The sequence below is a fragment of the Halomonas litopenaei genome (assembly GCF_017303055.1).
GTDB classification, from domain to species: Bacteria; Pseudomonadota; Gammaproteobacteria; order Pseudomonadales; family Halomonadaceae; genus Halomonas; species Halomonas litopenaei_A.
In genome coordinates, this window is the sequence record NZ_JAEKJT010000001.1 from 511,542 (window position 1) to 569,212 (window position 57,671).

Below are 57,671 nucleotides of genomic sequence, written 5' to 3' on the forward strand. Positions count from 1 at the left end.
GTCGGTGGCTTCCTTGCGCATCTTGAACTTCTGAATCTTGCCGGTGACGGTCATCGGGAACTCGTCGACGAACTTCACGTAGCGGGGCACCTTGTAGTGGGCAATCTTGCCTTTGCAGAATGCCTTGAGAGCGTCTTCATCGAGGTGCTCGCCCTCGCTCAGCTTGACCCAGGCCATGACCTCTTCACCGTACTTGCGATCCGGCACGCCGATCACCTGCACGTCCGAAATGGCGGGGTGGGTATATAGGAAGTCCTCGATTTCGCGCGGATAGATGTTCTCGCCGCCACGAATGATCATGTCCTTGATGCGTCCGACGATCGAGACATAGCCCTCGTCATCCATGGTCGCCAGGTCGCCGGTGTGCATCCAGCCTGCCGCATCGATGGCCGCAGCCGTTGCCTCATCATTGTTCCAGTAGCCGAGCATCACGCTGTAGCCGCGCGTACACAGTTCGCCAGGCTCCCCCCTGGGCACGACGGCCCCGCTGTCAGGATGCACCAGCTTGACTTCAAGATGAGGATGAATGGTGCCCACGGTGGTCACGCGCTTGTCCAGCGGGGCGTCAGTGGTGGTCTGCAGGCTGACGGGGCTGGTTTCGGTCATGCCATAGCAGATGGTGACGTCCTGCATGTTCATCTGGTCGATGACGCGGCGCATGACCTCGATGGGGCAGATGGAACCCGCCATGATGCCGGTACGCAGTGACGACAGGTCATAGCGCTTGAAGTCGGGATGCTCAAGCTCCGCAATGAACATGGTGGGCACGCCGTACAGTGTCGTCGCCTTCTCCTCGGACACCGCCGCCAGAGTGGTCTCCGGGTCAAAGCCGTCGGCGGGGTAGATCATGGTGGCACCATGTGTCACGCAGCCCAGGTTACCCATGACCATCCCGAAGCAGTGGTACAGCGGCACCGGGATGACCATCCGGTCCTGATCGGTGAGGTTCATGGCGCGTGCCACGAACATGCCGTTGTTCAGGATGTTGTGGTGGGAGAGGGTGGCGCCCTTGGGGGCCCCGGTGGTGCCGGAGGTGTACTGAATATTGATCGGTTCATCGAACTGCAGGCCCGCCTGGACCTCGGCAAGCTCCGCCGCGCTGACTTCTTCCGTGCGATCGAAGATGCGCGGCCATGCCAGCATGCCCGGGAGTGCCTTGTCGGCGTCGAGGCAGATGACGCGCTTCAGCTCTGGCAGGCCCTTGAGCGTCAATGGACCCGCCCCTGGGATATCGTGAAGCTCGGGCGCCAGTTCCGCCAGGGTGGCCACATAGTCCGATGTCTTGAAACTGCCCTGCAGGATCAGGGTCGAGGTGCCGGACTGCTTGAGCGCGTAATCGAGCTCATGGGTGCGGTAGCTTGGATTGATATTGACCAGGATGGCGCCGATCTTGGCCGTGGCGAACTGGGTGATCGTCCATTCGGCGCAGTTGGGCGACCAGATCCCGACCCTGTCGCCTTTCTTTACGCCCATCGCCAGCAGCGCTCTGGCAGCCTGGTCGGTCACTTCTCTGAGCTCTTGCCAGGTGTAGCGCAGTCCCTGATGTCGACTGATGAGGGCGTCCTGGTCAGGGAAGCGAGCGACCGTCTCGTCGAAGCAATCACCAATGGTCTGGCCCTTGAGAGGCTGGTCGCTGATCCCGCTCACATAGCTGGACGGGATCCTGGGGGCTGAATGGGCGGTCTGGCGTGTCATTGTGGGTCTCGTTATGTCGTCGGGTTGTTCTGGATGTTGTCGTTATTGATGGTCAGGTCGTCATTGGCCGACGGGGTGCTGAGGCCGGGGCGAGTCGGCTGAGGTTCGGGTTCAGCCTCTGAGTGAGCGCGTCACTCGTCCAGCTGATCGAGAGCCTCTCTGGCGCGCCGGTCGACGTCGTCCATCTCCAGGCGCATCAGGCGTATGTCCTCAAGCTGACGATCCAGTTCAGCGCGTTTTTCGGCGATGATTTCCAGAAGTCGCTTCAACTGGCGCGCATTTCCGTCGGGCATGGCGTCGTACATCATGACCACTTCGCGAATCTCGGCCAGAGAGAAACCCAGGCGCTTGCCTCTCAGGGTCAGCTTCAGCCGCACACGATCCTTCTCGCGATAGATGCGCTTCTGTCCTTCGCGTCGAGGCGCCAGCAGCCCTTCCTGTTCATAGAAACGAATGGTGCGGGGGGTGACTTCGAACATCTTGGCCAGTTCACCGATGGTGTAATGGCGAGACGTCACGGAGACCCCAGTAGAGCCCTTCGCTGTTTGCCCGGCGCTGGCAGCCCCTGGGCGAGTGGTAGAGGGGGCGCTGGCAGGTTTGCTCATGATGCGTTGTCCTGTTGAGGGACCCGATGTACTGGAGTCCTTGGAAGAGACACTAGTCAAAGTTGACGTTAACGTAAAGTGAATGTTGCTGGGTCGGTGACGACCCTCACCATGCAAGGCCAGGGTCCCGTACTCGCCAACCAGGCGCGGGCAGGGCTGGCGTTTGAGGCTATTGGCCGACACATGGCGTGAGCGATATCGACGGTGTGTACGACTATGGATTGATAGGTACACAACCAAGCAAGTGCTAGGTTGGGGCCGCATAAGGTGCCCGTAGCAGCGCCGTCATCGCGAACACCCCGACGAGCCTGTAGTCGCTGAGCCGCCTGTCGCGCAGTCCCCATGGCTCACGTTGCAGGGGCTTGGCGCAGGGCGTCGTCGGTAGGCTGACACGGGCCGATCCAACATGAATATCCAGGGATGAGGCGGCCACCGCCATCCTGGAGACGAGGAAGCTGTCATGGACTTTGCTCTCACCGATGACCAGAAGGCCTTGGTGGCCGCCGCAGCGGATTTTTCACGTGTCGAGCTGGCCGATCATGCGGCCGAATGGGACGCTCAATCACACTTTCCCGTGGATGTGATCCGGCGTGCTGGAGAGGCCGGTTTTCTTGGCATCTATACCCCTGAAGAACAGGGCGGGCTCGGGTTGTCGCGCCTGGACGCCTCACTGATCTTCGAGCAGCTGTCCCAAGGCTGCATCGCCACCACCGCGTATCTCACCATTCACAACATGGTGACCTGGATGATCGCCAATTGGGCGGTTGACGAGGTGCGCAGTCAGTATGTGGAGGCCATGGTCAGCGGTGAGCTGCTGGGATCCTACTGCCTCACCGAGCCAGGTGCCGGTTCTGACGCGGCCAACCTGCGAACCAAGGCGGTGCGTGACGGTGATCATTATGTCATTGATGGCGCGAAGATGTTTATCTCTGGTGCCGGTGCAACTCAGGTGCTGGTGGTCATGGCACGCACCGGGGCAGCGGACAGTGGTGCCCGTGGCGTATCGGCCTTCGTCGTGCCGGCCGACGCGCCGGGCATCAGCTACGGCAAGAACGAAGACAAGATGGGCTGGAAGAGCCAGCCGACGCGCTTGGTCAGCCTTGATGGCGTGCGCGTGCCGGCCAATCATCGCCTGGGCGAGGAAGGCGAAGGGTTTCGGTTTGCCATGAAGGGGCTGGACGGTGGCCGTCTCAATATCGCCAGCTGTTCACTGGGCGCTGCGCAGCACGCGCTGACGCTGGCGCGCAATTATCTGGGTGAGCGCAAGCAATTCGGGCGTGAGCTGGCCTCCTTCCAGGCGTTGCAGTTCAAGCTGGCAGACATGGCGACCGAGCTGATGGCCGCTCGCTTGATGGTGCGCCAGGCCGCCTGGCGATTGGATCAGGCCGACCCCGAGGCCACCGCGCATTGCGCCATGGCCAAACGCTTTGCCACCGACATCGGTTTCAAGGTCTGCAACGAGGCGCTGCAGCTGCATGGGGGCTACGGTTATATCAGGGAATACCCCTTGGAGCGCCTGGTTCGTGATACCCGTGTCCATCAGATCCTTGAGGGCACCAACGAGATCATGCGACTGATCGTCGGTCGTCGGCTGCTTGCGGATGGTGTGATCGAAGCGCTTCAGTAAGCGCCGCCGACACATCTAGCCCTGTGCGGTTGGCCATCCCCAACGTCACGGTATTTCACTACGGCAAGGCATTTCACTACGGCAAGGCATTTCATTACGGAGAGTATCTTGCATGCATCAGGATCTGGTCAGATTTCAGCGGCGACCTGCAGCGGGTGGCGGCTGTGTCGGTATCGCAACCCTTAACGCGCCCAAGGCACTCAATGCCCTGTCGCTGGAGATGATCGAGCAGCTGGATGAGCGTCTGGAAGAGTGGGCCCAGGATCCCGACGTGCACGCCGTCTGGCTGCAAGGGGAGGGTGACAAGGCATTCTGCGCCGGGGGCGACGTGGTCGCTTTGGTGCGCGAGTTGCAGCGAGAGAAAACGCAGCGGGTCCAGCCAGGTACCTACGCCACCCAGTATTTTGCCGCCGAGTACCGGCTTGACTACCGTCTGCACACCTACCCAAAACCGCTGCTGGTGTGGGCCGACGGTATCGTCATGGGGGGAGGCCTGGGGCTGACCGCCGGTGGCCGCCATCGTCTGGTCACCGAGACCACGCGCATCGCCATGCCCGAAGTGACCATCGGGCTGTACCCGGATATCGGGGCCAGCTGGTTCTTGAACAAGATGCCTCCCGGCGTAGGCCTGTACCTGGGCTTGACCGGTGCCAGTATCAACGCGCGTGACGCCCTGGACCTGGGCATGGCCGATCGATTCGTGCCCAGGGAGCGCGGTGACGAACTGTTGGACGCCTTGTGTGACTGCCACTTCGCCGCCGGTCACGTGGTCGATGCTGAGGCACTGGTATGCGAGGTGCTGGCCCGCTTTGAGTCACCCGAGCAGGCTCCCGCAGCGCAGGTCTGGCCGCATCTCGATCACCTGCGTTCGCTGGTGGGCAAGGGGCGGGTCGAGGATGCCGTCGCTGCCATCACCGCCGATCACAGTGACGACGCCTGGCTCGCCGCCAATCGCAAGCGACTCACCCAGGGATGCCCGCTGACCGCGCACCTGGCGTGGCACATGCTTAAGCGACATCGCCACTCGTCCCTTGCGGATACCTTTCGGGATGAACTGGTGGTGTCGGTGCAATGCAACGTGCTGGGAGACTTCGCCGAGGGTGTAAGGGCACTGCTGATCGACAAGGACAAGTCACCGCAATGGCGTCACCGGGACGTATCCAGCGTGCCTGCGGCTGATCTGGCGGCCATGTTCGGCGCGCCCTGGGGCAAGGCTCCCGGCCCGCTTGATGACCTGTAGCGGCCCCCAGCAGCGCGCGCCGGCCTTATAGACATATTCTGATGAAGGGGCGGTGGAAGGTTCTGGCGCTTGTTCAAGCAAGACCAGTCGGCGGATCACCCTATCGCCAGCAACAACGAAAACAATGCAAACCGTCCTGAGCACAGCCAGGACATGTGGAGACAGCCAATGCACATTGCCTTTATCGGGTTGGGTAACATGGGGGCCCCCATGGCGGCCAATCTGGTCAACGCGGGTCACCAGGTCTGCGTGTACGATCTCGTAGAAAGCGCCATGGCCGCGCTGGAGCAGAAGGGGGCACGGCGCGGGGTGTCGGCCATTGATGCGGCCACCGGGGCCGACGTCGTGGTATCGATGCTGCCGGCTGGCGCCCACGTCAAGGCGCTGTATCTGGGGCGTGACGGAGAAGCGGGCTTGCTGGATGCCCTGGAAGGCACCCCCCTGCTGCTGGATGCCTCCACCATTTCGCCGGATGACGCGCGGCTGGTGGCGGCGGAAGCGGCCAAACGTGGGTGTACCTATCTGGATGCGCCGGTGTCCGGGGGTATCGGTGGAGCCCAGGCCGGCACCCTGACCTTTATCGTGGGCGGTGACGCAGCAGGCTTCGAGCGCGCCAGGCCGGTGCTCGAGGTAATGGGCAAGAATCTGTTTCACGCTGGCGGCAGCGGTAGCGGCCAGGTGGCCAAGATCTGCAACAACATGCTGCTGGGTATCCTGATGAGTGGCACCGCCGAGGCGCTGGCGCTGGGGGTGAAGAATGGGCTCGACCCCGCGGTGCTGTCCGACATCATGAACCAGAGCAGCGGCGGCAACTGGGCGCTCAATGTGTATAACCCCTGGCCAGGTGTCATGGAGGGATCTGCGGCCTCGCGTGACTATCAGGGTGGCTTTCTGACGGATCTGATGGCCAAGGACCTGGGGCTTGCCTGGGAACTGGCGCTTGGCTCCCGCTCCAGCGTTCCCATGGGCTCGCAAGCGCGCAATCTCTTCGCGCTGCACAGTGCCCAGGGTAACGGGGGCCTGGATTTCTCGAGCATCCAATCCCTGTATCGCGCCGGAGAGCCAGGTCAGGACTGACGCTTTGGTGTGACGGCTGAGTGATCAAGCGGCACCGCCTGCCCAGGCGGTGCCGCTTTTGTTTGGGGCGCGTTGCGCCGCTCGCGGATGTCCTCAGCGCTTGCCTAGGTTTCAGCACATTGGGGCAGCATCACGTTGGGTTCGACCAAGGTGGTGGTTGGCATCATGGGGAATTAGGTCTACATTTATCCAAAATGTAGATATTTTGGAGTTTGGCTAATGAGCAGCATTACCCCCGTCACCTGGGACGACCCCTTCCGTCTGGTCGATCAGCTGAGCGAAGAAGAGCGAATGGTCCAGCAGACCGCTCACGACTATTGCCAGGAAAAGCTGTTGCCGCGGGTGCTCGAAGCCAACCGCCATGAGCATTTCGATCGCGAGATCATGAACGAGATGGGCGAACTTGGCCTGCTGGGCGCCACCATCGACGGCTGGGGCTGCGCTGGCATGAACTACGTCAGCTACGGCTTGATAGCGCGTGAAGTGGAGCGCGTGGATTCCGGCTATCGCAGCGCCATGAGCGTGCAGTCGAGCCTGGTGATGTACCCGATTCACGCCTTTGGCAGCGACGCCCAGCGGGATCGCTACCTGCCTAAGCTTGCCAGCGGTGAGTGGGTTGGCTGCTTCGGCCTGACTGAGCCAGACCATGGTTCTGATCCGGGCAGCATGTCGACGCGGGCCTATCGCACGCAGTCGGGCTGGAGGCTGAACGGTACCAAGACTTGGATCACCAATTCCCCGATCGCCGATGTCTTCGTGGTGTGGGCCCGTGACGAGGAAGGGGTGATTCGCGGCTTCGTGCTGGAGAAAGGCATGCCGGGGCTTAGCGCGCCCAAGATCGACGGCAAGTTCAGCCTGCGTGCATCGATTACCGGTCAGATTGCGATCCAGGACGTCGAGGTCTCGGATGAGCAGCGTCTGCCTGGCGTGCAGGGACTCAAGGGGCCATTTTCCTGTCTCAACCGTGCGCGCTATGGCATCAGCTGGGGCGCCATGGGGGCGGCCGAAGCCTGCTGGCACGCGGCCCGTGACTACACCCTCGAGCGCAAGCAGTTTGGTCGGCCGCTGGCGGCGAACCAGCTGATTCAAAAGAAGCTGGCGGATATGCAGACCGAGATTGCCCTGGGCCTGCAGGCCTCGCTGCGAGTGGGGCGGATGATCGACGAAGGCCAGCTGGTGCCGGAAGCGATCTCCCTGATCAAGCGTAACAATTGCGGCAAGGCGCTGGATATCGCTCGCCAGTCTCGCGATATGCACGGTGGCAACGGCATCAGCGACGAGTATCACGTGATCCGTCATGTGATGAACCTGGAAGCGGTCAACACCTACGAGGGCACCCACGACGTCCACGCCCTGATCCTCGGGCGCGCCCAGACCGGCCTCCAGGCCTTCAGCGGTTGAGCGAGAGGGTCACGATGAGCGAGATGTCGACTGCTCCAGCTGCCGGTCCCGGCCTGGGTGCGAATCAACCGCTGTCCGGTGTGACGGTGCTCGACATGTCACGGGTACTGGCGGGACCCTGGTGCGGTCAGCTGCTGGCTGACATGGGGGCCAGGGTGATCAAGATCGAGCATCCAGGCCGGGGTGATGACACGCGTGGCTGGGGTCCCCCCTGGCACCAGGGGGTGGCGCAGGCTGAGCAGGACGTCGAACGTCAGGCGGCGTACTACCTGTGTGCCAATCGGGCCAAGCAGTCGCTGGCGATCGATATTGCCAGCGGCGAGGGCCAGCGCCTGGTCAAGGCGTTGGCCCGCGGCGCGGACATCGTGCTCGAGAACTTCAAGGTCGGAGGGCTGGCGCGCTACGGCCTGGACGCTGCGTCGCTGCGGGCGCTGAATCCTGCTCTGGTGGTATGTTCCATCACCGGCTTCGGCCAGACTGGCCCCTATGCCCATCGGGCGGGTTACGACTTCATGATCCAGGCCATGGGCGGCTTGATGAGCCTGACCGGCGAAGCCGATGGCATGCCGATGAAGACAGGCGTGGCCATCACGGATGTGATGACGGGACTGTACGCTGCCGTTGGCGTTCTGGCGGCACTGAATCGCCGGCGTGACACCGGGGAGGGCAGCCATGTCGACCTGGCACTGCTGGATGTCCAGGTGGCGACCTTGGCCAATCAGGCGCTGAACACGCTGGTCAGCGGTCGTGCGCCAGAGCGCTATGGCAACGCCCACCCCAATATTGTTCCGTACCAGGCGTTTGCCTGTCGGGATGGGCACCTGGTACTGACAGTAGGCAATGATGGGCAGTTTGCACGCCTCGCTGAACTGCTCGGTCATCCCGAGTGGAGTCAGGGCGAGTACGCCACCAATGAAGGGCGTGTGGCCCATCGTGACGACCTGGTGGCCTTGATCCAGGGCATACTCAGCGGCGATGAACGGGATGTGTGGCTGGCGCGATTCGAAGCCTTGGGCATTCCCGCAGGGCCGATTCACACCCTGACGGAGGTGTTTGCCGATCCCCAGGTGCAGCACCGGGGGATGGCCCGTGAGATTGATGGGGTGCCCCAGGTCGCCAACCCGCTGCGCTTCGATGGCGAGAGTGCCACCGCCGATGTTCCACCCCCCAAGCTCGGCGAGCACAGCGAGCGTGTGCTGGCCGACATGGGGCTCAGTGCAGACGATATCGCACGACTCAGGCGCGAGGGCATCATTCGCTGAGGCGCCTGGTCCCTGGTGTTGCTTCTCAAGTAATACGTGGATGTTGCTGCTCAGGTCAGATGGTTGTCCCAGCGCAGCGGCAGCGAGGCGACCAGGCTATGGTGACCTGACGACGCAAGGTGGTGGACATCACCGCTGCCGGTGGTGATCAGATAGCCGCCGCTGCCGTCGCAGCGAAGCCCGGCAGCATCGTCGATCGGGAGGTCTGCCTGCAGCGCGCCACTGTTACGGTCGATCAGCAGCACGCGGTTTCCTCTGGGTGCAGATACCGCTGCAGTGGCGGCAACCTGGCTGACCGCAACACTTGCCGTGTATTGGGCAAGGCCCGCCTGGATCTGGTCGGGCAGGGTCCACTCCTCAAACCCACCATCTGCGGATCGCCTGGCGATCAGCGGGTGGTGGGTTTCCCATTCGGGGCCCTGGAATTGATAGCCGACGATGATGCTGCCATCGTCGGCAATATCCAGGTGGCGGCAGCTCAGCTGGTGGTGAGACGGGCGGTGGCGCTCCACAATGTCACCGCTCTGGCGATCGATCAGCAGCAGGGCCGGTGCCATCTCGGCCAGGTTGAGCTTGGCGCGGCCGCTTTCGGGACGGGTCAGGATGCCGCCCAGGGCGATCGCCAGGCTGGCACCGTCGGGCATCAGGCCGATCTCGTGGGGCCCGATACCGTCCAGCTCCCACTCGTTCACCAGGCGATAGTGATCCTCTGCATCCCGCACCTGCACCAGGCCCATGGCATCCTCGACGCGATTGGCGGTGAGGTAGAGCCAACGGCCGCTGGGGTCGAACACCCCATGTCCATAGAAGTGGCGCCCGTCACCCGCTTCAATGGTCATCAGCGTCGCTTGATGCGATGCGTCGATGACGTGGAAGCGGTAGCCGGGACGACGTGCAAACAGCACCGCCTGGTCGTGGCCTGGCCGCAGGCAGCCGCCGTGACAGCGCTCTGGCGCGGGCAGCAGAAAATGCTCGCTGCCGTCACGCCGAACACCCGCCAGGTGATGGCCGCCATGGGAGTCGTCCACCGCGCTGAAAAACCACTCACGCCGCTGCTGCTCGTCGCTGGCCCACAGCGATGTGGGCAGACCCGATAACGCCAGGCCGGTCAGGGCGAGTCCCGCACTGGAGCTGACCAGCAGCCGTCGGCGCAGGGGGTCCTGAACCGACGCTTGCCGAGACGTCGACGGCGGTCTGCGGCCGATGGCTAGCCTCGATGACATGGGATCAGTCTCCGTCGCTCGAGTTGAAACCGCGAACGATACCTAGCGCCGGGGCGATTTCATCGCCGAGTACCTGGCGTAGCTGGGCAACTTCCAGGTAGAGCGTGGCCAGCTGCTGGCGCGCCTGGTCGTCTTGCAGTCCGGCGGCAATGCCTGTGTCCAGTTGACGTGCCTGGTTGAGCGTATCCTTGAGCTGGTCGCTGAATGCCGCGGCAAGCTCGTCCTGGTGCTGCTGCGAGAGCCACCGCGCTAGCCCTGGGACGAAGTGAGCCTGCAGTCCCTCCAGGGTGGCCGTCGCCAGGGTGATCGAGGCATCACTGCGCCAGGCCTCTGCGCGGTAGCCATTGGCCGGTGCACCCATCATCCCCAGGGGCTCGCCCAGGCGCTTGTCCTCGAGGATCTCTAGGGACTGCAGCGCGGCGTGAACGGTGGCCTCGGAGTAGCTGTCGGTGGCCAGGTAGTGGGAGCGGAAGGCTTGCCAATCGCGGGTCAGCTCGCTGGCGACCTGAGCAAGGTGCTGACTGATGGCCTGGGCCAGCGCACAGGCATTCGGCTGCTGGAGCGAGTGCTGCGTCATGGCGTCGTCAAACAGCAGGTATTCCAAGGCAGGGAAGCCCTGCTCGGCGACGCCGGCGGCGGCGATGTCAGCGGGCGTGACCGCCGTCTCCTGACGCAGTCGGCTGGCGATGCGACTGCCGACCAGGTTCTTGTTGTCAGGCCAGAACTGCAGCTGCCAGGCGCGACTGTCGACCTCGATCGGGCCAAAGTCGACGAAGCGGACGGCCTGCCAGGCCTGGTAGGCGTCCAGCCAGTGCGCTGCCAGGGCGTCTTGATCGAGCGCATCGCAACCCGGCGTGAAGGCCTCCGCCAGGGACTCGGTGGTGCGGTTCAGCTGCTGGTAACCCTGCTGGATATCGTGATGCCACGTCTCACGGGGCGAAGTACCCGCCTGGTCAGCGAGGGCGGCGCTACTGTACATCGCGACGATCGACGCCAGCGTGGCGCCACCCAGTGAAAAGGCGCGAGAAAGTGACGTGAAGGGGGAACGTGAGCGGTACGTCATAGTGAATTCAGGAACTCCAGCAATTGTGCTCGCTCCTGCTGCGCAAGAGCGCGATAACGATCCCGGGCGGTGAGCGCTTCACCACCGTGCCACAGGATGGCCTCTTCAAGGGTGCGTGCCCGGCCATCGTGGAGGAAGCCTGCCTGGGGGTTGACCTGCTGGGCAAGACCGATGCCCCACAGCGGCGGGGTGCGCCATTCGTTGCCATCTGCCTGGTACTCGGGGCGGCCATCGGCAAGCTCAGGGCCCATGTCATGCAGCAGCATATCGGTATAGGCCCACAGGGTCTGGCCCGCCAGTTCTGGACGAGCCGTGTCCTCCGGGGTGGTCAGGCTGGGGCGGTGGCAGGCGGCGCAGCCGAGTTCGTTGAACTGGCGGGCGCCGGCCTGTACCGCAGGATCCTGCATGTTCCTTCGCTGCGGAACGGCCAGGCTCGAGGCATAGAAGGTGACAAAGTCGGCCACTTCGTCGCTGACCTCCGGGTCGCCGCCGTCGGGGAAGTCCTCGCAGCCCTGGCCTGGCATGCAGTCGGTAGCGGCGGCCAGACGTGAGGTCAGCCCCATGTCGCCGGCGAAGGCATGCAGGCTTTGCTGTTCCACACTGGGTTCGCCGGCCTTCCAGCCAAATCGTCCCAGCACCGTCTCCTGCTGGCGCACGTCCCAGACGCGATTGGCGCGCCCGGAGATACCGTCTGCGTCACTATCGTCGGGATCCGCCCACTGCAGCAGCTGGTCCTCGTCCACGACTTCGAGCAGGCCCAGTCCGATCATCGGTGGCGCCACCCGAGGCGAGGTCAGCAGCGTCTCGGGCAGGTCGCCGTAGGCGGGATCCTCGATGTGGTAGGTGGGCACCGCCAGCGTGACCTGGTGGCCATCATCGAAGGTGATCTCTCGGGGCGAGAGTGAGCGAACCATGTCGGCTTCAGGCGTTGCGCCCGGAATCGCCGCGGTTTGCAGCTGGCGGCCGTAGTGGGGCACCGGCACAGCGCCGGTTCGCCTGACCAGCTCGTGGTCGTCCGCGGTGGTGGCCGGTACGGATAGCCTCAGGAACAGGGACACCGGTGGTTCACCGTCTGCCGGCGGGTGACCGCGACCGTCCTTGATATGACAGCCCTGGCAGCTGTTGGTATTGATCAGTGGACCAAGGCCGTCACGGGCATCGGTGCTGGCGGGGGCCACGACCCAGGGATTGCGAAAGAAACTGTTGCCGACGCTGAAGTCGAGCCGCTTGGTCATGCTCATGTTGCCCAGGGGCAGCGAGTAGGCGTTGTGGTCGAACTGCTTGACCGAGCCTTCGCCGCCGGAGCGAGGATCGGTCTGGAGTGATGGCTCGCCGCTGGCAAGGACCTGCGTGCCAAGGGTGAGCCCAGCCAGCAAGACTGGCAAGGTACGGTTTAGTGTGGGCATGTGACGCATCTGGCGATTCCTTGACACAGTCAAGCCGCACGCCAAGGCGTGCGGCTTCTCGAGGCGAATGAATCGCATTTCATCATTTAGTTCCTGGCCTGGATGTGATCTACATCAACAAAGCTCCGGCCAGGAGTCGATCAGAAGTCGTGACCGGCATCATCCGGCTCGAGTGAGGTGACGCCAAGCTCGCCCGCAGCCTGCTCGATGGAGACAGTCTGGGTGACCAGGGCAAGAATGGCGTCGTTGACGATGGCCGCACCTTGCTCGTTGCCTGGAGCGATCATCATGTCGAAGGTCATGGGCGACTCGCTCTGCTCCGCCGTCTGCTTGAGGGTGCCCAGGGCTGCCATGGAGCTCTCAAGCTGCTGCTCGAGGGTCTGCGCCAGGTCGCTGTCGGTCTGCGCCAGCAGGGCCTCTACACTGGGGCCCTCGAGAACGCTGCCATCGATGCGCTGATATTGGCCGGTGTAGACGTTCTGAATGCCCTTGCCGTTGTAGTAGTGCGAGTTGTGGGTGTTGTCGCTGAAGCAGTCGTGCTCGTCTTCATAAGAATTGGCCTCCAGTGCGACCTTCATGCGCTCACCGGCCAGCTCGCCCAGTGACAGCGACCCCATGCCAAACAGAATACGGCGCAGGCCTTCTTCGCTCGGTACGCTGGTCAACTCACGGCGATAGTTGTCTTCGTCCACCGGTGCCCATTGGGCCACCATCCACTCCAGATCCTGGATCAGCAGCTGGCTGGCGGCTTTCAAGTAGGCGCGGCGGCGATCGCAGTTACCGTTGGTGCAGTCATTGCCAAGGGCGAAGTCGCTGGCCCCACGCTCGCCGGCACCCGGCTCGTAGCCATGCAGGTCCTGTCCCCACAGCAGAAACTCAATGGCGTGATAGCCGGTGGCGACATTGGCTTCGGAGCCGCCAATTTCATTAAGCTCTGCCAGCAGTTCCGGCGAAAGGGTGGAGACGTCGATCTCGTCGCCGCCGACGGTAATCGAGGAGGAGGCGATGATGTTGGCGGTGGCACCGGCGTTGCCGAGCTCATGCTGATAGCCGTCCTGGCTGACGTAATCGATCATGCCCTCGTCCAGCGGCCAGGCGTTGAGCTGGCCTTCCCAGTCATCGACCACCGCGTTGCCGAAGCGGAAGACCTCACTCTGCTGGTAAGGAATGCGTGCCTCGCGCCAGGCCTTCTTGGCGGCAGCCAAGGTTTCGGAGGTCGGGGCCGCCATCAGCTCATCGATGGCGACGTCCAGCGCCTTGGCGGTCTTCAGCGCATCGCTGTAGGTGGTGTGTGCCAGGTCAGCGTAGTGGCCGACGACGGCGTCGGCGGTGACATCCTCGGCGGAAGCATGGGAAGCCACGGCCAGAGCACCGGCCGCGATAGCAAGCGCCAGAGGGCGACGCACAAGACGAGAGATCATGGAATTGTCCTTTTCACGAAGGCAGGAAGGAGGCGCTGGAACGCGTCCTTGAAATAGTAACGAGATTGACTCTCATTGCAAGCTGGGCGGCCTGCTGTAGAAGAGGTAAAGGACGTGGGCGAAGCGATAGAGACAAGCACTTGCTGCAAAGATGACGAGTGGACGTCTGTCCGTGGGCCGACAGTCAACCGTGCCGACCGTGAGGCCCAGCGGACAGAGAGCAGAGGTAAGCGGGGACTCGGAGCACTTGCCCCGATGTCCTGAGCGCGATCAGCGAGGAGAAAAGCGGCGGTTGATGCCGGTTTCCGCGATCATGCGCGTCGAAATCTCTTCCACGGAAAAGCGCGTGGCGTCGATGAACGGAATATGCAGCTGTCGGAACATGGCCTCTGCCTGAGCGACCTCCTGCATGCACTGGTCCATGCTGCTGTAGCGGCTATTGGGCCTTCGCTCGTGGCGAATCGCTGCCAGTCGCCTGGGATCGATGGTCAGGCCAAACAGCTTGTGGCGTTGCTTGGCCAGCACGGCCGGCAGTTTCAGGGTGCCGCTGTCGTCCTGGTCGTCTTCGGTCAGCGGGTAGTTGGCGGCACGAACGCCGAACTGCAGTGCCAGGTAGAGCGACGTTGGGGTCTTGCCGCAGCGCGACACGCCGACGAGTATCACGTCCGCCTGGTCGTATTGATGGGTGCGCGCGCCATCGTCATTGTCCAGGGCGAAGTGCACCGAGTGAATGCGGTCCATGTAGACGTCATCGCTGGAAATGGCGTGAGTGCGCCCCACGCTGTAGGACGAATGAGTTTCCAGTTCCTTTTCCAGCGGCTCCAGAAAGGTCGAGAAGATATCGACCTTGAACCCCGGCGCCTGACGAATCACAGCGCGAATCTTTTCGTCGACGATAGTGTCGATGATGATCGGCTGCACGCCGTCCCTTACTGCGGTGGCTTCGATGATCCCGACCAGCGAGCGCGCCTTCTCGATAGTGTCGATATAAGGCTTGGTCAACTTGCGTATCTCGACGTTCTCGAACTGGGCCAGCAGGCTGCGTCCAAGACTTTCGGCGGTGATGCCGGTGCCGTCGGAAATGAAGAAAGCGGTACGGGTCATGGCGGATACCTTGTAAAGAGTGCTGGCATTGTCCGCTGCATGGCGGGGACAGACAAGTTGTGCGCGTTCGAAGTAAAATTAGCCAGGATTGGCCTCCCTGACTACAAGCAGATCAATCGGCTGTGCTGGCCTAATGATGGGCCGAGACCGTCGGCCCCCAGGCCAGGTGAGGGAAGGGCCGGGGGGATATCGGTCGGACGCCGCCATGACCCTGATGGAGGCGTTGCGTAGTGGCACGCCGATGCCCCTGAAGGTGTCCAGACTACAGAAAGCTGGCTTTTTCCCCCGGTGTTGTAAAAATCCTCCAGTGACTTCGCTCTTAGACCAATGGCGAATATGGTGGGGCGCTGATAGAGTCGCCAGCATCCAGTCATGACGGCGTGTCATGGACGAGTTCGTCGACATCCAAGGGGGTCACGTGGACAAGTACATTCTGTGGTTTGATCAGTTGGGCATGAACGACGTCGAGCGCGTTGGCGGCAAGAACGCTTCTCTCGGCGAGATGATTTCCAATCTGGCGGGGGCGGGGGTCACGGTGCCCGGCGGTTTCGCTACCACCGCTGATGCCTATCGCGAGTTTCTCTCCCACGAGGGGCTCAATGATCGAATCAATCAGGAACTTGCACGCCTGGACGTCGATGACGTCAATGCCCTGGCCGAGGCCGGCAGCAAGATTCGTCAGTGGGTGATCGATACGCCCCTGCCGCCCGCCTTCGAGGCGGCGCTGCGCGAGGCCTACGAGCAGATGCTGGGCAAGCATCCGAACCTGAAGGTGGCCGTGCGCAGCTCTGCAACGGCGGAAGACTTGCCTGACGCTTCCTTCGCTGGCCAGCAGGAAACCTTCCTCAACATTGAAGGCTACGACAATATCAAGCGTGCGGTGCACGAGGTGTTTGCGTCGCTGTTCAATGACCGCGCCATCTCCTACCGCGTGCATCGTGGCTATGCCCACGAGAACGTGGCGTTGTCCGCCGGGGTGCAGAAGATGGTGCGCTCTGAGACCGGCGCCAGTGGTGTCATGTTCACCCTGGACACAGAGTCCGGCTTCCGCGACGCGGTATTTGTCACCTCTTCCTGGGGCCTGGGGGAGACCGTGGTGCAAGGCGCGGTGAACCCCGATGAGTTCTACGTGCACAAGCACACCCTGGCGGCAGGGCGCCCTGCAGTGCTGCGCCGCAACCTGGGATCGAAGCTGATCAAGATGATCTACACCGGCGACGCCAGCGCGGGTAAGTCGGTCGAGACCGTGGACGTGCCCCTGTCCGACCGCGGTCGCTTCAGCATCAACGATGAACAGGTCATGGCACTGGCGCGCCAGGCGATGACCATCGAACAGCACTATGGCCGCCCGATGGATATCGAGTGGGCGCTGGATGGCGACGACAACCAGCTGTACATCGTGCAGGCGCGTCCTGAAACCGTGGTGTCTCAGCAGGAAGGCGGCTCGCTGGAGCGCTTCCAGCTGAAAGAGAAGGGGCGCACCCTGGTCACCGGCCGTGCCATTGGTCAGCGCATTGGCCGTGGTGCGGTCAAGGTGATCCTGAGCCCGGACGAGATGGATAAGGTCAACAGCGGCGACGTGCTGGTGACGGACATGACCGACCCGGACTGGGAGCCGATCATGAAGCGTGCCTCGGCCATCGTCACCAATCGCGGTGGACGTACCTGTCACGCGGCGATCATTGCCCGTGAGCTGGGCATCCCCGCGGTGGTTGGCTGTGGTGATGCCACTGAGGTACTGCGTGATGGTCGCGAAGTGACCGTATCCTGTGCCGAGGGTGATACCGGCCATGTCTACGACGGCCTGCTGGAATTCGATCGTAACGTGACCAGCGTCGACGCCATGCCCGACATTCCGTTCAAGATCATGATGAACGTGGGCAACCCGGATCGTGCCTTCAGCTTCTCTACGCTGCCCAACGCGGGCGTTGGCCTGGCGCGCCTGGAGTTCATCATCAATCGGATGATCGGTGTGCACCCCAAGGCCCTGCTGGAGTACGACACCCTGCCGGGTGAGCTGCAACAGACCATTGACCTGCGTATTGCCGGCTACGACGACCCCGTCAGCTTCTATGTCGACAAGCTGGTTGAGGGTATCTCGACCCTGGCCGCCGCTTTCTACCCCGAGCGTGTCATCGTGCGCATGTCGGACTTCAAGTCCAACGAGTACGAGAACCTGATCGGCGGCAAGCTGTACGAGCCAGGCGAAGAGAACCCGATGCTTGGCTTCCGCGGCGCGTCGCGCTATATCTCCGAGACCTTCCGGCCGTGCTTCGAGCTCGAGTGCCGTGCCATGAAGCGGGTTCGGGACGAGATGGGACTCGACAATGTCGAGCTGATGATTCCCTTCGTTCGCACCACCGAGGAAGCCAGCGAAGTGGTTGACCTGCTGGCGGCCAACGGCCTCAAGCGCGGCGACAACGGGCTCAAGGTCATCATGATGTGCGAGCTGCCTGCCAACGCCCTGCTGGCGGACGAGTTCCTCGAGTACTTTGATGGCTTCTCCATTGGCTCCAACGACCTGACCCAGCTGACGCTCGGTCTCGATCGCGACTCCGGCATTGTGGCGCACCTCTTCGATGAGCGTAATCCCGCCGTCAAGAAGCTGCTGGCCATGGCGATTCAGGCCTGCAAGGCCAAGGGCAAGTACGTGGGCATCTGCGGCCAGGGGCCGTCGGATCATCCGGAGCTGGCCAAGTGGCTGATGGAGCAGGGTATCGACTCCGTGTCCCTGAACCCGGACGCTGTACTGGAAACCTGGTTCATGCTGGCGGGCGAAACCATCGGCTAGGCTAGCAGCGCCCTCTGTCGAGGGCGTGTGACCAGAACGTCTGACGAGAGCGTTTGACCAGAGCTTCTGACGAGAACTTCCGACGAAAGCGTCTGTAAGCACCCTCCGTATTCACGCCGCGGCCATGGCCGCGGCGTGTTACGTTGGTTCGGGGTGCATGACATCGCCGTATCAGGTGTAGTGGCCGATGATGCCGCGACGAGCGGCGCGTGCCGAGCAGGCAGCAAAGTGGCCTCCAGGGCTCCCCAAGGGCCATGAGAATTGGCACCATACAGGCAGTTTGTTGATAGGACGTTGTAATGGCATATCTGTTGGTCATGGGGAGCGTGCTGCTGTCCATCGGGGTGTGCCTGGGATGGATGTGCTGGTCGCTTGGGCGCTGGCTGCTGGCGGGTATCCTGCCTGAGCGGACCCCGGCGGCGAAAAAACCGACACCCAAGGCGCGCAGCAAGCGGGCTCCGGCGAGTCGCGCCAAGAAGGCGGGCAGCGACAAGGCCGCTGCGGCCAAGGCGACCACCTCTGCACCAAAGACACCGCGACCCAAGCGCGAGCCCACCCCGCCCTGGTCATTGACCAAGGCGCTTGCGCGTGTGCGCTCGGCGCTGCCGTTGGGCCTGCTGATGGCGTTGGTGTTTGGGGTGGTGCGCCTGGCGGAAAAAGGCATGGCCGAGCGCGCCGAGGATGTACCGCAGGGGTACCATCAGTTGGTTTCCACCCTTGGCGGGTTGACGCTGGTGATGCTGGCCTTGGCGCTTATCTGCGCGTTTTGCCGGCTGCGCATCCGGCGCCACGAGAAGCGAGCATGAGCGTGCGGTATCGTAGGCTGCGATAAACTATGCTGAAGCAGCAACTATGCATCAGCACACCTATGCATAAACACACCTATGCATAAACACATAAGGCATCTTTGATTTCGTCACAAAAGGAGCGGTGATGAGAGCGACGTTCTTGCGTCGGCCTGACGGCCTGGCCACGGCAGTGGCCTGGGTAATGGCAAGCAGTCTCCTGGCATCGGCAGCGGAAGCCGCGCCAGCGTTTGACTACACCCGTCCTGCCATTTCCCCAGAGGAGGGCTCCGGTTACGAGGAAAAGCCGGGTTGGGCGACCGAGCAGTTCGCGGTGGCAGCGGCCAACCCGCTGGCGACGGATGCCGGCTATCAGGTATTGAAGGCAGGTGGCAACGCCATCGACGCGGCGGTCGCGGTACAGATGGTGCTGACGCTGGTCGAGCCTCAGTCCAGTGGGATTGGCGGCGGCGCCTTCCTGATGCTGTATGACGGCGAGAAGGTCCACGCCTTCGATGGCCGAGAGAAGGCTCCGATAGGGGCCGACGAGGCGCTGTTTCTGGACGCAGACGGCGAGCCGATCGAGTTCATGACCGCCGTGGAAAGTGGCCGCTCCGTCGGGGTGCCCGGCACCGTACGCATGCTCGAGCTGGCCCACGACGAACATGGCAAGCTGCCATGGGAGTCCCTGTTCGTGCCCGCCATCACCCTGGCAACCGAGGGCTTCGAGGTCAGTCCACGCCTCCACCAGAGTCTGGTCGCCACGCCATCGCTGGCGGAGGACGATGTCGCGGGTGCCTACTTCTTCGATGACGAAGGGCAGCCTGTGGCGGTCGGCACCCGGCTACGTAATCCGGCGCTGGCGGCAATTCTGACCAAGATCAGCGAGGAGGGGAGTACAGCCCTGCATACCGGTGAGATTGCCGAGGATCTGGTGTCCAGGGTACAGAATCATCCGGACATGCCGGGCACCCTGAGTCTCGAGGACATGGCCGGCTACGCGGCCGTGGAGCGGGACGCACTGTGTACCCCTTGGCGGCAGTGGGAGGTCTGCGGTTTTCCGCCTCCTTCCTCGGGGCATCTGACGATGATGCAGATCCTGGGCATCATGGAGGCCAGGCCCGAGATCGAGACCGCGCTGAATGAGGGGGTGCCCACCGTGGACTGGCTGCACCCGTTCCTTGAGGCGTCGCGTCTGGCCTTTGCCGATCGCGCCCGCTTCATCGGTGACAGCGACTTTGTCGAGGCCCCTGGCGGTACCTGGAGCTCGCTGGTAGCGCCGGAGTATCTGGCCAAGCGGGCTGAGCTGATCGAAGAGCAGAGCATGGGTAGCGGTGCGGCGCGGCCGGGCAACCCAGGGGCGATGAAGACAGCCTACGCGTCGCAGCCTCATCAGCCTGAGTATGGCACCAGTCACATCAGCATCATTGATGGTGACGGGCAGGCGGTCGCCATGACCGCGAGCATCGAGCAGGCGTTTGGCTCGCGCATCATGGCCAATGGAGGGTCGGACCTGGACGGCGGCTACCTGCTCAACAATGAGCTGACCGACTTTTCCTTTACGCCTACCGATGAGCAAGGCACGCCCATTGCCAACCGGGTCGAGGCGGGCAAGCGGCCCAGGTCCAGCATGAGTCCGACGCTGGTGTTCGAGCGTGAGAGCGGCGACCTGGTGGCCAGCCTCGGGTCGCCGGGGGGGGCGGCCATCATCCACTACACTGCCCAGACGCTGGACGCCATGCTGGTGCGTGGGCTCGATGCCCAGCAGGCGCTCAATCTGCCCCATGCCATCACGCTGGGCGACACTGTCTATCTGGAGGAAGGGCGTTTTCCCGAGGCCACCGTGCGTGATCTGCAAGGGATGGGACACGAGGTGGAGACCCGTGAGCTGACCAGCGGCTTGCAGGCACTGGAGGTCACCGAAGAGGGTCTGTTCGGTGGCGCCGACCCCCGTCGAGAAGGCGTCGTCATGGGCGACTGAGGTGATGACTGGCTGAGCCATGTCGCCGCCGGAGCTTAGCTCTCCAGCCAGTGGCGTAGCTTGGTCAGCATCAGTTCCGCGTCGCTCATGGCCTGGCGCTCGCGCAGCAGCGCCGTCAGCAGGTCGGGTCGGTCGGTAATGATGCCGTCGACCCCCAGGTCGATCAGGCGAGCCATGCGCGCTGGGTCATTGACGGTCCAGGCGTACAGCGGCTTGTCGCTCACGTGGGCCCGGCGCAGCTGGTCGTCGTCAATCTGCGTATGGCGCAGCCCGAGCCCATTGAAATGGCGATAGGGCAGGCTTCCGGGCAATGCCCACTCCGCCAGCAGCAGGCTGCGTGCGTCGGGCGCAAGCTGATTGATGCGTTGAACCTGGCGATAGGACAGCGATGCCAGCCAGCTGGTCTGCAGCAGCTGCGGGTCGCCGCAGACGAGCCGGTCGAGTTTGTCCGTGGCATCGTGACGACATGCCAGCCGCTGCTGCCGCTCGTTCTGCAGGTCGCCTAGCACAGCCTCGATCAGCGCTTCTTCCTGGCCCCGCTCAGGCTTGAGCTCTATCAACAGCCTAGCGCGTCCACGCACCTCCTCAAGGACTCGATCGAGCCTGGCCAGGGGCTCTCCGGCAAAGGCATGCGCGAAGCTTGCGCCGATGTCCAGCCTGGCAAGCTCGCTCCAGTCGAGATCACCGATGCGTCGGTCATCACCGGCCAGGCGCAGCAGGGTGGCATCGTGACTCAGTACCACGGTGCCGTCGCTGGCCAGCCTGACATCAATCTCGATCACATCAGCACCGTCGTCCATGGCGCGACGGATGGCCGACATGGAGTTTTCCGGTGCGACCATGGAGGCGCCCCGGTGGGCGATCACGTCGACCTGTTCGCGGATATCCTGTCGCTCGACCATCAACCACGCCTGAGACAGGGCAAACAGCACGATGCCCACCTCGATACCCCATGCCCAGCGACCCGGATGGGCGTCGGCAGGAGGTGGGGCGGGGCGGGGCAGGCGATGGGCACGCCGCAGGTAAAGACAGGTCGCCAGCAACGCATTGACGACGATGATGGCAAAGGCGACGCCCAGGGTCAGCAGCGTGGCCGAGGTCACCACCGCCAGCATGGTCGGTATTACCACCGCGCCGATATCCGGCAGATTGGCGATCAGGGGGCCGACCCAGGCACTGAATACCAGTGAGACCGCAGAAGGCAGGGCCAGCAGGATGGTCAGCATGCTGAAGATGACCAGTGCCAGGCCGCCTTGGCGTTTGACCGTCAGAGCGTGGCTGCGACGCAACGCGGCGAAGGGCTTGAGGCCCTCCAGCACGAGGCTTGGCAAGGCAAGCCACCAGCGAATGTACAGCCTGCCTGCAAGCGCCAGCCACAGTCCTACCATCGGCAGCAAGGTAGAGAGATAGAGCCAGAAAGCCGGTGGTCGCACGTGACGGACGTAGTAGGCGTCCAGGCCGCTGAGCAGACTGTCATGCACCAGGTGGGCACAGGCCAGCAGGATGGCCACGCCGCTCAAGTGAACGGCCACCTGCAGGCACGCCAGTGTGGCCAGTGCCGGCAGCCGATGCAGGCTCTGCCATAGCGCCACCAGTGCCTGACGCGCATGGGAGCCCTGGCGTTCGACCGCCACCAGCATCATGCCGGCCTGCTGCAGGTACAGCAGCGTCAGCAGGCCGGCGGCAAAGGCAAAGACCCAGGTGAAGCCCAGAGGTGACAGCAACAGCTCGACGGCGTCGGCAGTGGTCACCAGTGGTCGACCGACCTGTTCCAGCCAGATGGCCAGCAGCCAACCCAGTGTGGGCAACAGCAGGGCGGAGGCGAACAGGGTGAACAGCAGATGGTAGGCCAGCAGCGGGCGCAGGTGGTCGCTCAGGCTGGTAAAGACATCCCGGGCAAGCGTCATTGAGGGTCGTCTGCCGTTGGACGGTGCATGTGTGGCGTGCCGAGGCTATGGTCGATGGTGCTGGACCATAGCCCTGGATGGGGCACAGGAGGCTGGGCGGCCGCGGTAGGGGGAGGCGTCGCGCCGATCGCGGAACACCTCACTCAAGAGCGAGGCGCTCTTCGGCCACCAGGATGCCGTTGTTGTCGGCGTAGACCCATTGGCCGGGGGTAAAGCTGACCCCAGCGAAGGTGACCGGCACATCGCGCTGCCCTTCACCACGCTTCTCGCTCTTGCGTGGGTGGGCGCCAAGCGCCTGAATGCCTAGATCCGTCTCGGCAAGGATGTCCACGTCGCGCACGCAGCCGTACATGATGACGCCGGCCCAGCCATTGCCTGCCGCCTGTTCTGCCAGCATGTCGCCGAGCATCGCGCAGCGGGTCGAGCCGCCGGCATCCACGACCAGCACTGCGCCGTCGCCAGGTTCGGCGACCGCCTGCTTGACCAGGGAGTTGTCCTCGAAGCACTTGACCGTGCGAACTGGGCCGGCAAACGCTTCTTGACCGCCGTAGTTGACGAAGATCGGGTCACATACGGCCACTTCAGGAAAGGCATCACAGATATCTGGGGTGACAATCTGGCTCATGGGGGCATCTCCGTTGCTGTTCATCGCATGATGCCATAGATGGGTGGGTTATCCAGCCCCGGGGCACTGCCTGACATCATGACTCCCGCAAGGCGTCCAACAAAAAAGCGCCCGGACGTTGACGTCCGGGCGCTTCATTACTGACAGGCGGCGTGCCTGATCAGAGCGTGACTCAGGCCTCCTGGGCGACCGGAATCACGTTCGAGGCGGCTTTCTGGTATTCCTCGATTTCATGGAAGTTCATGTAGCGGTAGATTTCACCCGCCATGGCATCGAACTCACCCATGTAGCGACGGTACTCGTCGACGCTCGGCAGGCGGCCTTCCACCGCCGCCACCGCCGCCAGTTCGGCGGAGGCCAGGAAGACGTCGGCGCCGTCGCCCAGGCGGTTGGGGAAGTTACGGGTGGAGGTGGACACCACCGTGCTCTTGGCGGCAACACGCGCCTGGTTACCCATGCACAGCGAGCAGCCGGGCATTTCCATGCGGGCGCCAGCGCGGCCATAGATGCCGTAGTAGCCTTCCTCGGTCAGCTGGTGCTGGTCCATCTTGGTCGGCGGAGCGAGCCACAGCTTGGTCTTGAGGCTGCCTGCGGGCTGCTTCTCGAGCAGCTTGCCGGCGGCACGGAAGTGACCAATGTTGGTCATGCACGAACCGATGAACACTTCATCGATGCTCTGGCCAGCCACTTCGGACAGCAGGCGCGCATCGTCCGGGTCGTTGGGGGCACACAGCACCGGCTCCTTGAGCTGCTCCAGGTCGATCTCGATGACCTCAGCGTACTCGGCGTCGGCGTCGGCGCGCATCAGGCTCGGGTTGGCCAGCCACTCTTCCATGGCCAGGATACGGCGCTCGATGGTGCGCTTGTCGCCGTAGCCGTTGGCAATCATCCACTTGAGCAGAGTGATGTTCGACTTCAGGTACTCGCTGACCGAATCCTCGGACAGGGTGATGGTGCAGCCTGCAGCTGAGCGCTCGGCACTGGCGTCGGACAGCTCGAAGGCCTGCTCGACGGTAAGCTCCTCGAGGCCTTCGATTTCCAGCACGCGGCCAGAGAAGGCGTTTTTCTTGCCGGACTTCTCGACGGTCAGCAGACCCTGCTGGATCGCGTAGTAAGGGATCGCGTGGACCAGATCACGCAGGGTCACGCCGGGCTGGCGCTTGCCCTTGAAGCGAACCAGAATCGACTCCGGCATGTCCAGCGGCATGACGCCGGTGGCGGCGGCAAAGGCGACCAGACCAGAACCCGCGGGGAACGAGATACCCATCGGGAAACGGGTGTGGGAGTCGCCGCCGGTGCCGACAGTGTCCGGCAGCAGCATGCGGTTCAACCAGGAGTGGATGATGCCGTCGCCGGGACGCAGGGAGACGCCGCCACGGTTCATGATGAAGTCGGGCAGGGTGTGGTGAGTTTCCACGTCTACCGGCTTGGGATAGGCACTGGTGTGACAGAATGACTGCATCACCAGGTCGGCCTGGAAGCCGAGGCAGGCCAGGTCCTTGAGCTCGTCACGGGTCATAGGCCCGGTGGTGTCCTGGGAGCCAACGGTGGTCATCTTCGGCTCGCAATACATGCCCGGACGCACGCCGTCCATGCCGCAGGCCTTGCCGACCATCTTCTGGGCCAGGGTGAAGCCCTTGCCGGTGTCCTTGGGCTGCTCGGGCAGGCGGAAGACGTCCGACTGATCCAGGCCCAGCGCCTTGCGCGCGTTGTCGGTGAGTCCGCGACCAATGATCAGCGGAATACGGCCGCCAGCGCGGACTTCGTCGAGGATGACCTGAGTCTTCAGCTCGAAGGTGGAGATCACTTCGTCGGTGTCGTGACGGCAGACCTTGCCTTCATAGGGGTAGACGTCGATGACATCACCCATCTCCATCTTGGAGACGTCCATTTCGACGGGCAGGGCGCCGGCATCTTCCATGGTGTTGAAGAAGATGGGGGCAATCTTGCCGCCGAAGCAGAAGCCACCAGCGCGCTTGTTGGGCACGTTGGGAATGTCGTCACCAAAGAACCACAGCACGGAGTTGGTGGCGGACTTGCGCGAGGAGCCGGTGCCGACGACATCGCCGACGTAAGCGACCGGGAAGCCCTTGGCCTTGACCGCTTCGATCTGGGCCATCGGGCCTTTGGTACCGGGGACTTCCGGCTCGATGCCTTCACGCTCGTTCTTGAGCATGGCATTGGCGTGCAGCGGAATGTCCGGGCGTGACCAGGCGTCCGGTGCCGGCGACAGGTCGTCGGTGTTGGTCTCGCCGGGCACCTTGAACACTGCCAGGGTGATCTTGTCGGCCAGGGCGGGCTTGGACAGGAACCATTCGGCATCGGCCCAGGACTGCATGACGTCCTTGGCGACGTCGTTGCCGGCCTTGGCGCGGTCAGCGACGTCGTGGAAGGCATCGAACATCAGCAGAGTGTGCTTGAGCTGCTCACCCGCTTCCTTGGCCAGCTCTGGGTTGTCGAGCAGTTCCACCAGGGTGGCGATGTTATAGCCGCCTTGCATGGTGCCCAGCAGCTTGACCGCATGGACCTTGTCGATGAGCGGAGACGTTGCCTCGCCCTTGGTAATGGCGGTCAGGAAGCCGGCCTTGACGTAGGCTGCTTCATCGACGCCCGGAGGCACGCGATTGGTCAGCAGATCGAGGACCGCTTCTTCTTCGCCGGCGGGCGGCGCCTTCAGCAGTTCGACCAGTTCGGCGACCTGCTCGGCATTCAGCGGCTTGGCAGGGATGCCTTCCTGGGCACGCTCTTCGACATGTTGGCGATAGGCTTCAAGCACGTGGGGGCCCTCATTGGTTTATGGTGGTCACGCTCCGGCGGACTGAGCCGGGCGTGAGGGACACGCTGTCAACGGTGGCCGGGATTCTAGAATAAACTGTCGACAATGTTAAGCGAGCCCCCCATAACGGCCTTTGAACTTTGGTCGCCGAGGGCATCGCCGAGCCAGTCCAGGGGTGTGTCTCGGCGGTGCAGGCGTTACCATGTCGCCGATTCAAGAGACGGGAACAGGCGGTGCATCAATGACGGGAGCAGTGCTGTCTCCTTGCGTCGGGCTATGTTCCACCACGCTGGGGGATGACGTTTGTAGAGGCTGTCAGCGCCATCGCGACGAAATTCGCGACTGGTTTGCCATGCCCGCAGAGGAACGTCAGCGGCGTATGAACGAACTCGATGCCTTGCGCCAGCAGCAAGCGTCGGTGCTGATCGACGTGTTCGATGAAGCCCGGCTCGAGCAGCAGATGCGTCGACATCGCATCCGTTTTCGTGCGTCACAGCCGGCGCTGTCCCGCGCCGTCGAGCTGTTACGCGTCGGTCGAGAGCGCATTGGCGTGCTCGACGCCTATGGCCTCAGTCCACGCCCCGGCGCGCCTGCGTCGGCGGCCGAGTTGTACGCAGCGCTGAGCGACGCCTTGAATGTCGCCGCCGCTTCCCGTCGTCAGCGCGATTCCCAGGCAGGTCGCTGACCTGCCCACTACTGGATGTTTTCTGCATGAACAGTCCTGTCAGCACCGAGCATGACGCCTCCTTGCCTGTCGAACTTCTCGAGTTTCTGCCCTGTGAGACGCCTGCATCATGGGTTCAATGGGCCCTCGATAACGAAACCCTGCTGTTGATCGATCACGCTCAATGCGAGAAGAAGGCGGCCTCGACCGCCATGAGCTTGATGTACCGTTATGTCGATCACACCGATCTGCTGACCAAGATGTCGCAGCTGGCGCGGGAGGAACTCCTGCACTTCGAGCAGGTGGTCAAGATCATGAAGACGAGAGGCATTGAATACCGTCACCTCAGTGCTTCGCGCTACGCTGAGGGGCTCAGAGAACTGGTCAGAAAAGATGAGCCTGATAGGCTTGTAGATATACTGATCGTGGGTGCCTTGATCGAAGCGCGCAGCTGTGAACGGTTCGCACGACTGATTCCGCATCTTGATGAGGAGCTTGCCAAGTTCTACCGAGGTCTGGTTAAGTCGGAGGGACGTCACTTCGAGGATTACATCAGTCTGGCCCGCCAGCTGACCGACGCGCCGATAGAAACGCGTATTGCGGAGTTCAAGGCCCGCGAAGAGCAACTAGTGACGACCCCGGACGTCGCCTTTCGTTTTCACAGCGGTGTACCGGCCTGACGCCGAGTGCATCGCCACGCAGGGACACCATCATGCGGGACGCCCAACACGATGCTTCCCAGATAATCGACCAGGATCACCTGGCACTCTTCGGGCACTTTTCCCTGAGCCTGGGAGACGATGTCCTCGTTCAATTCAGCTACGACAAGGTCAAGGCATTACTGGTGTATCTGCTGCTGCATCAGCAGCCGGTCAACCGCGCCACACTGGCAGAACTGCTGTGGCCCGATCAGGGCCTGTCATCAGGCAGGACCAATCTGCGTCATGCACTGCACTGCCTGAGACAGTCTCTGGGGGATGAGGCCGACAAGGTGCTGACCGTGTCGCGCCAGACCATTGCCTTCCAGCTGCCGTCCCAGTGGGGCTTCGATGTACATGGCTTGCAGCGTTTGCTCGAGGGCAAACGCGACATCGACACCCTCAAGACGATTCTCGAGCTGTATCGCGGAGATCTTGTCGAAGAGCTGCAGCTACCTGCCTGTCCTGACTTTCAGCGCTGGCTGATTCAGGTGCGTAACGAGTGGCGTCAGCGCGTCATCCGCTTTGCTGAAGACGTGCTGGACCAGGAGGGCGAAGCGCCTGATCAACTGCTGCAGGATCTGGTCAGCCGTTTCTCAGGCTACGCACCGTTTCACGAGCGACTGGTTCGCCAGCTGGCCGAGCAGGGTCAGATGGCGGCCGCTCACGAGCAGTACAACAGCTTCCTGCAGCTGCTGGCGCTGTCCGGCCAGCAGCCTGACCCCGGCTTCCTGCAGCTGGCCGCCTATTGGTCAGACAGCCAGGCCGATAGTGGTTCGCTGTCGCCCAAGGGAGCGTTCTCACGCACCTTGTCCGTGGACAGTCCACCTCTCAGTGAAGACGAAGTCGAGCATCGTCAGCTGTCCGTCATGGCAATCCGCCTGAGCCTGCAAGGCGATATGGGCAGCCGCGCGGAGACCCGTGCCTGCCTGGCGCTGCAGATCGAGCTGATGCGCTGGCTGGAAAAGCAATGTCATCACCTGGGTGGGTTCTGGCTGCCCGGTGCGACCGGCGGCCTGGGGCTTGCCTGTTTCGGTACCCATGGCCCGGCCCACCAGCTGGCTGAACTGGTTGCGCTGTACGAGCACTGCCGTCGGCTGCTGGATGAAGAATGCCAGCGCCATTGGACGGGCGAGGGCAGTGTACCGACCATCGAGCTGGCCGCCGGGTTGAACAGTGGCCAAGTGGTATACCTTCCAGCACGTCATCTGGTAGATCCGCTTGGCCAGGTGACCCAGGGGGCACTGAATTTGATGAGTGCCGCCGAGGGCAGCGAGCTGGTCATCTCCCAGGAGGCCAGTCAGCACATGCCTCCTGCACTGGACCTCCAGCCTCGGTTGTTTTCTCGGTTGGTCGCCAGCGATGGCCGGGTGCGCCTGCGGGCGCTGGTGCTGGGCAGCAACGAAGGCGGGCGCGACGCCATGCCACCCAGCCTGGTGGGCCGTGAGAATGCGCTGCGCATGTTGCGTGATGCCCTGGCGAGGGCAGGCATTGGCCTGCGCCAGAGCGTGCTGGTCAAAGGGCCATCCGGTCTCGGAAAGTCGGCCCTGCTGGTAGGTTTCCGTCACCTGGAGCAGAGCCGTGACGCGACGATCTGCTGGCAGCCGAATACCCGCATGTCGGTTCAGGAACCCTATGGAGTGGCGCGTCAGCTGCTGCGCTGGCACCTAGGGGGTGAGCTCGATGCCGAGGGGTTAAGCGGACTGGTCGAGCGCCTGGGGCTGGGTGAACTTGACGACAACGACCGGCAATGGCTGGAAGAGGCCATGGGCATCCGGGATGCCCAGGAGAGCACCTTGCTGGCCAAGAGCAGCGAGGCGGTGGAAGCTGTCGTCTCCCTGTTACACGGCCTGGTGCTCGAGCTGTCGCAGGATCGGCCGCTGGTACTGATGATCGATGACCTGCAATGGGTCGACGAGCCCTCCTTCAAGGTGCTGGCCGGACTGCAGGCCCGCCTTCCGATCAACTGTCCGCTGCTGTTGATTGCCAGTCATCATGGACGTGAGTCACTCCCGACTCGCCTGCATTGGGACCAGCAGATCACGCTGGGCCGTCTTGATGCGATGCAGTCGTCGCGGCTGCTGACTCAGCTGGCTCGACGTTATCGGCTGCACCTGTCACCGCGCTTGCGAGGTCAGATCATCGAGCGCTGTGATGGGGTGCCGCTGTATCTGCAGGAGATCTGCCGCCGCCTCGATATGGATCGACGTGAAGGCCGTAGCGTTCAGCTAGATGAGCTTCCCCACGGGTTGCTGGGCCTTCTGACCAGCCGGATCGACCAGCTGGACGTGGATCGTGAAGTTGCCCACGTGGCCGCCGTGCTGGGGCGTAACTTCCGTTTCGATTTTCTGGCCGAATGTAGCGGTTGGGAGCCCGATCGTCTGGGCAAGGCGCTGGAGGAAATGCGCCGGCTGGAGATCATCGAGATCGCTGACGGTGAAGCGGGCGCAAAGCAGTATCAGTTTACCCATCAGCTGCTCCACGAAGCCGCCTATCTATCCTGTCCCCGGGATGTGCGAGTCGACATGCATCGCCGCGTCGTGCAGTTGATCGAAGAACGCTTCCCGATGTGGATCAGCCGCCACCCCGGCGATTTCGCGATGCACTTGCGGCGCAGCGGACATTACGCGCGGGGTGCTCGCTACTTTGAACTGGCGGCACGAGAGGCCCTCAAGGTCAGCGCCAATCGCACGGCACTGAAAATGGCCGATGCGGGACTCGCGAGCCTGCGTCAGGTTGAACGACAGGCCGAGCGAGAAATCAGCCTGCTGACGGTCCGAGGTCAAGCCGCCTTTGCACTGGAGGGACACGGTTCTCCCACTGCCCACGAGAGTTTCGTCAAGGCCAGAGAGCTGCTGACCGAGTGCACCACGGATCTTGAGGACGAGGACGATCTCGAGCAGGCCTTCCTGGTCAAGTGGGGGCTATGGGTGGGCTGCAGTCAGCGCAACGCCCATGCCGATGCCTTCCTGCTGGCGTCACGTCTGAACGATCTGGCGGTGCGGCTGGAGGATCCCCGCTATCAGCGGCTGGCAGACTACGCCGGCGCCAATTGCGAGTACTGGGCGGGGCGCATTCGTCAGGCCTATGACCACCTCGAGGAACTGGATCCGCTCAATAACCCGATGATGATCGAGTGGCTGCCGTTCTCCGATCATCCTCAGGTGGCGGCGGCCTGCTTCCAGGGCTGGACGCTGTGCCTGCGGGGTGACTATCAGCGGGCTGAGCGACACGTGGAATCGGCGATCCGACTGGCGGAAGAGATTCATCACCCCGGTAGCCTGGCGATGGCACTGATGTACGCCGCCGCCTTGTACCGCCAGCTGGGCCATGTGCACGAGGCCGCCCATCGCGCGCAGCGCGCGTTCGAGTTGACCGGAAGCTCCGATCTGCACCTGTGGCAGGTGTCCTCGCGGGCGGTGGTTGGCTGGCAGCGTGCGCTGGCGGGCAGCCGTGACGGCCTGCAACAGCTTCAGGCCGCCCACGAGGAACTGGCCGAGATCACAGGGCGAGATCCCTGCCAGCGTCCCAACTTCTGGTATGTGGACGCCTGCCTGGCCATGGGGGAACTGGAACAGGCCGAGGACTATCTCGACCAGTGCCTGCTGCTGGCCAGAGAGCGCGCGACCCTGTTTGTTCCCGAGCTGGCCATTCAGTTGGCGCGGGTGAGGCGCCAGATCGGCCGTGATCTCGACTCGGTGCGCACCTTGGCCGAGCTGGCGAGACAGCAGGCCAAGCGCGACGGCAACCTGCATCAGCAGCTATGTGCGCTGGAACTCTGGTTGAGCCACGTCGACGGCAATGACGATGCCGCCCACGATGAGTTCCGTCAGCTGTTGGCCCAGGTCTCGCTGAGCGATGCCCCGGTGCTGATTCGCTGGCGCGCCTTGCTGGATCGGCGAGTATCGCAGACTAGCGGAGCCTGATCTGCCCATCACGAGCGTTAGTGTTCTGGAGGGCCGTGACGCTTTTTTCGAAACGTCTCAAGGGCCCCAGTAGCAGGGCCCAGTGGCCAAGACCCCGACAGGCTAACCTGTTGGGGTCTTGTCGTCATAGAGCAGGGCGTGAGTCGTCCTGTAGTGTGGCGGAGGGGGTGCTGCTCACGTCATCTGCTCCAGAGCCGTGATGCGATCAAGCGCTTCATCGCGATGGGTTCCGCAGAGGTCGGCATCGAAGTCGAAGCGTGCGCATACCGCCGGGCGTTCGGACGAGCCAAACAGCTTGCACAGGTGATCGCTGTCGAGCTGGACGCAGCGCACGCCGGCCGGCTTTCCCTCAGGCATGCCCGGTATCGGCGAGCTGATCGACGGGGCGATGCAACAGGCGCCACACCCCGGCCGGCAGCCGAGGTGGCTAGACGCCTGGGCGTCTGTCGCTGGTGATGCCGCCGCGTCGACGGCAATCAGCTTGTCCGTGGTCATCATCGTCATGATCAGTGGGGGGCCTGGGCCGTGGCGGTGGCACCCTTGTCCACGCCCTCGTAGGCGCGCACCCAGGTATCAATACTCGTGTCCCGTGCAATGTGTTCGGCCAGCCACATGGCGATTCGCTCGACGGTGGTCGCGCCAGGCAGGCAGCGGCAGCGTTCCCGGGGCAGCCGCAGCTGGAAGCGCCCCTGGGGTGCCTGATAGGCGCTGACCAGGGCGTCACCTTCTACGCAGACCAGGTCATGCTCGTCCACCAGGTAGCTGTCATCCAGCCAGCGTGCATAGTGCTCCTCAAGTCCAGGCTGGCGACTGCCGCGCTGGATGATCTCGAGCCGCGAACGATGGCCGTGGGCAATACGCTGACAGTTCCCGGCGTGGCGCCTGAGGCCGTGGCTGTAGGTATAGGCCGCGCCGTCAATTGACTCGTCGCTCAGGCATAGCTCGATGTGCTCGACCCGCTCTGGCGGATGGCGCAGCAGTTGGCGCGACAGATGCTCGGCCATGGCAGCCTGGGTGATTCGTGGCCAGGGCAACAGGGTAAACGCCTGTCGCGGGCCGCGGACTTCCATGGGGTAGGGCGATGAGGTACGCACACACAGCCCCTCACGGCACTCACTGACCTCTACCCCGGGAGCTTGCGTAGGCACCAGCAGTGTATGGTCGGCACCGCCATCAAGGCGTGACTTGATCCATGGCTTGACCTCGCCGAAGTCAAACAGCATGCCATCCTCACCTAATTCACCGTCGAGGGTGGCATCCACTTGCCAGCTGGCCCCGATCAGACCACGGTCCGGGCACCACAGCGACACGTCGAGGTGCGTCAGTCGTCGTACAAAGAGTGCCATCAGTCGATTCCTGCGATCTTGTGGGTTTGCAGCGACAGCCGCCAGCGTGGATGAGCCATGCAGTGGGCGACGGTGGCTTGCAGTGGCGTGGTAGGCGCATCGCTGGCGACCAGCGAGGTGTCCATTGGCTGCAGCAGAAAGTGATCGAACTGCATCGCTTCAAAGGCCTCCGGCGGCGCCTCGGCCTGGGGAAAGACCAGCTTCAGCTCGTCACCATGGCGCTGCGCCAGCGGGGCGGCGCCCTTGGGACTGACGCACAGCCAGTCGATGCCCTCCGGGGCCGGAAGTGTGCCGTTGGTTTCGACGCCGATCTCGAAGCCCGCCCTGTGCATGGCCTCGATCAGCGGTGTGTCGAGCTGCAGCAAGGGCTCCCCTCCGGTAAACACCACGTAGGGAATGACTCGGGAATCGCTGTGGGGCCAGAGTGAGGCGAGGTGAGCGGTCAGCGCCTCTGCAGTGGAAAATTTCCCACCGTTCTGACCGTCCGTGCCGACGAAATCGGTATCGCAGAAGTGGCACTGTGCGCTCGCGCGGTCCTGCTCACGACCGGACCACAGGTTGCAGCCAGTAAAGCGACAGAACACGCTAGCCCGCCCGGCCTGTACGCCTTCGCCCTGCAAGGTATAGAAGGCTTCCTTGACGCTATACATCCTGCGTGGCTCCAACCGCCGGTTGGGCGTCTTCTGCTGCAGCAGCATAGGCTAGTGGATCCGTGACGCCCTGGGCCGCGAAGGCGGCGAGGCGCTCACGGCAGCTGCCACAGCGGCCACAGGCCAGTGGGCGTCCCTCGTAGCAGGTCCATGTGTGGCGGTAGTCCAGGCCCATGGCAAGCCCATCGGCGAGGATGTCGCTCTTGCTGGCATTGAGGTAGGGCGCATGTATGGCCACCGGGGAGAAGTTGGCGATGGCGGCCACGTCGTTCATCTTGTGCACGAATTCCGGGCGACAGTCGGGGTAGAGCACGTGATCACCACCATGAGCCCCGTAATCCACGCGGCTGGCGCCAATATTCACCGCCTTGGCGATGGCCAGTGAAAGCAGCACCATATTGCGGTTCGGGACCACCGTGGCACTCAGGTTGTCCTCGGCGTAGTCCCCGTCGGGCATGGCGCGGGCTGCATTGGTCAAGGCGGAGTTGTCGATCAAGCCGTGGATGGCGGTGATGTCGACCACTTGATGGGGAATCTTCAGTTCCTGGCACACCTGCCGCGCCACCTCGAGCTCACGGGCGTGACGCTGCCCGTAGTCGAAGGACAGGGCATGTACCTTGAGGCCCTCGCGAAGGGCGCGATGAAGAACGGTATAGGAATCCATGCCACCGGAGTAGATCACCACGGTGGTGGCGGGAGTAGGGCTCATGCTGAATATCTCGAGTCGGAGAATTTGGGGGAGGCGACTCGCTGTCGCCAGGGGCCGGGGTCCGGTCCGGCTAGATGCCATGGGCAATGTCGCTGCCTGACTTGAGTGGCTTAAATGCTTAAGTTGCTTAAGTGCTTAAGTTGCTTAAGTGCTTGGGCGGCTCAAGTGTCAGCGAGACACGCCGGCGCTGGAGCAGTCTCTCGCCAGCGCCTGCCTGTGGCGCCGCATAGGGTACCGAAAGGTGGGGTACAAGGCCAGGCACCTTTGATGCCGATCATTTGCGCCTCGTCAATATCGCACGTTCCCTGGCATGGCATGCTGCCGGGCCCGCACTGCGGTGTCTGAGCAGCGGCGTTTGAGCTGTAGAAGGAACCAGGATGTCCAGCCAGTCTTGGCTAGACATACGCTCCGCCGTGTTGCCTTGACCATTACCCCTGACGAGAATCGCCACCATGCATGCCCCTGAACTGCTGTCCCCGGCCGGCACCTATCGCCATATGCGCTTCGCCTTTGCCTACGGTGCGGATGCGGTCTACGCGGGCCAGCCCCGCTATTCGCTGCGGGTGCGCAACAACGACTTTGGCTTGGATAATCTGCTGCGTGGTATCGAACACGCCCGCAGCCGGGGCAAACGCTTTTACGTGGCGTCCAACATCGCCCCGCATAACGCCAAGCTGCGAACCTACCTCGATGACATGGCGCCGATTGTCGAGGCGTCACCCGACGCGCTGATCATGTCCGATCCAGGCCTGATCATGATGGTGCGGGAGCGCTGGCCCGAACAGCCCATTCACCTGTCGGTGCAGGCCAACGTGGTCAACCACGCGGCGGCCCGGTTCTGGCAGGCCCAGGGGATATCCCGGATCATCCTGTCACGGGAGCTGTCCCTCGAGGAAATCGCCGAGATTCGCGCCGAGTGTCCGAGTCTCGACATCGAGACCTTTGTTCACGGGGCGCTGTGCATCGCCTACTCAGGTCGCTGCCTGTTGTCCGGTTACTTCAATCGTCGAGACCCCAACCAGGGGACCTGCACCAATGCCTGCCGCTGGCAGTACCAGACTCACGCGGCCACCACGGATGACTGTGGCGACCTGGTACCCACCAGCGCTCAGCCGTCGGTGTTGATCGAGGACCCGCAGCGCTCGGGGGAGCTGATGCCGGTCCATGAGGACGAGCACGGCAGCTACATCATGAACTCCAAGGACTTGCGAGCGGTGCAGCACGTGGCAAGGCTAGTCGAGATGGGCGTCAGCTCGCTGAAGATCGAAGGGCGCACCAAGTCTCCCTACTACGTTGCCCGCACCGCCCAGGTCTATCGTCGTGCCATCGACGATGCCGTGGCGGGACGGCCGTTCGACAGGCGACTGATGGATGAGCTCGAGAACCTCGCCAATCGCGGCTATACAGAAGGCTTCTACCGCCGTCACGTACACGACGAGTATCAGAACTACGAGCGCGGGCACTCGATTGGCGTGCACCAGCAGTTTGTGGGAGAGGTGCTGGGCATGGAGCGTGAAGGGTGGCTCGAGGTTGCCGTCAAGAACCGCTTCGAAGTCGGGGATGGGGTGGAGTTGATGCTGCCGACCGGCAATCGGCGCTTTACCCTCAAGGCCATGATGTCGTCCAGCGGTCGTCCCCTGGAGGTGGCGCCTGGCGACGGGCACCGCGTGCGCCTGGCGTTGGAGGGCGAGTCATTGAGCGCTGCGGCGCGCAGCCAGGAGGCGCTTGGCTTTGGGCTGCTGCTGAGGGATCTTCCCGCTCGACAAGGTGGCGCCGTACCTTTACAGGCAGACGTGCAACCCCGATGCTAGAGCTCAAGTGGCGCCACGGGTTGAGCGGGCGCCGGGACTTTCTGGCTCAGGATGCTGCCATGGCCACCATTGAACATAGCGCTGTTCTCGCCGCGCCACCGGAGCGGGTGTTCGCCCTGCTCGAGAACGTCGAGGACTTCGCCGACTACTCCGACCTGATCACCTCGATCGATGCCTTGGGAGATGATCGTTACCGCTGGCACGTTCACGCGGTGGCGATGGACTGGACCTTCGATGTTCAGGTGACCGAGAAGTCGGCACCGTACCGGCTGGCGTGGCAATCGGTCGATGGGGTCAGCAATGAAGGGCGCTATGATCTTGAGCGCGTGGAAGAGGGCACCCGGGTCAGCCTGACCATCGACTATCGGATCCGCAATCGCCTTCTCGAGAAGGCGGTCAACCGAGCCGCCAAGCCGCTGGTCAGCAAGGTCAGCGCCCAGATCCTCGAGCGTGTCGAGGCTCGCCTGTGACGTCAGATCTGTTCCTCGACCCCCTGGTCGCTGGCCTCGCTGTCGTGCTGGATGCGGGCGCGCCCTGACGCCTTGGCACCGTACATCTGCTTGTCGGCTGCGGCGATCAGAGCCGCTGCATCGGTGCGCGGCATCTCGGGTAGCCACTGCGCCACGCCGATCGATGCGGTGACCTGCAGCGGCCGCTGTTCCACGCTGGCCATCGGTTGTCGGGCCAGCCATTGCTCGATGCGTCGTGCGACCTCAAGTGCGCCGGACGCTGGCGTGCCTGCGAGGGCGATCACGAACTCTTCGCCTCCGTAGCGCGCGGCTAGGTCGTTGGCCCTGACGGCATCGCGCAGCGTGGCGGCTACGTTGACCAGCACGATATCGCCGATGCGGTGGCCATACTGGTCATTCAGCTGCTTGAAGTGATCAAGATCGATAAACAGAAGCGACAGCGGACGACTCGTGGAGTAGGCCTCATGCAGCATGGTGCCGAGGCGTTGCTCCAGGGCGGCACGGTTGGCAAGTCCCGTCAGCGCATCCGTGGTCGCCTTTACGTCCAGGGCCTCGTTGTCACGCTTGAGCGCGGTCAGCTGGGTTTCACGATGATGCAGCTGTTCGACCAGGTGGAGCGTCAGTCCATGCAGCTGCTGCTTCCCGGCGAGCAGCAGGCGTTCAATGTCCTCTTCTGGTGACAACAGTGCGGCCAGGAAGCCGGGGAGGGTGCCCATGGCGTCGTCGAGCTGGCGGGTCAGCACCAGCTGCGTCTCATCGGCCAGGCCCGTGGTCAGCCTGAACCGGTGCAGACTGGCATCGATCGCCGCGCTATCGCCTGCCAGGCAATGACGGGATAGGTCATTGGCCAGGCGCAGGCAGCAGACGTCCAGCCAATGGGTCGTCATCTCGTTATCGACATCTTCCTCGAGCCTTGCCAGCACGGCGTGGGGCAGCTGCCAGCGTTCGACCAGCCAGCGTGAAGCCTGCTCGCGGGTGCAGCCCAATGCCGCGCGCTCGATGGACTGGCGCTGGCCCTTGTCGTCGGCCTCGGCGATCAGCGCAAAATAGCCAGGATCGACCCCGTGCAGAACCAGCACCCCGATGTCCTGAAGCAGTGCCTGGGTGGTCAGTTCCGTGACATGTTCCGGCCGCAGCACTGTGGCAATGGCTCGGGTAAGGTGGGTCGTTGCCAGGGTCTGGCGCCAGTAGTCCTTCAAGGGGCCGCGGACGGCGTCACGAACCAGCGTGAAGCCGAGCAGGGCGGTCAGGGTGCCATCGATACCCAGTCGCGCGACGGCGTCGGCATGACAGCTCAGCGGTTTGCCGCCCCGGCGGTAGTACGGGCAGTTGGCCAGCTTGAGCAGCTGCAGGCACAGGGCCGGGTCCTTGGCGACAAGCTCGACAAAATCTGTCAGTGGGGCGTCATGATCGTTGGCCAATGTCAGCAGTTCACCCACGACGGAAGGGAGCGACGGCAGTCGCTGTGCAGTTTCAAGTCGTGCTTCGATATCCGGAGAAAGCATGCTCACAGGGGCGCCGAGTCAAGTTCGTTGAAGGGGATAGTGCTACCCAGGCATGCCCCTTCTGCGGGAGCAGTGCCTAGGGGATGGATGACAGATGATGGCGGTTCCATGACCGCCATCGCGTTCCCGCTGGCCGCTACCAAGGCCGAATGCCGCGGATGATGAGCGTCACGGCTTGCGTAGCGACGCATTCAGGTGATCGACGACCTCGGCCCAGTCCGCGTCCGCCTCGATGGCTTCGCGCAGGAACTCGGCTTGGCCTTCGTTCCAGCAGGCGGCATCCGGTAGCTCGACATCCTCGGGGATGGGCGCGTTGCGGTCGATGAAGCGCTTGATCGCCTCGGGTTCCGATGCCAGTCCCAGCTGTTCGAACAATTCACTGAACGGGTGATCCGGGTGTTCCATGGACGTCTCCTCATCCTCACGGTTCTCCCTAACCTTACTCCATCGTTCTCGTTGGGGAAGACCATGAGCACAAAAAAGTTGTCACGGTCTGCCCTTCAGCCGCGCTCGCCTACTAGCGGCGTGCGGAACAGCTCGCGCCGTTGGGCAGAGTCGAGAGGGAGAGACAGCAAATGGACGAGCTTGGTGAAGGCCGCCTCCGGGGTCATGTCATCCCCTGAGACCACCTCCGCCGCCGCCAGCAGCTGACCGGCGGCGTAGTGACCGATAGCGATGGTGCCCTGGGGGCACTGGCTGATGGCCACCAGCAATTTGCCTTGGCCGCTGGCTTCAGCAAGCACGGCGCCGAGCTGTGGATCGTCAGGCACATTGCCGCCTCCCCACACCTCCAGCAGGGCGCCTTCGACTCGGTCATCATCCAGCCAGGCCGCCAGCTGCCAGGGGCGAATGCCCGGCCACAGCGGAATGCGCACGACCTTGTCGCCAAGCCCACGGTAGTCGCCGAGCTCGAACCGCGGGGCGCCGCGCTGCACGGTATCAAGACCACGTGACTCATGCAGCTGCCAATGGCCGGAGACGCATTCGCCGAGGAGCGGTGCATTGGGGCTGGTGAAGGCGTCGCTGTCACGAGCGTGCCATTTACGGCTGCGGCAGCCGCGCAGCAGCTTGCCGGCGAAGCATACGGCCACTTCCTGCAGCTGTGGCATCGCGGCGAAGCCGAGCGCGTCCACCAGGTTGTCCAGTGCATCGCTCTCGGCGGCGGCCAGCGGCGCCATGGAGCCGGTCACCACCACTGGCCGGTCGATTCCTTGCAACTGGAAGGCCAGGCTCGAGGCCGTCCAGGCCAGGGTGTCGGTTCCGTGCAGCACCACGATGCCGCGATAGGCCAGGTAGTGGTCGGCCACCAGCCGGGCGAGCGCTGCCCAGTCTTCCGGCTGAGCGCTGCTCGAATCGATGGGTGTGGCCACCTCCAGCCACTCGAAGGCGGGCAATGAGGCGCGCCGCTGCGCTGGCAGCTCGTCGACGGCACGGCGGACCCTGGCCTCCATATCGGGGCCAGGAGCAAGGCCATGGGGCGTATTGACCATACCGATGGTGCCGCCGGTATAGATGACCAGTACCGCTGCGTCGTAGTGGGAGTTCATGTGGCGATGTCCTAAGGGTGAAACGGTGAAACGAGGCCTGCAGGCCATGTCATCTAGCGACGGCGAGATGCCTGTCGGGTGATGACGGTGTCGTTGTCATCGAAGGTCAGCTGGCGCTGGCGCCCGGCCAGCCAGGCACAGCAGGCGGCGGCCGCCGCGATACCCATCAACACGTAGGCCACCACGCTGATCGGAGCCTGGTAGTCCAGCAGGATGCCAATGCTCAGGGGGCCAAGTGACGCGAGGGCATAGCCGCCACCCTGGGCCAGCCCTGACAGGCGTCCCGCCAGGCGGGCGTCGGCAGTGCGCAACACGATCAAGGTCAGTGCCAGGCTGAAGTTGCCGCCTTGCCCAAGGCCCAGCAGCAGTGCGCCCAGATAGCGCAGCGAGGTATCCGCCATCAGCAGCACCCATAGCCCACTGGCGGTGGCGCCCATCACCAGCAGCAGCGCAGGCCGTTGATCACGCCCGAAGCGTGCCAGCCACGGTGCCAGTAACGCCGAAACCAGCTGGACCATGACCGACATGCCCATCAGCAGGCCAGCCTCGGCCTCGCCGATGCCACGTTGCATCAACAGGGTCGGCAGCCAGCCGAACACGATGTAGGCCAGTGAGGATTGGGTCCCCATCAGCAGGGCGACCTGCCAGGCCAGAGGCTGGCGTAGCAGTCCCTTGGTCACGCCGGTTCCCACGTCCGCGCGGGCGCCTGGCGTGGCAAGCGTGCGCGGCATGTAACGTTCCCAGGCGATCAGCGCCGCCACCGCCAGCAGGGCCCAGGCGGCAAGACTGCGCGTCCAGTCGCCCAGCAGATCCGTCAGCGGAATCGCCAGGCCTGCACCAAGCGCGCCGCCCAGGCAGAGCGCCATGGTATAGACACCCGTCATCAGGTCCGCCCCCCGAGGCAGCTCCCGCTTGACCAGTGCCGGCAGCAGCGCTCCGCTCACGCCAATGCCCGCGCCGACCATCAGGGTGCCGGCGAACAGCGCAAAGGGGGAGCCCAGGCCACGCAGCAGCAGACCGGCGGCGATGACCCCCAGGCCGATGGACAGCGCACGTTCGGGGCCGTGTTGGCGAGCCAGGCGGGGGGCCAGCGGCGCGAACAGGCCGAGGCACAGCACGGGCAGGGTGGTCAGGGCACCGATGGCGGTGGGGGACAGACTGGTGTCCTGCTGTACTCGCGACAGCAGTGGTGCCAGTGACGACAGCGCGGGCCTGAGGTTGAGGCCGACCAGAACCATCAGCAGAAGAAAGCGCCAGGGCAGCGACGAGGCCTTCATGAGAACTCCTGAAAGATGGCCGACGTGCAGGAGAGCCCGCCAGCGAGGGGCGGCAACCCCTCACTGGCGGCCTTTGGATTACTTCAGGAAGCGGCGAAGGTCGCCACGCACCTGGTCATTGAAGGTCAGAAACTGGCTGTGGCGCTCGCCGTCGATGCCGTCGATACGTACTGCCGTGGCCATGCCCTTGTCGACCAGCAGCTGGTCGTAGATTTCCAGCGTGACCTTTTCGACCGGGGTCTCTCCGGGGGCCTGTTGACCATTCTCGAGGCGGAAGGTCTCCAGCAGGCTGGCGCGTACGCGGGTCGCCCCACCCTCGGACAGCACGCGCCGGACGAACAGCCAGCCCTCGCAGGCCAGGGCGACACCGTCGTGGTTGCGCAGGTACACGGTGCGGTAGCAGGCACCTTGCTCGGCGGCCTTGTCGGCCATGCTGCGATAGGCCTCGGTCATACGATTGGCGCTGACCCTGGCCTCATCTATCTTGGCCTGAGCGCCACGGTGTTCGCTGTCGAGCTGTGCCTGCTTCTGGAAGGCCCGGAAGCGCCGATATTCCTTGATCAGTTCTGGGGTAGCCATGTCGCGTTCCTGCTCAGGTGGGAGAGGCGCTTGAGCGCCCCTCCGTTTTAGTGGCATAGGTTCTGTGACGTAGGTTCAGTGGCGTGCGTTCAGTCGCGCCGCCTAGGCCTGGCCTTGGCGGTTGCCTTGTCCGCCGCGGCGGCGCCTGCGGCGAGCGGGCTGGTCGCTGGCATTGCGGTTGTGGCTGTTACCATTGTCGCTACGCTGGCCGCCGTTGCGCTGGTTGCCACCGCCATTACCGCTGCTACCGCCACCGCTGTTTCTGTTGGTGTTGCCACCTCGGCGCTGCCCGCCGCCACGGCGATTGCGTCCGTTTTCGATGGGTTCCGGCTTGGCGTTGGGGTCCGGCTCGAAGCCGGGCTCGATGCGCTTCTCGAGGTCACGCTTGATCAGCCGCTCGATGTTCTTCAGCAGGCCATGCTCGTCGACACACACCAGCGATACCGCCTGGCCTTCGTTACCGGCACGGCCGGTGCGGCCAATCCGGTGGACGTAGTCTTCGGCCACATTGGGCAGCTCGAAGTTGACGACGTGGGGCAATTCATCGATGTCCAGCCCACGCGCTGCTATGTCGGTGGCCACGAGCACTTGCAGATCACCCGACTTGAAGGCGCCCAGGGCGCGGGTCCGGGCTGACTGGCTCTTGTTGCCGTGGATCGCCATGGCGGTGATGTTGCGCTTGTCCAGATGCTCTGCCAGGCGGTTGGCGCCGTGCTTGGTGCGGGTGAACACCAGTACCTGGTACCAGCGATGACTCTCGATCAAATGGGCAAGCAGCTCGCGCTTGCGCTCACGATCCACCCGGTAGACCGCCTGATCCACCGTCTCGGCGGTGGTATTGCGGCGGGCGACCTCGATCATCTCGGGGCGGTCCAGCAGCTTGTCCGCCAGCGCCTGGATCTCGCTGGAGAAGGTGGCCGAGAACAGCAGGTTCTGGCGCTTCTCCGGCAGCAGCTTGAGCACGCGGCGAATGTCGTGGATGAAGCCCATGTCGAGCATGCGGTCGGCTTCATCGAGCACCAGGATTTCCACCTGGGACAGGTTGACGTGGCCCTGCTGATGCAGATCGAGCAGGCGACCCGGCGTCGCCACCAGCACGTCCAGGCCCGGGCGAATGGCGTCGATCTGCGGCTGCTGGCCGACACCGCCGAAGATGACGTGATGGGTCAGTGACAGGTGCTTGCCGTAATCGCGGACGCTTTCCCCGACCTGAGCGGCCAGTTCCCGTGTGGGTGTCAGCACCAGGGCCCGTATCTGGCACTTGGCGGGGCGGGGGCCTTCGGCCAGGCGCTGGAGCATGGGTAGGGTGAAGCCTGCTGTCTTGCCGGTGCCGGTCTGGGCACTGGCCAGCAGGTCGCCGCCCTTCAGCACCGCGGGGATCGCTTGGCGCTGAATGGGCGTCGGGGTGTCATAGCCCTGTGCCTCGACGGCACGGAGCAATTCGGCACGCAGGCCGAGATCGGAAAAACTCATGCAAACTCCAACACGCACGCACTCGCAGGACGCCAACTGACGGCTGGCGCCGGTCCCGGACAAGGCGTGGGATAAATTCGGCGGGGGACCCCCCGTCACCGTTGCCGGCATGATGCCAGATTTGTTGCGCCAGCGCACCGGCAACCGCCCTTCCAGCGGTCGTCGGTGGTGATGCAGGGGGCGGGTATCAGGCGCTGACCGTCAGGATGCTTGGCGAACCCGAGCGGCGATGGTGTCAGCAACGCCGTCCCAGGTGCGGCCAAGGGCGCGCACCAGAGCGGCATATCCGTCGCTGTCCAGCGGCTCTCTAGCTTCAAAGCTGTCGCTGTCGATGACCTGGCGTCGGGCATCGCGCAGCAGCCACTGCCCGGAGGTCACCGCGTAGCCATCGTAGTGCCCCTGGAAGCGGTCGATACTGAGCTCCAGGGTCATGGCGCCCTCTGCCGGTCCGCTCGACAACAGCACTCGGCGTCCCGTCAGCCGGTCGGCAAGACGATCACGCAATCCGCGCTCCAGCTGTTGCACCAGGGGGGCGGCCCATTGGTGACTCTTGGCCTGATTGAGGGAGATATCGTCGACCTGCAGGACCACGCCCTCGGCCTCAAGATAATTGGCCAGGCGCGGAGGAGCCACCACCAGTGGAGTATCGCTGGAGGAGGGGATTCGCGCGTCCTGGCTGCCTGCATCGGCGGGCAGCACGTACTGGGTGACCGGTGTCTCGGCGGTGGCGCAGCCACCCAGCCAAAGTGCCAGCAGGGGAACACAGAGGTGTCTGATTGGCCTCATGGAGAACTCCTTTCCGTTGAGGTCAGTGATGTCATCACATTCGCTGGCCCGGGCCGGCATGGCCCGGGCCGCCTGAGTCAGCGCGGTGCCCGCGGAATCGGGTCTTCCGTCTGGATACTGTCGAACAGCAGGGCCCTTGGGTCATCGCTGATCTTGCGCGCCGCTGGCTGCAGGTCGCGAACCAGGCGCTCGACTTCGTTCAGCGTGCGGGTCAGGTCCTGGTAGGCACTGGACTCCGGTGACAGGCCGCTCAAGGTCTGGCGCAGCTCGTCCAGGGTCTGGTTGATGTTGCCCGGCAGACCCTGGGTCTCCGGGTTATCCAGCAGGCTGTTCATGCTCTGCACCAGCGTGCGGGCCTGGGTCAGCATGGCTTCCGACACTTGCAGGTTGCGGTCCAGCCCCGACAGGATCGGCTCGATCTCGAGACGATTGAGCTTGTCGAGCAGCGCCGTGACCTGCGCCTGAATCTGCGCCAGGCCCGCCGAGGCGGTGGGGAAGACGGGGCGGTCGGCAAAGCTCTCCGCCACGTACTGGCCACGTAGCTCTTCGTCGATCTTGAGGTCCACGAACAGGGCACCGGTCAGCAGGCTGCCGCTCTTCAGGGTGGCGCGCATGCCGCGCTCGAACAGACGGTTGAAGCGTTCGCGCCATTCCTCCAGGTCAAGGTCATTGGCACCGATGCCAAGGCGCTGTGGCTCGATTCGGATCAGCACCGGAATGGCCAGGCGCTCACGCCCGGGAGGCTGCTTGGCGGTAAAGTTCCAGGGCACCGCGGCCACGGTGCCGATGCGCACGCCACGGAATTCGACCGGGGCGCCACGGGACAGACCGCGGACGGTGTCCTCGTTGAGCAGTACGAACTCCAGGTAGCGGTTGAAGGTACCCTGACGCGCCGCCTCCTCGTCGGCATACAGCTCGAAGGTGGCGTCTTCCTCGGCCTCGGGGCCGGCAGGAATGTCATCCGGCACACCGAAGGTCACGCCGCCGCCGAGCAGGGCCTCAAGGGATTCGACTTTTACCTGGAAGCCTTCGGAACCCAGGCTTACGTCGATGCCGCTGGTGCCCCAGAAGCGGGTGTTCTCGGTGACCAGGGTGTCGTAGGGGCTTTCGATGAAGATGCGGTGATGCATGCTTTGGGTCGAGACATCGAATTCGGCCTTCTCCACGCGACCTACGCTGAAGCCTTGAAAGGTCACGGCGTCGCCCACGCTAAGTGAGTTGCCGACCTGGCTGACCAGGTTCAGGCGCAGCCCCTCGGCGCCTGGCGGCGCGACCGGAGGTTCATCGCTGACGTCGAAGTCCCGGGCATCGACCTCGCTGCGGCCCGGCTCCAGCTGAATATAGGCGCCGGACAGTACCGTCCCAAGACCGCTGATGCCCTCGCGGCCGATACGCGGCTTGACCACCCAGAAGTGGGTGTCCTCGACCAGCATCTGCTCGGCCTGGGGCTCCATCTGGGCGGTGATCTCGACGCCGGACAGGTCTTCGCTGAGGGAGACGGAGGTCACCTTGCCGACCTCGACGTTACGGGTCTTGATCAGCGTCTTGCCGGCTTCAATGCCGTCGGCCGTGGGCAGATGCAGCGAAATCTGAGGGCCACGGCTGGCATAGTTGTCATAGACCAGCCAGCCGCCGATGAGCAGTGCCACGAAGGGCACTATCCATACCGGCGACAGGCGTTTCTGCTGGGTCGGTGCGGCACGGTGCATGTCCTGGTCCGGCGGCACTTGATGATCTTCCGGGTGGCGCGAATCGGCGTCACTCATGATGTGCTTCCTTGTTCGTCCTGCGTATGGCGTGTCATCGAAGGGGGCGTGTCTTCACCATCCTCGGCGGGATGGTGGATGGCGTCGGTGGGATGGTGGCTGGTCGGTGTATAGGGGGCATGCGTCTTGCTGTCGCCATCCCATAGCAGACGTGGATCAAAGCTCATCGCGGCCAGCATCGTCACGATCACTACGCCGCCGAAGGCCAGCGACGCCGGGCCCGGGTCCACTGACATCAAGGCGCCCGCCCTGATCAGTGCGACCAGGATCGACACCACGAACACGTCCACCATCGACCAGCGTCCGATCAGCTCCGTCAGACGATACAGCCGAGCGCGAACCACGGAACGCATATTAGGTGCCCTTGGCGCGACCAGGCACAGCCACACCAGCGCCAGCAGCTTGCCGATGGGCACGATCACGCTGGCCACGAAGATCACCAGGGCGACAGGCCAGGAGCCGTGACTGACCAGGTAGATCACCCCGCCGATGATGGTCTGAGGTTCCGCCGAGCCCAGGCTGGTGGTGTACATGATCGGGTAGACATTGGCCGGAATGTACAGCACCGCTGCGGTCAGTAGAAGAGCCCAGGTGGTCTGCAGACTGCGTGGGCGCCTGGCGTGAAGCTTCTCGCCGCAGCGTCGGCAGCGACCGTGGCCGTGCTGATCCAGCCGATTGATCAAACCGCAGGTGTGGCAACCCGTCAGACCCTGGGAGGCCGCAGTGGCGCCGGTGCGGGTGCCTTCCGGCGCCAGCGGCTCCCCGGTCAGCGAAAACCACAGCCAGTCCTGATCCAGCGACAGGGTGGTGGCCAACAGCAGTACGGCGTAGATGATGAAGGCCCAGAACGACACTCCGAGCGTGATCTCGGCAAGCCCTGCCACCTTGATCAGCGCGACCATGGTGCCGACGATAAAGACGTCGGCCATCAGCCATGGGGCGATGTGAGACAGTCCCCGTGCCAGCGTGCGGCTGTAGGGCAGCCGACGAGGCAGCGTCAGGCTGAGCTGAAGATAGACGACGGTGATCAGATAGAGAGCGGGCAGCACGATGATCGACATCAGCACCATCATGGCGACGATCGGCTGATGATGCTCGAGCATCTGGGTCGCCGTCTGAGCGACCTCGATCTCATTGCCGACGCCCTTGGCACGAAAGCCGATGAACGGGAAGGCCAGGGCCGCCGCCATGGCCACCAAGGCGCTGATCGCCAGCGCCAGACTGCGCTGTGCGGGGAAGGCATGGCGCTTGACCAGATCATGGCCACAGCGTACACAGTCGGCTTCTTCACCGGGGCTCAGCGGGGGGAGCGCCATCACCCAGTCACACTCGTGGCAGGCGCGCAGGCGTCGGCGCGACTTGACGTGTGCCTCGGGTGGAAGATGCTGGGTGACGGATGTCTGGCGCAGCCGATCAATATGGCCGCGAAGGGATGTAGGCACGGTCGTCAATATCCTCCCGTGGGTGGCAGCAGCGAGGCGCTGTGCGGGTACTGGACGTCAGCGCTTTCGTAACAAGCTGATCCTGCGAATTAAAATAGTGTGGCACGTTGACGTGGGTGACACCATAGACAAAGATGCGACCGATATCATGGGCTGAGGAGTTGACATGTTGCTAGCGGTTTCTGCCGTCGTGGGCGGTCTGGTCGTACTGGTGTGGAGCGCAGAGCGCTTCGTCGAGGGGGCGGCAGCCACCGCCAATCGGCTGGGTCTGTCACCTTTGCTGGTCGGTATGCTGGTGATCGGCTTTGGTACTTCGGCCCCAGAATTGACCGTTTCAGCACTATCTGCCGCCCAGGGGAACCCCGGTCTGGCGCTGGGCAATGCCTACGGCTCCAATATTGCAAATATCGGTCTCATCCTGGGGCTGGTGGCCCTGGTGTCTCCGCTGGCGGTGCACTCCTCGGTGATCCGGCGTGAGTTGCCGGTGCTGGGAGCGGCCACCCTGGTGTCTGCATTGATGATGTGGGGTGGCGTGATCAGCCGGCTGGAAGGAAGCCTGCTGCTACTCGGCTTGCTGCTGTTCATGGTGGTCAGCATCATTCAGAGCCGCCGTGAAGAGGCGGCGGCCAGGGCCGATGCCTTGGCGATGGACACGGTACAGGAACTCGATGCCCATGCGATGTCGCTGGGCAAGGGACTCGCTCTGACGCTTGGTGGCTTGGCGCTGCTGGTTGTCAGCTCGCGCTTGCTGGTGTGGGGCGCCGTCGACATCGCTCAGGGCTTGGGCGTGTCTGACGTGATCATCGGTCTGACGGTGGTGGCGGTGGGCACGTCCTTGCCGGAGCTGGCGTCGTCCATCAGTGCCCTGCGGCGCAAGGAGCATGATCTGGTGCTCGGCAACGTCGTCGGGTCTAACCTGTTCAACACCCTTGGCGTGGTCGGCCTGGCCGCCGTGATTGCGCCCATCGAGGCCGGACGTGAAGTGCTGCTGCGCGACTGGTCGATCATGACCGCCATGACCGTGATGATGGCGGTATTTGCGCTCGGCTGGAAAGGGCGAGCGGGGCGTATCAACCGCTTGGAAGGGGGCGTACTGGTGGCTGTCTACGCCTTGTATACCGGCTACCTGGTATCGCTGGTGCTGAGCACGACCTCGGGCGCTTGACGCCTGGAGGCGAAGAATAGGCAGGCTGCGCCGTTGTCGTCGTTGACTGACGCGCTAGTAGGCGATTGACGACTGCGGCGTGCGACAATTAGCCATGCGACATAGGCCGATCTGCATTCTATGCTGGGTGCAGCGCTGGATCGAATGTGCAAACTTTTGCATATTGCGTGCGACGATGGGCCACCAGGGATGTGGTGAGCCCCTCGGCGTCTGATCCAGCTCGGTTCAGCTGGGGTCCGGTCCGCAGTGGTTGGGTGGATGGCGGGACACCAACGCCGATCATCTCTGCCTCGAGGAGTCGCTCATGGAACTGGATCCCGTGCTTCTGTCACGCATACAGTTCGCTTTCGTTGTTTCCTTCCACGCCATCTTCCCCGTGTTCACCATTGGCCTTGCCTCTTATGTCGCGGTGTTGCACGGGCTGTTCTACAAGACAGGCAACCCTGCCTGGGATCGGCTCGCCGCCTTCTGGGTGAAGGTCTTTGCCGTGGTATTCGGCATGGGGGTGGTGTCCGGTATCGTCATGGCATTCCAGTTCGGCACCAACTGGAGCAATTTCAGCCAGGCCACCTCCAACTTCCTGGGGCCCATGCTGAGCTATGAGGTGGTCACGGCGTTCTTCCTCGAGGCAGGCTTCCTCGGCGTGCTGCTGTTCGGCCGAGGCAAGGTGCCTGAAGGCGTTCACTTGTTTGCCGCCATCATGGTCGCGGTAGGCACCTTCATTTCAGCGTTCTGGATTCTCTCGACCAACAGTTGGATGCAGACCCCCGCCGGGGTGGAACTGGTGGATGGCCGCTTTCATGTGACCAGTTGGGCCGAGGCGATGTTCACCGCTTCCTTCCCGTATCGCTTTACCCACATGGCCCTGGCCTCCTTCCTCACGGGCGGCTTCGTGGTGGCTGGTGTCAGCGCCTGGTATCTGCTGATTGGCCGCGATGTAGAGGCCAATCGCAAGGCACTGTCCATGTGCATGTGGTTGCTGCTGGTACTGGCGCCGGTGCAAGCCGTCGTCGGCGATGCCCATGGCCTCAATACCCTGGAACATCAGCCCACCAAGGTGGCGGCCATGGAGGCCAACTGGGAGACCCAGTCCGGCGTGCCTCTGCTGCTGTTCGCCTGGCCGGACAAGGAGGCTCAGGAAAACCACTTCGAGATCGGTATTCCACGGCTGGCCAGCCTCATCCTGACCCACGATCTCGACGGCGAGGTGCCGGGGCTCAAGGCGGTACCCAAGGAAGAACAGCCGCCAGTATGGTTCGTGTTCTGGTCCTTCCGCGCCATGGTGGCGATGGGCATGCTGATGATTGCGGTCGCCTTCGTCGGGCTGTGGCTGCGTCGTGGTGGCCGGCTTTACCGCAGCCGTCCGTTCCTGCAGACGCTGCGCCTGATGAGCGTGGCTCCCTTTATCGCGGTGCTTGGCGGTTGGTTTGTGACAGAGGCCGGACGCGCGCCATGGCTGGTCTACGGCATGATGACCCAGACCGAAGCGGTAACGCCGTCGCTTAGCGGCTGGATGGTGCTCGCGACCCTGATTGGCTATGTGCTGGTGTATGCGGTGGTGTTCTTGACCGGCGGCTACTACCTGACCCGAGTGGTGCGTCAGGGAATGCTGGCGGAAGAGCCCCGTGATGACGAGGTCGAGACGGCCAAGCGCCCGCTGTCCGCCGCCCACGCCACCCTTGAGGCCGATGCCGGCCGCCAGTTCGGGAGCTGATGACATGGAATTGATCAACCTCTCTGCCATCTGGGCCCTGATTATCGGGTTCGGTGTGATGATGTACATCCTGATGGACGGCTTCGATCTGGGGGTGGGCATTCTGTATCCGTTTGCCCCGGACGAACACGCTCGCGATGTGATGATGAACTCGGTGGCGCCCATCTGGGACGGCAACGAGACCTGGCTGGTGCTGGGTGGGGCCGGGCTGCTGGCAGCCTTTCCGCTGGTCTATACCATTCTGCTGCCGGCCCTGTACCTGGGGGTGTTCCTGATGCTCGCCGGCTTGATCTTCCGGGGGATTGCCTTCGAGTTTCGCTTCAAGTCGCGGCGCAACCGTCATTGGTGGAATCGGGCGTTCTGCTGGGGATCGATGGTGGCCACGTTCTGCCAAGGCGTCGTGGTGGGGGCCTATATCGAGGGTTTCGAAGTGGCCAATAACGTCTACGTGGGAGGTCCCTTCGATTGGCTGACGCCGTTCACCGTGATCACTGGTTTGGCGCTGATGGCAGGGTACGCCTTGCTGGGCGCAACCTGGACGATTCTCAAGTCCGAGGGTCACGTTCAGGAATGGGCCTATCGGATTACCCCCAAGCTGCTGCTGCTGGTGCTAGTCGGCTTCGCCATCATCAGCATCTGGACGCCCTTCGTCGATGACTTTGTGCGCGAGCGCTGGTTCGATCATCTGACCCTGTTCTGGGTCTTCCCCTTCCTCGCCCTGGTGTGTGCCGGCCTGATCTGGCGGTCCGTGGCCAAGCGCCGTGAGGGGCAGCCGTTCGTGGCGACCATGGGACTGTTCCTGTTTACCTATCTCGGTCTGGTCGCCAGCAAGTGGCCGTATCTGATTCCCCCCGACATCACCCTGTGGGAAGCCGCGTCAGCCCCCGAAAGTCAGCTGTTCCTGCTGCTTGGGGTGCTGTTCGTCATTCCTGTGGTGCTGGGCTACACCGCCTGGTCCTACTGGGTCTTCCGCGGCAAGGTGCGGGGGGCGGGCTATCACTGAGTCCGCACACCGCCCTGGCACGCGGGCGCGGCGCTGGCTGGCAGCTCATGTCGGCCAGCACCGGGCCTGGCTTGGAGGAGCGGCGGCCTGTGGCATCCTGTCAGGGTTGATTGGTATCGCGCAGTGGCTGGTGTTGGCGCAGGTGTTGGCCATGGCCATTCAGGGTAACGCCTCCATGGACAGACTGTGGCCATGGCTATTGGGGTTGCCCGTGTTGGTGCTGTTGCGAGCGCTCTGCGGTATCGCCCAGGACCTGCTGGCCCAAGCCGCAAGCCAACGCCTGCGTCGCGCAGTGCGCCGCGAGTTGCTGGATCACCTGGCCACGCTTGGCCCCCTGCGGGTGGCCAACCACCATAGTGCAGGCCTGGCCCATCAATGGGTCGAACAGGTCGATGCGCTGGACGGCTACGTGGCGCGCTTCTGGGTTCAGAGCCGCGTGGTGCTGGTCGTGCCGCTGGTGATCCTGGTGGTCGTGGCCTGGACCAACTGGCTGGCCGCGGTACTGCTGGCGGTGACAGCGCCGCTGATCCCGCTGTTCATGGCGCTGGTGGGCATGGGCGCAGAGGCGCTCAACCGTGATCAGTTCGAGGCGGTCAGTCGACTCTCGGGGCATTTCATCGATCGCGTGCGCGGCATTCAGACCTTGCGTCTGTTCGGGGCTGGTCAGCGTGCTACGGACGACGTTGCCCAGGTGGCTGACGACTATCGTCGGCGGAGCCTGCGCCCACTGCGCCTGGCGTTTCTGTCATCCGCCGTGCTCGAGTTCTTTTCCTCCGTCGCCATCGCGGCCTTGGCGATCTACATCGGCTTTGGTCTGCTGGGTGATCTGCCGTTGGCGATCGCCGACCAGCTGACCTTGGCCAGTGGCTTGACCATCCTGCTGCTCGCGCCGGACTTCTTTCAGCCGCTGCGTACGCTGTCCCAGTTCTATCATGATCGAGCCTCAGCCTTGGCCGCAGCCCAGGGCCTGACTGCCTTGCTTGATGAGCCTGCGCCGGCGGGCCGCCGCCGCTCCCAGCGAGCGTCGGGCAGGGATGCCATGGAGGCGTCGGGGCAAGTCACCGAGCCCGGTGTGCTGGTGAGCCTGCGCGGCGCCTGTCTTGACCATCCGGGACGCGGCCGCGCGGTAGGTCCCCTCGACCTGGACCTGCATGAGGGTGAGACGGTGGTGATCAGTGGTCCTTCTGGTTCCGGCAAGTCGAGCCTGCTGGCGCTGGTGGCCGGCTTTGCCGGGCCTGGTGACGGGACACGCCATGTGCGTAGCGACTTGTCCATTGCCTGGATGGACCAGCGTCCTTGGCTATTGCATGGCAGTATCGCCGACAACCTGCGGGTGACTGCTCCCGAAGCGGATGACGAGGCGTTGTGGTCCGCCCTGGGCGATGCCGGTCTGGCCACCTTGATGAACACCCTGGAGCAGGGACTCGCCACGCCCATCGGCGAGCATGGAGTCGGTTTGTCGGGCGGTCAGGCCCAGCGTCTGGCCCTGGCACGGGTATTTTTGAGCGATGCTCGCCTGGTGTTGCTGGATGAGCCCACGGCAAGTCTCGACAGGGATACCGAGGCCATCTTGATCCAGGGCTTCCGGCGCCTGGCAGCAGAAGGCCGTACCTTGCTGGTGGCGAGCCATCATCCGCAGCTGCTAGCCCTGGGAGGACGCCATCTGCAGCTGGCAGCGTACTCGCCAAGTGCCAACACAGAGAGCGTTCTGGTGGAAAGTGCAGAGATAGAGAGTAGACCCTGATAGGGGCATAGAGGGGATTGCCCCGGGGCAGGGTCGCGACAGGTACTCTACAGCAGTCAAAGGTATTACCTGTTGGTTGGGAGGTTTATATGGCATCTGCAACGTCCATCAAGCTGGATGAGGATATGAAGGGGCGCGTTCGCAAGCTTGCCGAAGTCCGGCAACGGTCGCCGCACTGGATCATGCGGGAAGCCATTGCCCAGTATGTTGAGCGCGAAGAGCAGCGTGAGGCCTTGCGGCGCGACACCCTGCAGGCCTGGGCGGAATTTCAGGAGACTGGCGTACACGCGACTGCCGAAGAGGTTGAGCGGTGGCTGCAGAGCTGGGGAGGGAATGACGAACTTCCCGCTCCTGAATGTCACAAGTGAAGTTTGCCCCGGCAGCGATTCGGGATTTACAGCGTCTTCGTGAGTTTTTGCGCGCAAGGAACCCGGATGCCGCACGTCGCGCTGGTGAAGCCATCCGACAGGGCGTGCAGGTGCTGGGTGCTCTCGCCCGACTCGGTCGACTTGTGGATGACCTTCCCGAAGTGTTCCGCGAGTGGCCGATCGACTTTGGTGACAGTGGGTATGTCGTGCGATATCGAATAGATGAAGATGCCGTGACCATTCTGGCGGACCGACATCAACGTGAGGCGGGGTGTTTGTGAAAGACTGCTGCAGGCAGAGAACCATGAGCTCGCAACAGCCGTCTATGCTGGCCCATTGGCATACGCTGAAGGGCTGGCTGGCCTTGCACGACGAACTACGCGGTCGGCTGCTGGTCGGCCTGCTGTTGATGGTGCTGACCGCGCTGTCGGCGTTGGGTCTGCTGGCGGTGTCGGGCTGGTTCATCACCGCCAGTGCCCTTACCGGAGTCGCCCTCGCCGCGGGTGTCGCGGCCGCGCTGGATGTGTACACCCCGGGAGCAGGGATTCGCCTGTTCGCGGTCAGCCGCACGGTGTCGCGCTACGTCGAGCGACTTTATAACCATGACACTATTTTGCGCCTGCTGGCCAAGCTGCGCGCGCGCTGCTTTGCTGGCCTGGTGGCCATGGATGGCAGGCGTCTCGCCACGGCGCGGGCGAGTGACTGGCTGAACCGTCTGACCGCCGATATCGATACCCTGGACGCCTTGTATCTGCGTCTTCTCGCACCGGCGGGGATGGCGCTGATGCTGTGCTTGGCGGTGGTCGGTCTGGTGGCCATATGGCTGCCTGAGGCAGCGCTGGCGCTGTCGGCGCTGCTGCTGCTGGGATGGTGCTGGCTGACGCTGGGGCAAGCGCGTGCCGGTATGCAGGCCTGCCGCCAGCGTATGGTGGCGCTTGAGCGTCTGCGCGGGGCCATAATTGAGAGCGTGACGGGAATGTGCGAACTCGAAGCCTATCGGGCGCTGGATCGTCGCCGTCAGCAGTTGGAAGCCCTGGAAGATGACGTGTTGAAGGCACAGTGGCGGCTGAGTGTGGTCACCGCCTGGGGCAATGCCGTATCCGTCATGGTGATGGGAGCGGCCTGGTGGTGGCTGCTCGTCAGTGGCTTGCTGGCGTTTCAGGGCGGGCAGTTGTCAGCGCCGGTACTGGTCATGTTGCCGTTGGCAGCGCTGGCCTTGGCAGAAGGGCTGGCAAGCCTGCCGGCGGCATTCAGCCACGCCGGGGCGAGTCTGGTGGCGGCTGAGCGCCTGAATCAGATCGAGTCGACCGCGACACCCCCGGCGGAGGCAGACACCGATGCCCGTCAGACGGCGGCGGATCATGCCACGTCGGGCAGTGGTGGGCCCGCTGGCGTGGCGTTCGACGCCTTGGCGTTTCGCTATCCCGCCGCGCTGGATGATGCGCTGGCACCTGTCAGCGGCCGTGTCGACCCTGGCGAGCGGGTGGCGCTGTGCGGTGCCTCCGGGGCAGGCAAGTCGACGCTGCTGGCACTGCTGGCGGGTGAGCTGACGGGGTATCGTGGCCGGCTGACCCTGGACGGCATCGACCTCGCCCAGTGGCCGCGCAAGGCGCTGGCCCAGCGTGTCGGCTGCTTGACGCAGCGGGTCGAGCTGTTCGATACCAGCCTTGCGGAAAACCTGCGCATCGGTCGGCCTGATGCCTCCGATGAGGCACTATGGCAGGCGCTGGAGGCGGTCGATCTTGCCGATTGGGCGGAAACCTTGCCGCGCCAACTGGACACTCGGGTGGGCGAGGGCGGGCGCCAGGTGTCTGGAGGACAGGCTCGGCGACTGGGCCTGGCCCGGCTGTGGTTGACCGACCCGGGACTGGTGATCCTGGACGAACCCTTTGCCGCGCTGGATGCTGCCACCGCCTCGAGGGTGGCGCGTGGAATCGAGCCCTGGCTTAGCCAGCGCACCGTCCTGATGCTGGTGCACCACCACGACCCTCGCGACCCTGCGCCGGGCATGCAGGCTGTCGGCCGGGTGATCCCCCTGGAGGCAGCATCAGCATGGCGCAAGGCTCGCCAATCCGGCACCATGGACCTCATGTGACCGGCATCACTCCGTGTCCGCGCCACACCGTGCTATAGAACAGGGCCACGACCTCATGAACGACGACTTTCTCACCCGCCTGCCCAAGGCGGAGCTGCATTTACATATCGAAGGCACCCTCGAGCCCGAGCTGATGTTTGCGCTGGCCGAGCGCAATGGCGTGACGCTGCCTTATGCGTCGATCGAGGCCGCCCGCAAGGCCTACGACTTCAGCGATTTGCAGTCCTTTCTCGACCTCTACTATCAGGGCATGAGCGTACTGGTCAGCGCTCAGGACTTCGAAGACCTGGCGATGGACTACTTTCGTCGCGCTGCCGCCGAGGGAGTCGTGCATGTGGAACTGCACGTGGATCCCCAGGCACACCGCGCCCGTGGTGTCACCCTTGACCAGGTGATGACGGGGCTGACGGCAGCCTGCGCCAGGGCCCGCACCGAGCTGGACCTGTCCAGCGCCATGATCCTGGCCTTCCTGAGGGATCAGCCCGCAGAAGATGCGATGCAGCTGCTGGAGGACGCTCAGCCATATCTTCAACACTTCAGTGCCGTCGGCCTGGATAGCGCCGAGCAGGGCAATCCGCCGAGCAAGTTCCGTGAAGTGTTCGCCAGGGCAAGGGAGCTGGGCCTCGAGCGCGTGGCGCATGCCGGTGAGGAAGGCCCGCCCAGCTATATTCGCGAAGCCCTGGACGAGTTGCAGGTGTGTCGTATCGATCACGGCGTTCGCGCCATCGAGGACATCGAGCTGGTGGAGCGGCTGGCAGATGAAGGGACAGTGTTGACCGTGTGCCCGCTGTCCAACGTTCGCCTGAAGGTGGTGGAGCAGCTTGAGCACCACAGTCTACCGGCGCTGATCGATGCTGGCCTGGTGGTGACGATCAACTCTGATGATCCCGCCTATTTTGGCGGCGGCATGCGCGAGAACTTCGCCGCTTGCCAAAAGGCCTTCGCCTGGTCCGACGAGACACTGACCTGGTTGGCCAGCAACGCCATCGAGGCAGCCTTTATGGACGATGCTCGCCGGGAAGAACTGCGCCAGCGACTGCTGAACCTGTAGTACGACACCACACTCCCGCCAATCCGGCGGGGGTGTGGGCTGACGGTGGCTGACGATCCTCAGGGCAGCGCCGGTACTGTGACCGTTGGCTGATCGCCGGTCAGCGACCCAAGGAAGGCCACCAATTGGGTGATGGTGGCATCGTCGAGTTCCTTACCCAACATCTCGCGCCCCATGACCGAGACGGCCTCCTCGAGGGTGGCAGCGGAGCCGTCGTGGAAGTAGGGGTAGGTCAAGGCCACGTTACGTAGTGACGCCGTTCGGAAGGCCTGGCGGTCCGCCTGATCCGAGGTGACGGCAAAGCGCCCTGGGTCATCGGAGCCAGGCACCTGAATCGGATGAAATCCGCTGTCGCTGAAATTGGGTCCTCGGTGGCAGGCGATGCAGCCTTGGTCCACAAAGGCCATCATGCCTGCCTGTTGCTCGTCCGTCAGTGCCTCATCATCCCCCATTAGATAGCGGTCGAGCGGTGCGTTGGGAGTGTTCAGGGTACGTTCGAAGCTGGCGATGGCCGCAGCGAGATGATCGGCCGAAAGCGGCTCGTCGCTGTCAGGGAAAGCGTTGCGGAATGGTGCCATGTATCCCGGCAGGGATGACAGTCGCGCCAGTGCGCCATCCAGGTCATGGGCCATCTCGACGCTGTTCTGGATGGGACCCAGGGCCTGGCTCTCCAGGTCGGGTTCGCGGCCATCCCAGAACTGCGCGGTCAGGAAACCGGTATTGAGCACCGTCGGGGAGTTTCGGTTGCCGACCTGTCCATCATGGCCCACCGCCGTGGGCAAACGGTCGGTCCAGGCCAGCGCCGGATTGTGGCAGGAGGCGCAGCTGATGTTGCTGCTCTGTGACAGCCTGGGTTCGAAGAACAGCATCTTGCCCAGCGCAATCTTCTCCGCGGTGAGGCTATTGTTCGAAGGGATCGGCGGAAGGGCGGGTAGCGGACTGAAGTACTTGCGGTAGTCGTCTGCGGTGGTGCCAGCGCTGGATGACTCGGTGGCGGCCTGGGCGTCGGCGGATGAAGCGGCATTGGCCCAGGTCGTCAGCGTCAGCACAAGGGCGCCAACCAGCAGCGACGGGGAGGCGTATCGGGTTGTTGGCATGTTCTCGTCTCGTTACTGCGTCACGGGTAACCGTCGTTGTGTCCCGCAGTGCAGCCGCTGGTCCGGCGGTCACGCTGCGAAAGAACATGGGCGCGAACCGACGGCGGCGCACGAGCCCAACGGGGCGAGCAGAGTGTCGAGTCGAACGCGCCCGCCCACGCCTGTTATTTCTAACGTGAAGACCACCGCCACTGGGGCAACGATCGTCCCGAATGGCTGCTAGGGCACGCATCTGTCGAGATTGACTGGCTGTTTGTCGGTAGTGTGAAGAGAGTTGCGACGTTGCGGACCAGCGTCGCTGGCGATAAGCCACGCGATTGAAATGACGCAGGCTTGACGAGCAAGCGATACGGAAAGGGCTGCAGACGGTGCTGTCGAGCGCTCATGAAAAAGGCGCCCGGTAGACCGGACGCCTAGCTGATCACGTCGTGATATGGCCGACGTGCCGAGGCGTGGTGGGGAAATGAAAGAAAAGGAAAGGCGAGGAGAGGAGAGGACTGGGTCGCTTGCCGACCCAGCCCCAGTCCGAGCGGCTTAGCCCTGTACGCTGTTGGCCTGTCGGGCCGCTTCGCGGGCACGCTGCTTGGCCTCACGACGCTCCGCCATTCGGGCGACGGCGTCGGCCCCTAGGTGCGACTCACCGCGCTCCCGCGCCAGCTGCATCTGGCGTTCCCGCTCAGCAAAGCGCGCCTTTTGCTCGTCACTGAGCTTGTCATAGCAGCGCGGGCAACAGACCCCCTGCTGGTAGTGTCCACTCTGCTTGTCATCTTCAGTGATCGGCATGCGGCAGGCGTGG

At 63.6% G+C, this 57,671-nt stretch carries 46 protein-coding genes (2 of these 46 cut by a window edge); 21 read left to right on the forward strand and 25 right to left on the reverse strand.

What is annotated here, in order from left to right; all coding sequences use genetic code 11:
- Positions 1–1,695, reverse strand: the 5' portion of a protein-coding gene (locus JF545_RS02205; RefSeq protein ID WP_206938166.1) for an AMP-binding protein. 15 nt of this gene lie to the left of the window's left edge; 1,695 of the gene's 1,710 nt are visible here — the first part of the coding sequence; it begins with the start codon at positions 1,693–1,695; its stop codon lies beyond the left edge, outside the window.
- 131 nt (positions 1,696–1,826) lie between these two features.
- Positions 1,827–2,300 (reverse strand): MerR family transcriptional regulator, encoded by a 474-nt coding sequence (locus JF545_RS02210; RefSeq protein WP_206938168.1) that lies wholly within the window; start codon positions 2,298–2,300, stop codon positions 1,827–1,829.
- A gap of 460 nt (positions 2,301–2,760) precedes the next feature.
- Between JF545_RS02210 and JF545_RS02215 the strand changes: the two genes are divergently transcribed.
- The 5 genes from JF545_RS02215 to JF545_RS02235 all read left to right on the forward strand — a co-directional run bounded on the left by JF545_RS02215 (position 2,761) and on the right by JF545_RS02235 (position 8,907).
- Entirely contained in the window at positions 2,761–3,927 is a 1,167-nt protein-coding gene (locus JF545_RS02215) for an acyl-CoA dehydrogenase family protein (RefSeq protein ID WP_206938179.1), read from the forward strand.
- A 112-nt stretch (positions 3,928–4,039) separates the two neighbouring features.
- Positions 4,040–5,167: an enoyl-CoA hydratase/isomerase family protein gene (locus JF545_RS02220; protein ID WP_206938181.1), complete on the forward strand. Its 1,128-nt coding sequence runs from the start codon at positions 4,040–4,042 to the stop codon at positions 5,165–5,167.
- A gap of 168 nt (positions 5,168–5,335) precedes the next feature.
- Complete coding sequence (gene mmsB, locus JF545_RS02225) at positions 5,336–6,244, forward strand: 3-hydroxyisobutyrate dehydrogenase (protein WP_206939194.1); 909 nt, start codon at positions 5,336–5,338, stop codon at positions 6,242–6,244.
- 219 nt (positions 6,245–6,463) lie between these two features.
- Positions 6,464–7,645, forward strand: coding sequence for an acyl-CoA dehydrogenase (locus JF545_RS02230; RefSeq protein WP_206938183.1), 1,182 nt, complete (start codon positions 6,464–6,466; stop codon positions 7,643–7,645).
- Between the two features lie 23 nt (positions 7,646–7,668).
- Positions 7,669–8,907 carry a CaiB/BaiF CoA transferase family protein gene (locus JF545_RS02235; RefSeq protein WP_206938185.1) on the forward strand — a complete coding sequence of 413 codons (1,239 nt, stop codon included), beginning with the start codon at positions 7,669–7,671 and terminating at the stop codon, positions 8,905–8,907.
- Between the two features lie 50 nt (positions 8,908–8,957).
- Here JF545_RS02235 and JF545_RS02240 read toward each other — a convergent pair whose 3' ends face one another.
- The 5 genes from JF545_RS02240 to ppsR all read right to left on the reverse strand — a co-directional run bounded on the left by JF545_RS02240 (position 8,958) and on the right by ppsR (position 15,124).
- Positions 8,958–10,130 (reverse strand): DUF1513 domain-containing protein, encoded by a 1,173-nt coding sequence (locus JF545_RS02240; protein WP_206938187.1) that lies wholly within the window; start codon positions 10,128–10,130, stop codon positions 8,958–8,960.
- Between the two features lie 4 nt (positions 10,131–10,134).
- Entirely contained in the window at positions 10,135–11,193 is a 1,059-nt protein-coding gene (locus JF545_RS02245) for an imelysin family protein (protein WP_206938189.1), read from the reverse strand.
- Positions 11,190–12,608, reverse strand: a complete 1,419-nt coding sequence (locus tag JF545_RS02250; protein ID WP_242520564.1) for a di-heme oxidoredictase family protein — start codon at positions 12,606–12,608, stop codon at positions 11,190–11,192. Before JF545_RS02250 ends, JF545_RS02245 begins: the two co-directional genes overlap by 4 nt.
- A gap of 131 nt (positions 12,609–12,739) precedes the next feature.
- Entirely contained in the window at positions 12,740–14,020 is a 1,281-nt protein-coding gene (locus JF545_RS02255) for an imelysin family protein (protein ID WP_206938191.1), read from the reverse strand.
- Positions 14,021–14,290: 270 nt separating this feature from the next.
- Entirely contained in the window at positions 14,291–15,124 is an 834-nt protein-coding gene (gene ppsR, locus JF545_RS02260; protein WP_206938193.1) for a posphoenolpyruvate synthetase regulatory kinase/phosphorylase PpsR, read from the reverse strand.
- A gap of 418 nt (positions 15,125–15,542) precedes the next feature.
- On the opposite strand from ppsR, the gene ppsA reads away from it, so the two are divergent.
- The 3 genes from ppsA to JF545_RS02275 all read left to right on the forward strand — a co-directional run bounded on the left by ppsA (position 15,543) and on the right by JF545_RS02275 (position 20,681).
- On the forward strand, positions 15,543–17,915 hold the full coding sequence (gene ppsA, locus JF545_RS02265) for a phosphoenolpyruvate synthase (RefSeq protein ID WP_206939197.1): 2,373 nt from the start codon (positions 15,543–15,545) through the stop codon (positions 17,913–17,915).
- 299 nt (positions 17,916–18,214) lie between these two features.
- Positions 18,215–18,721, forward strand: a complete 507-nt coding sequence (locus JF545_RS02270; RefSeq protein WP_206938195.1) for a hypothetical protein — start codon at positions 18,215–18,217, stop codon at positions 18,719–18,721.
- Positions 18,722–18,905: 184 nt separating this feature from the next.
- Positions 18,906–20,681: a gamma-glutamyltransferase family protein gene (locus JF545_RS02275; RefSeq protein ID WP_206939199.1), complete on the forward strand. Its 1,776-nt coding sequence runs from the start codon at positions 18,906–18,908 to the stop codon at positions 20,679–20,681.
- 35 nt (positions 20,682–20,716) lie between these two features.
- On the opposite strand, the gene JF545_RS02280 is transcribed toward JF545_RS02275, so the two are convergent.
- The 3 genes from JF545_RS02280 to acnB form a co-directional block, all read right to left on the reverse strand.
- Positions 20,717–22,588, reverse strand: a complete 1,872-nt coding sequence (locus tag JF545_RS02280) for a glycerophosphodiester phosphodiesterase family protein (protein WP_206938197.1) — start codon at positions 22,586–22,588, stop codon at positions 20,717–20,719.
- A gap of 139 nt (positions 22,589–22,727) precedes the next feature.
- Positions 22,728–23,213, reverse strand: coding sequence for a ribonuclease E activity regulator RraA (gene rraA / locus JF545_RS02285; protein WP_206938199.1), 486 nt, complete (start codon positions 23,211–23,213; stop codon positions 22,728–22,730).
- A 172-nt stretch (positions 23,214–23,385) separates the two neighbouring features.
- On the reverse strand, positions 23,386–25,989 hold the full coding sequence (gene acnB, locus JF545_RS02290; protein ID WP_206938202.1) for a bifunctional aconitate hydratase 2/2-methylisocitrate dehydratase: 2,604 nt from the start codon (positions 25,987–25,989) through the stop codon (positions 23,386–23,388).
- Between the two features lie 202 nt (positions 25,990–26,191).
- Here acnB and JF545_RS02295 point away from each other — a divergent pair, with 202 nt between their 5' ends.
- The 3 genes from JF545_RS02295 to JF545_RS02305 are packed head-to-tail and all read left to right on the forward strand — an operon-like array spanning position 26,192 to position 31,277.
- Complete coding sequence (locus JF545_RS02295; protein WP_242520566.1) at positions 26,192–26,674, forward strand: DUF1289 domain-containing protein; 483 nt, start codon at positions 26,192–26,194, stop codon at positions 26,672–26,674.
- A 26-nt stretch (positions 26,675–26,700) separates the two neighbouring features.
- A complete protein-coding gene (locus tag JF545_RS02300) occupies positions 26,701–27,333 on the forward strand; it encodes a tRNA-(ms[2]io[6]A)-hydroxylase (protein ID WP_206938204.1) in 633 nt (210 codons plus the stop codon).
- A gap of 32 nt (positions 27,334–27,365) precedes the next feature.
- Positions 27,366–31,277: an AAA family ATPase gene (locus JF545_RS02305; RefSeq protein ID WP_206938206.1), complete on the forward strand. Its 3,912-nt coding sequence runs from the start codon at positions 27,366–27,368 to the stop codon at positions 31,275–31,277.
- A gap of 174 nt (positions 31,278–31,451) precedes the next feature.
- On the opposite strand, the gene JF545_RS02310 is transcribed toward JF545_RS02305, so the two are convergent.
- The 4 genes from JF545_RS02310 to queC are packed head-to-tail and all read right to left on the reverse strand — an operon-like array spanning position 31,452 to position 33,982.
- Positions 31,452–31,772, reverse strand: coding sequence for a YkgJ family cysteine cluster protein (locus JF545_RS02310; RefSeq protein ID WP_206939203.1), 321 nt, complete (start codon positions 31,770–31,772; stop codon positions 31,452–31,454).
- Positions 31,773–31,783: 11 nt separating this feature from the next.
- The gene (locus tag JF545_RS02315) at positions 31,784–32,623 is read right to left on the reverse strand and encodes a 6-carboxytetrahydropterin synthase (RefSeq protein WP_206938208.1); all 840 of its coding nucleotides are present in this window, start codon (positions 32,621–32,623) and stop codon (positions 31,784–31,786) included.
- A complete protein-coding gene (queE, locus tag JF545_RS02320) occupies positions 32,623–33,273 on the reverse strand; it encodes a 7-carboxy-7-deazaguanine synthase (RefSeq protein WP_206938210.1) in 651 nt (216 codons plus the stop codon). The genes JF545_RS02315 and queE overlap by 1 nt, the downstream gene beginning before the upstream one ends.
- Positions 33,266–33,982 (reverse strand): 7-cyano-7-deazaguanine synthase QueC, encoded by a 717-nt coding sequence (gene queC, locus JF545_RS02325; RefSeq protein WP_206938226.1) that lies wholly within the window; start codon positions 33,980–33,982, stop codon positions 33,266–33,268. The genes queE and queC overlap by 8 nt, the downstream gene beginning before the upstream one ends.
- Before the next feature lie 452 nt (positions 33,983–34,434).
- On the opposite strand from queC, the gene yegQ reads away from it, so the two are divergent.
- A complete protein-coding gene (gene yegQ, locus JF545_RS02330; protein WP_206938236.1) occupies positions 34,435–35,793 on the forward strand; it encodes a tRNA 5-hydroxyuridine modification protein YegQ in 1,359 nt (452 codons plus the stop codon).
- Between the two features lie 59 nt (positions 35,794–35,852).
- The gene (locus tag JF545_RS02335; RefSeq protein ID WP_206939205.1) at positions 35,853–36,263 is read left to right on the forward strand and encodes an SRPBCC family protein; all 411 of its coding nucleotides are present in this window, start codon (positions 35,853–35,855) and stop codon (positions 36,261–36,263) included.
- A 2-nt stretch (positions 36,264–36,265) separates the two neighbouring features.
- On the opposite strand, the gene JF545_RS02340 is transcribed toward JF545_RS02335, so the two are convergent.
- The 9 genes from JF545_RS02340 to JF545_RS02380 form a co-directional block, all read right to left on the reverse strand.
- Entirely contained in the window at positions 36,266–37,768 is a 1,503-nt protein-coding gene (locus tag JF545_RS02340; protein ID WP_242520661.1) for a sensor domain-containing diguanylate cyclase, read from the reverse strand.
- A gap of 168 nt (positions 37,769–37,936) precedes the next feature.
- Positions 37,937–38,173, reverse strand: a complete 237-nt coding sequence (locus JF545_RS02345) for a DUF2789 domain-containing protein (protein ID WP_206938244.1) — start codon at positions 38,171–38,173, stop codon at positions 37,937–37,939.
- Positions 38,174–38,268: 95 nt separating this feature from the next.
- The gene (locus JF545_RS02350; protein WP_206938245.1) at positions 38,269–39,315 is read right to left on the reverse strand and encodes an asparaginase; all 1,047 of its coding nucleotides are present in this window, start codon (positions 39,313–39,315) and stop codon (positions 38,269–38,271) included.
- 53 nt (positions 39,316–39,368) lie between these two features.
- The gene (locus tag JF545_RS02355; protein WP_242520567.1) at positions 39,369–40,592 is read right to left on the reverse strand and encodes an MFS transporter; all 1,224 of its coding nucleotides are present in this window, start codon (positions 40,590–40,592) and stop codon (positions 39,369–39,371) included.
- Positions 40,593–40,670: 78 nt separating this feature from the next.
- Positions 40,671–41,171 (reverse strand): hypothetical protein, encoded by a 501-nt coding sequence (locus tag JF545_RS02360; protein WP_206938246.1) that lies wholly within the window; start codon positions 41,169–41,171, stop codon positions 40,671–40,673.
- A gap of 102 nt (positions 41,172–41,273) precedes the next feature.
- Positions 41,274–42,644: a DEAD/DEAH box helicase gene (locus JF545_RS02365; RefSeq protein WP_206938248.1), complete on the reverse strand. Its 1,371-nt coding sequence runs from the start codon at positions 42,642–42,644 to the stop codon at positions 41,274–41,276.
- A gap of 201 nt (positions 42,645–42,845) precedes the next feature.
- The gene (locus JF545_RS02370) at positions 42,846–43,430 is read right to left on the reverse strand and encodes a PqiC family protein (protein WP_206938266.1); all 585 of its coding nucleotides are present in this window, start codon (positions 43,428–43,430) and stop codon (positions 42,846–42,848) included.
- Positions 43,431–43,507: 77 nt separating this feature from the next.
- Positions 43,508–45,196: an intermembrane transport protein PqiB gene (gene pqiB, locus JF545_RS02375; protein WP_206938275.1), complete on the reverse strand. Its 1,689-nt coding sequence runs from the start codon at positions 45,194–45,196 to the stop codon at positions 43,508–43,510.
- Positions 45,193–46,638, reverse strand: a complete 1,446-nt coding sequence (locus tag JF545_RS02380; RefSeq protein WP_224852015.1) for a paraquat-inducible protein A — start codon at positions 46,636–46,638, stop codon at positions 45,193–45,195. The genes pqiB and JF545_RS02380 overlap by 4 nt, the downstream gene beginning before the upstream one ends.
- Before the next feature lie 166 nt (positions 46,639–46,804).
- On the opposite strand from JF545_RS02380, the gene JF545_RS02385 reads away from it, so the two are divergent.
- The 8 genes from JF545_RS02385 (at position 46,805) to JF545_RS02420 (ending at position 55,778) form a co-directional block, all read left to right on the forward strand.
- Entirely contained in the window at positions 46,805–47,803 is a 999-nt protein-coding gene (locus JF545_RS02385) for a calcium/sodium antiporter (RefSeq protein ID WP_206938285.1), read from the forward strand.
- A 304-nt stretch (positions 47,804–48,107) separates the two neighbouring features.
- Positions 48,108–49,517 (forward strand): cytochrome ubiquinol oxidase subunit I, encoded by a 1,410-nt coding sequence (locus JF545_RS02390; RefSeq protein ID WP_206938287.1) that lies wholly within the window; start codon positions 48,108–48,110, stop codon positions 49,515–49,517.
- Positions 49,518–49,521: 4 nt separating this feature from the next.
- A complete protein-coding gene (gene cydB / locus JF545_RS02395; protein WP_206938289.1) occupies positions 49,522–50,520 on the forward strand; it encodes a cytochrome d ubiquinol oxidase subunit II in 999 nt (332 codons plus the stop codon).
- Between the two features lie 37 nt (positions 50,521–50,557).
- A complete protein-coding gene (gene cydD, locus JF545_RS02400) occupies positions 50,558–52,264 on the forward strand; it encodes a thiol reductant ABC exporter subunit CydD (RefSeq protein ID WP_242520663.1) in 1,707 nt (568 codons plus the stop codon).
- 89 nt (positions 52,265–52,353) lie between these two features.
- Positions 52,354–52,632, forward strand: coding sequence for a CopG family ribbon-helix-helix protein (locus tag JF545_RS02405; RefSeq protein ID WP_206938291.1), 279 nt, complete (start codon positions 52,354–52,356; stop codon positions 52,630–52,632).
- Positions 52,620–52,913: a type II toxin-antitoxin system RelE/ParE family toxin gene (locus tag JF545_RS02410; RefSeq protein WP_206938293.1), complete on the forward strand. Its 294-nt coding sequence runs from the start codon at positions 52,620–52,622 to the stop codon at positions 52,911–52,913. Before JF545_RS02405 ends, JF545_RS02410 begins: the two co-directional genes overlap by 13 nt.
- Positions 52,914–52,936: 23 nt before the next feature.
- A complete protein-coding gene (gene cydC, locus JF545_RS02415; protein WP_206938308.1) occupies positions 52,937–54,727 on the forward strand; it encodes a thiol reductant ABC exporter subunit CydC in 1,791 nt (596 codons plus the stop codon).
- A 55-nt stretch (positions 54,728–54,782) separates the two neighbouring features.
- Entirely contained in the window at positions 54,783–55,778 is a 996-nt protein-coding gene (locus JF545_RS02420) for an adenosine deaminase (RefSeq protein ID WP_206938317.1), read from the forward strand.
- A gap of 59 nt (positions 55,779–55,837) precedes the next feature.
- On the opposite strand, the gene JF545_RS02425 is transcribed toward JF545_RS02420, so the two are convergent.
- Together JF545_RS02425 and JF545_RS02430 are read right to left on the reverse strand one after the other, a co-directional pair.
- Complete coding sequence (locus JF545_RS02425) at positions 55,838–56,875, reverse strand: cytochrome-c peroxidase (protein WP_206938319.1); 1,038 nt, start codon at positions 56,873–56,875, stop codon at positions 55,838–55,840.
- Between the two features lie 534 nt (positions 56,876–57,409).
- On the reverse strand, positions 57,410–57,671 hold the 3' end of the coding sequence (locus JF545_RS02430; protein WP_206938321.1) for a rhodanese-related sulfurtransferase. 818 nt of this gene lie beyond the right edge of the window; 262 of the gene's 1,080 nt are visible here — the last part of the coding sequence; its start codon lies off the right edge, out of view — the gene reads right to left on this strand; its stop codon occupies positions 57,410–57,412.

What these genes read in the sequence shown, in the direction of transcription:
- JF545_RS02355 (WP_242520567.1), bottom strand. Translation starts at nt 40,592, where the DNA reads ATGAAGGCCTCGTCGCTGCCCTGGCGCTTTCTTCTGCTGATGGTTCTG.
- JF545_RS02270 (WP_206938195.1), top strand. Translation starts at nt 18,215, where the DNA reads ATGGCATATCTGTTGGTCATGGGGAGCGTGCTGCTGTCCATCGGGGTG.
- JF545_RS02350 (WP_206938245.1), bottom strand. Translation starts at nt 39,315, where the DNA reads ATGAACTCCCACTACGACGCAGCGGTACTGGTCATCTATACCGGCGGC.
- ppsR (WP_206938193.1), bottom strand. Translation starts at nt 15,124, where the DNA reads ATGACCCGTACCGCTTTCTTCATTTCCGACGGCACCGGCATCACCGCC.
- JF545_RS02220 (WP_206938181.1), top strand. Translation starts at nt 4,040, where the DNA reads ATGCATCAGGATCTGGTCAGATTTCAGCGGCGACCTGCAGCGGGTGGC.
- JF545_RS02360 (WP_206938246.1), bottom strand. Translation starts at nt 41,171, where the DNA reads ATGGCTACCCCAGAACTGATCAAGGAATATCGGCGCTTCCGGGCCTTC.
- JF545_RS02315 (WP_206938208.1), bottom strand. Translation starts at nt 32,623, where the DNA reads ATGGCACTCTTTGTACGACGACTGACGCACCTCGACGTGTCGCTGTGG.
- JF545_RS02230 (WP_206938183.1), top strand. Translation starts at nt 6,464, where the DNA reads ATGAGCAGCATTACCCCCGTCACCTGGGACGACCCCTTCCGTCTGGTC.
- JF545_RS02420 (WP_206938317.1), top strand. Translation starts at nt 54,783, where the DNA reads ATGAACGACGACTTTCTCACCCGCCTGCCCAAGGCGGAGCTGCATTTA.
- queE (WP_206938210.1), bottom strand. Translation starts at nt 33,273, where the DNA reads ATGTATAGCGTCAAGGAAGCCTTCTATACCTTGCAGGGCGAAGGCGTA.
- JF545_RS02335 (WP_206939205.1), top strand. Translation starts at nt 35,853, where the DNA reads ATGGCCACCATTGAACATAGCGCTGTTCTCGCCGCGCCACCGGAGCGG.
- JF545_RS02300 (WP_206938204.1), top strand. Translation starts at nt 26,701, where the DNA reads ATGAACAGTCCTGTCAGCACCGAGCATGACGCCTCCTTGCCTGTCGAA.
- JF545_RS02365 (WP_206938248.1), bottom strand. Translation starts at nt 42,644, where the DNA reads ATGAGTTTTTCCGATCTCGGCCTGCGTGCCGAATTGCTCCGTGCCGTC.
- JF545_RS02340 (WP_242520661.1), bottom strand. Translation starts at nt 37,768, where the DNA reads ATGCTTTCTCCGGATATCGAAGCACGACTTGAAACTGCACAGCGACTG.
- JF545_RS02405 (WP_206938291.1), top strand. Translation starts at nt 52,354, where the DNA reads ATGGCATCTGCAACGTCCATCAAGCTGGATGAGGATATGAAGGGGCGC.
- yegQ (WP_206938236.1), top strand. Translation starts at nt 34,435, where the DNA reads ATGCATGCCCCTGAACTGCTGTCCCCGGCCGGCACCTATCGCCATATG.
- JF545_RS02255 (WP_206938191.1), bottom strand. Translation starts at nt 14,020, where the DNA reads ATGATCTCTCGTCTTGTGCGTCGCCCTCTGGCGCTTGCTATCGCGGCC.
- cydC (WP_206938308.1), top strand. Translation starts at nt 52,937, where the DNA reads ATGAGCTCGCAACAGCCGTCTATGCTGGCCCATTGGCATACGCTGAAG.
- JF545_RS02250 (WP_242520564.1), bottom strand. Translation starts at nt 12,608, where the DNA reads ATGCGTCACATGCCCACACTAAACCGTACCTTGCCAGTCTTGCTGGCT.
- JF545_RS02310 (WP_206939203.1), bottom strand. Translation starts at nt 31,772, where the DNA reads ATGACCACGGACAAGCTGATTGCCGTCGACGCGGCGGCATCACCAGCG.
- queC (WP_206938226.1), bottom strand. Translation starts at nt 33,982, where the DNA reads ATGAGCCCTACTCCCGCCACCACCGTGGTGATCTACTCCGGTGGCATG.
- JF545_RS02370 (WP_206938266.1), bottom strand. Translation starts at nt 43,430, where the DNA reads ATGAGGCCAATCAGACACCTCTGTGTTCCCCTGCTGGCACTTTGGCTG.
- JF545_RS02210 (WP_206938168.1), bottom strand. Translation starts at nt 2,300, where the DNA reads ATGAGCAAACCTGCCAGCGCCCCCTCTACCACTCGCCCAGGGGCTGCC.
- JF545_RS02240 (WP_206938187.1), bottom strand. Translation starts at nt 10,130, where the DNA reads ATGTCATCGAGGCTAGCCATCGGCCGCAGACCGCCGTCGACGTCTCGG.
- JF545_RS02410 (WP_206938293.1), top strand. Translation starts at nt 52,620, where the DNA reads ATGTCACAAGTGAAGTTTGCCCCGGCAGCGATTCGGGATTTACAGCGT.
- pqiB (WP_206938275.1), bottom strand. Translation starts at nt 45,196, where the DNA reads ATGAGTGACGCCGATTCGCGCCACCCGGAAGATCATCAAGTGCCGCCG.
- JF545_RS02215 (WP_206938179.1), top strand. Translation starts at nt 2,761, where the DNA reads ATGGACTTTGCTCTCACCGATGACCAGAAGGCCTTGGTGGCCGCCGCA.
- mmsB (WP_206939194.1), top strand. Translation starts at nt 5,336, where the DNA reads ATGCACATTGCCTTTATCGGGTTGGGTAACATGGGGGCCCCCATGGCG.
- JF545_RS02235 (WP_206938185.1), top strand. Translation starts at nt 7,669, where the DNA reads ATGTCGACTGCTCCAGCTGCCGGTCCCGGCCTGGGTGCGAATCAACCG.
- cydB (WP_206938289.1), top strand. Translation starts at nt 49,522, where the DNA reads ATGGAATTGATCAACCTCTCTGCCATCTGGGCCCTGATTATCGGGTTC.
- JF545_RS02425 (WP_206938319.1), bottom strand. Translation starts at nt 56,875, where the DNA reads ATGCCAACAACCCGATACGCCTCCCCGTCGCTGCTGGTTGGCGCCCTT.
- JF545_RS02245 (WP_206938189.1), bottom strand. Translation starts at nt 11,193, where the DNA reads ATGACGTACCGCTCACGTTCCCCCTTCACGTCACTTTCTCGCGCCTTT.
- JF545_RS02305 (WP_206938206.1), top strand. Translation starts at nt 27,366, where the DNA reads ATGCGGGACGCCCAACACGATGCTTCCCAGATAATCGACCAGGATCAC.
- JF545_RS02345 (WP_206938244.1), bottom strand. Translation starts at nt 38,173, where the DNA reads ATGGAACACCCGGATCACCCGTTCAGTGAATTGTTCGAACAGCTGGGA.
- JF545_RS02295 (WP_242520566.1), top strand. Translation starts at nt 26,192, where the DNA reads ATGTCGCCGATTCAAGAGACGGGAACAGGCGGTGCATCAATGACGGGA.
- JF545_RS02280 (WP_206938197.1), bottom strand. Translation starts at nt 22,588, where the DNA reads ATGACGCTTGCCCGGGATGTCTTTACCAGCCTGAGCGACCACCTGCGC.
- JF545_RS02385 (WP_206938285.1), top strand. Translation starts at nt 46,805, where the DNA reads ATGTTGCTAGCGGTTTCTGCCGTCGTGGGCGGTCTGGTCGTACTGGTG.
- JF545_RS02275 (WP_206939199.1), top strand. Translation starts at nt 18,906, where the DNA reads ATGGCAAGCAGTCTCCTGGCATCGGCAGCGGAAGCCGCGCCAGCGTTT.
- rraA (WP_206938199.1), bottom strand. Translation starts at nt 23,213, where the DNA reads ATGAGCCAGATTGTCACCCCAGATATCTGTGATGCCTTTCCTGAAGTG.
- JF545_RS02390 (WP_206938287.1), top strand. Translation starts at nt 48,108, where the DNA reads ATGGAACTGGATCCCGTGCTTCTGTCACGCATACAGTTCGCTTTCGTT.